This is a genomic window from Okeania sp. KiyG1, from assembly GCF_014132355.1.
In the GTDB taxonomy this organism is placed as follows: Bacteria; Cyanobacteriota; Cyanobacteriia; order Cyanobacteriales; family Microcoleaceae; genus Okeania.
In genome coordinates this window covers 115344-156200 of record NZ_BLZO01000082.1, presented here as the reverse complement: position 1 = coordinate 156200, position 40857 = coordinate 115344, and the positions used below count along the sequence as shown (strand labels likewise).

At 38.4% G+C, this 40857-nt stretch carries 20 protein-coding genes and 2 pseudogenes (1 of these 22 cut by a window edge); 6 read left to right on the top strand and 16 right to left on the bottom strand.

Going from position 1 to position 40857, the window contains the following annotated elements:
* Window positions 1–139 precede the first annotated feature (139 nt).
* Complete coding sequence (locus SAGCYANO_RS17925) at window positions 140–541, bottom strand: hypothetical protein (protein ID WP_202218494.1); 402 nt, start codon at window positions 539–541, stop codon at window positions 140–142.
* Window positions 542–705: 164 nt separating this feature from the next.
* On the opposite strand from SAGCYANO_RS17925, the gene SAGCYANO_RS17920 reads away from it, so the two are divergent.
* The gene (locus SAGCYANO_RS17920; protein WP_202218495.1) at window positions 706–1725 is read left to right on the top strand and encodes a transposase; all 1020 of its coding nucleotides are present in this window, start codon (window positions 706–708) and stop codon (window positions 1723–1725) included.
* A gap of 762 nt (window positions 1726–2487) precedes the next feature.
* On the opposite strand, the gene SAGCYANO_RS17915 is transcribed toward SAGCYANO_RS17920, so the two are convergent.
* The 13 genes and pseudogenes from SAGCYANO_RS17915 to SAGCYANO_RS17860 form a co-directional block, all read right to left on the bottom strand.
* Window positions 2488–6705, bottom strand: coding sequence for a non-ribosomal peptide synthetase (locus SAGCYANO_RS17915; protein ID WP_202220502.1), 4218 nt, complete (start codon window positions 6703–6705; stop codon window positions 2488–2490).
* Window positions 6702–6959 (bottom strand): phosphopantetheine-binding protein, encoded by a 258-nt coding sequence (locus tag SAGCYANO_RS48825; RefSeq protein WP_305081050.1) that lies wholly within the window; start codon window positions 6957–6959, stop codon window positions 6702–6704. Before SAGCYANO_RS48825 ends, SAGCYANO_RS17915 begins: the two co-directional genes overlap by 4 nt.
* A gap of 105 nt (window positions 6960–7064) precedes the next feature.
* A pseudogene (locus SAGCYANO_RS17910) lies at window positions 7065–8411 on the bottom strand (amino acid adenylation domain-containing protein); the annotation flags it as partial.
* A 608-nt stretch (window positions 8412–9019) separates the two neighbouring features.
* Window positions 9020–15097, bottom strand: coding sequence for a non-ribosomal peptide synthetase (locus tag SAGCYANO_RS17905; protein WP_202220504.1), 6078 nt, complete (start codon window positions 15095–15097; stop codon window positions 9020–9022).
* Window positions 15098–15165: 68 nt separating this feature from the next.
* Window positions 15166–15978 (bottom strand): hypothetical protein, encoded by an 813-nt coding sequence (locus tag SAGCYANO_RS17900; protein WP_202221310.1) that lies wholly within the window; start codon window positions 15976–15978, stop codon window positions 15166–15168.
* A gap of 35 nt (window positions 15979–16013) precedes the next feature.
* Entirely contained in the window at window positions 16014–17057 is a 1044-nt protein-coding gene (locus tag SAGCYANO_RS17895; RefSeq protein WP_202220506.1) for a TauD/TfdA family dioxygenase, read from the bottom strand.
* A gap of 78 nt (window positions 17058–17135) precedes the next feature.
* Window positions 17136–17684: a DUF6817 domain-containing protein gene (locus tag SAGCYANO_RS17890; RefSeq protein ID WP_202220507.1), complete on the bottom strand. Its 549-nt coding sequence runs from the start codon at window positions 17682–17684 to the stop codon at window positions 17136–17138.
* 59 nt (window positions 17685–17743) lie between these two features.
* Window positions 17744–24907, bottom strand: a complete 7164-nt coding sequence (locus tag SAGCYANO_RS17885; RefSeq protein WP_237396285.1) for a type I polyketide synthase — start codon at window positions 24905–24907, stop codon at window positions 17744–17746.
* Between the two features lie 11 nt (window positions 24908–24918).
* The gene (locus tag SAGCYANO_RS17880) at window positions 24919–26352 is read right to left on the bottom strand and encodes an acyl-CoA-binding protein (protein ID WP_202220510.1); all 1434 of its coding nucleotides are present in this window, start codon (window positions 26350–26352) and stop codon (window positions 24919–24921) included.
* Window positions 26330–28084, bottom strand: coding sequence for a fatty acyl-AMP ligase (locus SAGCYANO_RS17875; RefSeq protein ID WP_237396284.1), 1755 nt, complete (start codon window positions 28082–28084; stop codon window positions 26330–26332). Before SAGCYANO_RS17875 ends, SAGCYANO_RS17880 begins: the two co-directional genes overlap by 23 nt.
* A gap of 22 nt (window positions 28085–28106) precedes the next feature.
* Entirely contained in the window at window positions 28107–28967 is an 861-nt protein-coding gene (locus SAGCYANO_RS17870; protein WP_202221307.1) for a 2OG-Fe(II) oxygenase, read from the bottom strand.
* A gap of 123 nt (window positions 28968–29090) precedes the next feature.
* Window positions 29091–29414: a hypothetical protein gene (locus SAGCYANO_RS17865; protein WP_202220511.1), complete on the bottom strand. Its 324-nt coding sequence runs from the start codon at window positions 29412–29414 to the stop codon at window positions 29091–29093.
* A gap of 910 nt (window positions 29415–30324) precedes the next feature.
* Window positions 30325–31554 carry an ISAzo13 family transposase gene (locus tag SAGCYANO_RS17860; protein ID WP_202218595.1) on the bottom strand — a complete coding sequence of 410 codons (1230 nt, stop codon included), beginning with the start codon at window positions 31552–31554 and terminating at the stop codon, window positions 30325–30327.
* Between the two features lie 170 nt (window positions 31555–31724).
* Here SAGCYANO_RS17860 and SAGCYANO_RS17855 point away from each other — a divergent pair, with 170 nt between their 5' ends.
* From SAGCYANO_RS17855 to SAGCYANO_RS17840, 4 genes are all read left to right on the top strand, one after another.
* On the top strand, window positions 31725–32000 hold the full coding sequence (locus SAGCYANO_RS17855; RefSeq protein ID WP_202220512.1) for a hypothetical protein: 276 nt from the start codon (window positions 31725–31727) through the stop codon (window positions 31998–32000).
* A 472-nt stretch (window positions 32001–32472) separates the two neighbouring features.
* On the top strand, window positions 32473–33261 hold the full coding sequence (locus tag SAGCYANO_RS17850) for a 2OG-Fe(II) oxygenase (protein WP_202220513.1): 789 nt from the start codon (window positions 32473–32475) through the stop codon (window positions 33259–33261).
* Between the two features lie 434 nt (window positions 33262–33695).
* Window positions 33696–34145 (top strand): DUF3598 family protein, encoded by a 450-nt coding sequence (locus SAGCYANO_RS17845; protein ID WP_202221306.1) that lies wholly within the window; start codon window positions 33696–33698, stop codon window positions 34143–34145.
* Between the two features lie 443 nt (window positions 34146–34588).
* Complete coding sequence (locus SAGCYANO_RS17840) at window positions 34589–37870, top strand: type 2 lanthipeptide synthetase LanM family protein (RefSeq protein WP_202221305.1); 3282 nt, start codon at window positions 34589–34591, stop codon at window positions 37868–37870.
* A gap of 861 nt (window positions 37871–38731) precedes the next feature.
* On the opposite strand, the pseudogene SAGCYANO_RS17835 reads toward SAGCYANO_RS17840, so the two are convergent.
* Both SAGCYANO_RS17835 and SAGCYANO_RS17830 read right to left on the bottom strand, forming a co-directional pair.
* A pseudogene (locus SAGCYANO_RS17835) lies at window positions 38732–39001 on the bottom strand (IS4 family transposase); the annotation flags it as partial.
* A gap of 140 nt (window positions 39002–39141) precedes the next feature.
* Window positions 39142–39729, bottom strand: coding sequence for a hypothetical protein (locus tag SAGCYANO_RS17830; protein WP_202220518.1), 588 nt, complete (start codon window positions 39727–39729; stop codon window positions 39142–39144).
* Window positions 39730–40433: 704 nt separating this feature from the next.
* Between SAGCYANO_RS17830 and SAGCYANO_RS17825 the strand changes: the two genes are divergently transcribed.
* Window positions 40434–40857, top strand: the 5' portion of a protein-coding gene (locus tag SAGCYANO_RS17825; RefSeq protein WP_202219549.1) for a Bro-N domain-containing protein. It continues 308 nt past the right edge of the window; the window shows 424 of its 732 coding nt (coding positions 1–424); the start codon lies at window positions 40434–40436; its stop codon lies off the right edge, out of view.

The following is a 40857-nucleotide window of genomic DNA, read 5'->3' as shown; positions in this document are numbered from 1 at the left end:
ACTCACATCTTGCACCAACAAAAGTTGATATGAAGAACAATAACTGAAATACTTATCTGATCGGAGGTGGGAGTTAGTTATCTCTTCTCAATAGAGAACTATAATGAAGAAGTAATAAAAACCAGAGGGTAAATTAATCTTACTCTACCCGATGACCTGCTTTTTCTTCATCGGGATATAAATCTAACCAACTTTCATAAAGTGCTTCGATAGCTGAAGTTAATTGCTCAATTTTACCTCTTCTAATCACAGCATTCACTCCATCTATATGTGCTTGACTTCCTGCTTTTCCTAAATGTTTAAAACGCGAAAATTCCCCTTTTTTATTACTTTTTGGGAAAACAGATCTAGACCCTTTGAGTTGATAATACCAATAATGATATTTTTGCCCTTTGGCTTGATACCGTGCTACATAACAATCAGCAGGAGCAACCCATCCTGAAGCTTCAATTTCTGATTTTTCACGTTTTAAAGCAGCTATAGCTTCTCTAATACGGTCTGCTCGCTCTGCTATTTCTAGATTACTGTTGATTTTAGCCATTTTTTGAGCTTTTTGATTATGGAATATGTTATTATAGTTCTCTATTTTAAACAGAGAACTATGTTGCCTCACCCCATTTTATCCCAAGTTGACGAATTACTCTGCTCTTTAAAAGAATTAATGCCCACAATTTATCAAAAGAAACTCTAGAATCTGTTTTAGGCTTGTTTCTACATAGTCAAGGAAATGCTGTTCCTCATCATTGTCAAACCAAATCAGAAAGTGCTATTAGTCGCTTCTTAAATCATTATAATTGGTCAACTCGTTCTCTGATACGCACTGTTCGTTCTTTCATTCTCAACTTAGTTTTATCTGAAAGAATAAAAGGACGAAAACTCATTTTACAAGTTATTCTAGATTTAACAACTCTTGAAAAAGTAGGGAAGTTTGTTCATCTAAAAGAATTAGTTAGAGTTTATAATCATAAAAAAGGTTTACACATCGTTGTTCTTTACTTAGTTATAGGTAATTGGCGATTTCCTTGGAGTTTTCGTGTATATAGAGGCAAAGGAACCTCATCACCTTCTCAACTGGCTTTAAAATTACTGAATACATTGCCTTCTATTTTGACAAAATCTTTCCCAATTTATGTTTTAGGAGATACAGCCTTTGGGACAATTAAATTCATTGAAAAACTCCGTGACAGTTCTTTTAATCATCATGGAATTCTTGGCATCCCTAATACCAGAAAATTAACTGATGGACGTAAAGTGTCTGAACTAAAAACTCGTGGACAACAAGTTTATCTAAACGGCTTAAATTTTCCTGTCTTCTTATCATGGGTTTGGCTAAAACGAGATGGAAAAAGAGTTAAGCGATTTGTTATTTCAACTAAACCTATGAAGGGAAAAACTATCGTCCGTTGGGGAAAACGTAGATGGCAGATTGAAGGTTTCTTTAAAACGGCCAAACATCAATTTAGTCTCCATCGTTTTGGACAAAAAACTTTATTAGGGGTTTATCGTTGGTTAATTCTTTCTCTCGTCTCTTATTTATTAGCTTATTGGATTTATTTACATAATGGTTATTTTGATGATTTAGATTGGTATGATTCAGCCGAAAAAGCCTTAGTTTTGCTCTTACCTCAGATTTTACTCCTTTCCCTTATCAAAAAATTAAAGTTACTAAATCCTTGGTTTTATAAACACGGTTTGGAACTTTGTCTTGTCAGGTGCAAGATGTGAGCAGAGAAATATTTCTCTAATATAGTTAGCGTAATATTTACGCTAACTGTTTTCTTTTTGTCTAAAGTCCAATAGCTTAAATTGTTCAAGTTATTTTTACACGGCTACTTAGAATTGAGCCAGACTTTTTTCATGGTGAATGGAATTATATGATTAAGCCGAGAACAATAGCTTAAATTGTTCAAGTTATTTTTACACGGCTACTACTACTCCTAATGATGTGAGGTTGCCTGTAGCATAGATTGACTTTTGTGGGAAGCGATCGCTTGCTTTTGGATAAAGGCGATCGCTTCCCACAAAATCCAGCATATTAACCTAGTATTGTAATGCCACGGTGCTTGAAAGCTTTCCTGACAGCCACTTGAGCAAATCTGATGTAGACCACTTCTTGAAATAAGTCCAACCCATACTGCTTGAAAGAACTACAGATGGACTTGAGAGATGAATTTCAAGCCACCAGATATCCCAAAAGACCGAAAAGACCTATAGCTAATGTCCAAAGTAACTCTAGCGGAACTGGTGTGGCAACAGCAAGAAGTAGGAGAGGGTAGGCGATGCCAGATCATCAAACTAATACTCTGTAGTACGACTTTGAGTTGGTAGAGCCCGTAGATAACGGGTCGGAGTAATTAAACATTTGTCCATATTACCATATATTGTCATCTCCCCCGATTTTTTTCACTCTCCAAACTCCAGTTACATCCTTTAAACCCTTATACAACAATAGCTGTGAGCTGCTTGTCACCCCGTGAGCTTTGCTTGTCACTCCCTGAGGCTAAGACAGGATTGCAGAATTTTTGCTAAAGTTAGGACATGAGGGGGGGTCAGCATGGTAATGTGATTGCCCGGAACGTCATAAATCTGGATCGGGTGTGTGGTTAATTCTCTCCAACCCAAGGCTGGTTTAGTAAAACTCTCAGCAAATACGCCTCTCCTATCTGTAGCTACAGTTTCAGATGCTTGCAGTAGGGTAATTTTTCCATCATAAATTTGGGGAATATAGTTCAATAAGGCTTGATGAGAGGCTTTTTGCAGAGCCAGAAGACAACATATCAGGGATTCTCCTGCATCTGGAGGGATGACATTAGCTTGTCGCAATTTTCCTAAAAAGTAATTAAATTGCTCCTGGGGAGCTAGTTTTTCGAGTTCCTCCAAAGAAACATAGAGAGATTTGCAAAAAAAACGCTCTAACACTTCCGCTCGCTTGAATAACCACATTGCGTCATCAATTTCCTCATCGATAATACCATTCAGAGGAGCTGGTGTATCCATAATGACTAATAATGCCACGGCTCGATCGCGCTGTTGACTTTGTTGAGCCATTTCAAAAGCCACCAATCCGCCAAAAGAATGACCGCCTAAACAGTAAGGAGTTTCCTTCGGAAAAACTTGCGCTAATACATCCAGATAGTAAGTCGCTAAATCGGGGATATTTTGGTAAGGAGATTGTCCGGTTTCAAGTCCTGGTGCTTGTAAGCCATAAAAGGACTGTTCCGGGGCTAAATGACGGGCTAAATCCGCATATCCTAAAACATTGCCACCAATAGGATGAACACAGAAAAAAGGCTGTTGGGATTTGCCATTTTTAATCCTGACTAAGGGCGACCAAGGACGAGATTGAGGTGCAGAACGAATAATTGTCGCTAAATTCTCAATGGTTCCCTCTTGAAATAGGGTGGAGAGTGGGAGAATACTTCCTAACCGTTCTTCAATCAGTGCCATTAAACGAACAGCTAACAGAGAATGACCGCCAATTTCAAAAAAATTATCGGTGATGCTAATCGGTCGATGGCGGAGAACGTTTTCCCAAATGTTTAATAGTTCTAGTTCGACGTTATCCCTTGGTTGTACGCTGTCTGCACTCGACTGAGTAATACTTGGACTCGGTAAAGCACGGCGATCGATTTTTCCATTGGCATTTAAGGGTAAGGAGTCCAGTTTAATAAACTGGGCAGGAATCATATAAGCGGGTAAATATTGCCTTAAATAAACTCTAATATCTGAGGTTTCTAGATCGGGAGATACTACATAAGCGACTAAACTTTTTTCCTCTCCCTCTACGATTAACTCCACAATACCGGTTAACACTTGGGGATGTTGGTTTAAAATAGCTTCTATTTCTCGGATTTCTAGGCGAAACCCCCTAATTTTAACCTGACGATCTCGACGACCTAAAAACTCTATTTGTCCGTCTGGGAGGTAACGAGCTAAATCCCCGGTTTTGTATAATTTTTTTGAGGATGACTCCGCAAACGGATTGGGAATAAAAGACTGTGTGGTTAAATCCTCTTTTTTGTGATAACATCGAGCAATTCCGACTCCCCCAAGATACATTTCTCCGGGAATACCCACAGGAACGGGTTGAAGATGGTGATCCAGAATATAGACTTGAGTATTGGCGATTGGACGACCGATGGAAACGCGATGGGGAGATTGACTCGGCTCCCATTTACCGATGGTAGCACAGACTGTGGCTTCTGTTGGTCCGTAAGCGTTAAAAAGCTCCCGATTGGATGACCAACGTTTGACAACATCTAGGGAAGGAGTTTCCCCCGCGAGAATTAGACTTTTTAAGTGAGGTAATTGAGCGGTGGGAAGAACAGCTAAGACAGATGGAGGTAAGGTGACAACGGTAATCTCTAATTCGTCTAAACAGCGAATTAAGGTTTCTCCAACTAATAAGGTTTCTGATTTCACTAAACAAAGGGTTCCCCCCGCGATCCAAGTCATAAAAATTTCGCTGACAGACGCATCAAAATTAAAGGATGCAAATTGAAGTACCCGACTTTCTTTGTTAACATGAAATGCTTGACTTTGGGCGATCGCCAGATTGAGCAATCCTCGATGTTCGACTTCAACTCCCTTGGGTTTGCCTGTAGAACCGGAAGTATAGAGAATATAAGCTAAATGAGTAGGTTGAATTTGACAATCTGGGTTGTCTTGATTTTCTCTTGCTAAACTTTCTAAGGACGCATCAAGACACAAGACTTGTGGATGAGAAAGAGGGAATTTTTCCTGTGCTAAGTTCACCACCATCTCTAAAGAAGCATCTAACCCATCCTGAGTTAACACTAAGGATACATCCCCATCTGCTAGCATAAAGCTTAATCTTTCTTGAGGATAAGCAGGAGCTAAGGGAATATAGGCTCCTCCTGCTTTGAAAACACCCAATAAGGCGATTAATATCAGAGGCGATCGCTTTAAATAAATCCCTACCTTCACCTCTGGTGCAACTCCTTGTTTTTGTAAATAATGAGCTAGTTGGTTCGCTTTTTGATTTAATTGGGCATAAGTTAGAGTTTGCCCTTCAAATTCTAAAGTGATCGCGTCGGGAGTTTCTCTTGCTTGACGTTCAAATTGTTGGTGAATACACCGTTGTTGGGGATAATCTCGAGCCGTCTGATTCCACTCCCACAGGAGTTGTTTTTGTTCCCTTGGAGTTAACAAAGGTAACTTATCAAGTGACTGTTGAGGATTAGCTGTAATTCCTTCTAGCAGATTTTCCCAGTGACCTAATAACCGAATAATTGTCGCTTCTGTAAATAAATCCCGGCTATACTCGATCCAACCTTGTAATTCCTTACCGTTGGGTCTTAAAGATAGAGTTAAATCTAGTTTAGAGGTACTGCTATCAAAGTTTAATGGAGTAACGGTCAATCCCTCTAAGCTTAATTCTTCCCTCGGTTCTGGATAAAACGCAAATCCCACCTGAAATAACGGAGAATGGCTGAGATTTCTGTGTGGTTGTAAGGCTTCTACTAATTGCTCAAAGGGAACATCCTGATAATTATAGCTCTCTAGGGCGACCTGTTTAACTCGTTCTAACAGAGTAACAAAGGAAGGATTGCCAGATAAATTGTTTCTGAGGACAAGGGTGTTCACAAAACAGCCAAACAGCGGCGCTAAATTAGGGTCTGTTCTGCCAGCGATCGCTGTTCCTACTAACAGATCGGTTTCCTCTGTATAACGATAGAGTAAGGTTAAATAAGCTGCCAACAAAAGCATAAACAGAGTTACCCCTTGTTTCTGGCTCAAGGTTTTCAGTTTTTCCGCTAAAGATACTGATAAACGAAAGGGATAACGGTGACCTTGAAAGCTAGGAACTAGAGGACGAGGATAATCACTCGGAAGTTGTAAGATGGGTAAGGGATCTCCTAATTGTTGTTTCCAATAGGCGAGCTGAGAGGCTAAACGTTCCTCTGACAAGGTTTGGCGTTGCCAAATAGCGAAATCCGCATACTGAAGCGGTAATTCTGGTAGGGATGAGAGTTTTTGTCTTTTAAAAGCGGAATAAAGTGTGGTTAATTCTTTGATTAGTACATCCATTGACCAAGCATCAAAGATAATATGATGAATGACCAAACTGAGAATATGCTCTGAGGGGGTGAGTTGGAGTAATAGGGGGCGCAATAAGGGAGCTTTGGTTAAATCGAAGGGTTGAGACGCTTCTTCTTGAATTAATTGCTGAATTTGAATGGAACGCTCAGAAATAGACAGGTTTGTGAGGTCAATTTTCCTTAGAGTAATGCTTAATTCAGGAATAATGACTTGAATGGGGTTTCCGTCTTCAACTGTAAAGACTGTGCGAAAAATTTCATGGCGCTTTACGATCTGATTGAGACTATTTTCCAAAGAGGGACAGTCTAACTTCCCTTCAAGTTGCAGCACCCCAGGCATATTATAGACACTGGTATTAGGGTTTAATTGTTCTAAAAACCACAACCGTTGTTGGGCAAAAGAGAGGGGAAGTTTCTCAGGGCGGGCAATTTTTTTGATAGGTTGTAAGTCTGGGGATGTTTCACCTTTTTGAGCAGCATTTTGACGTAAAAATTGAATTATTTCTGCTTTATTTTCAACTAAATTAGCTTTTAATTCTGGAGTTAAGGTATCTGAAGGTGCGCTATATCGCAGACGCTCGCCCTCAAGCCAGAGTTTGATATTAAGGCGACGTATTTGAGATAATAAGTCTATTAAATTCACAGTTCTCCCTCCTCCATGATGTCAGTCCCTGTAACATTAGTTGCAGAGCTTTTTTGTAGCCAGATTAAGGTGTCAATTGAATCTGCCATCTTAGTTAAGGTAGGAGACTCAAATAAAGTTTTTATAGGAATTTTAATTTGAAATCCTAAATCAATACTGGACATTAACTGAGTGATTAACAAAGAATGCCCTCCCAAAGCAAAGAAGTTGTCCTCAATACTGATGGGAGTCACATCTAAGACTTTTTGCCAAATTTTGACTAATTCTACTTCTATGGGGGTTCGCGGTGCAATTAAGGGACGGTTTTGTTGTTGGAGTTGGGGTTCAGGTAGCGATCGCCTATCTATCTTTCCACTAACAGTCTTGGGGAAACTTTCGAGTTGCTGAAATATAGTTGGAATCATAGCTTCTGGCAATCTATCTAATAAAAATTCCCTAATTTCGCTAGTATCTAAGGTTTTGGTTCCTATTAAATAAGCACAAAGATAGAGATTTTCTTGTCGATCTTTCCAAGCTAAAACTACACTTTCTCTAATTAGAGGATGCTGCTGTAGTGTATTTTCAATTTCGGCTAATTCAATGCGAATACCTCGAATTTTTACCTGTCGATCTTTACGGCCTAGATATTCAAAATTCCCATCAGCAAGAATTCTTCCTAAATCCCCTGTTTTATAAACAATATCATTGATTTTATCGCTAAAAGGATTTTGAATAAAAACTTCTTTTGTTAATTCAGGTTGCTGATAATAACCCAAGGTTCTATAGGGAGTTCGGATATAAATTTCTCCTACCATACCTGGAGGGCAAACTTTACCAGCTTTGTCAACAATAATGGCTGTGCTACCTGGCATTGGTTTACCAATAGGAATTGTTTTTTTCTCTCCATCTGAAGGTTTAACAAGGTAGAAAAATTTAGTCATAGTTGTTTCCGAGGCACCATAAAGATTAACCAATTGGATGCGTTTTCCATAACGCTGAATCCAGCGTTCAACATCAGCTTGTAACAATGGTTCCCCGGACAATAAAATATATTTTAGTGCTGAAAATTGGTTCGGTGGAGATTCTGGCAGTAGCAAAGAACGGAATAAAGAAGGAACACAATGAATCAGATTAATTTGTTGTTTATCGATCCAATTTACAAGTTTTCTTCCATCAATAATTGTTTCTAGATTTTCAGGAATACAAACTACTCCCCCTGAACACAAAGGAACAAAAATATCTCTCAAAAAGGCGTCAAAAGCAGGATTTATTAGTTGACTGACTCGAAAACCCTGTTCAATTTTTAGAGTATTAATTTCCCAGTCAATAAAATGAGAAATTGCTTTCAACCTACCAGTAATAGCCTTGGGTGTTCCCGTTGAACCTGATGTAAAATAGAGATAACACATTTCATCAAGTTCTCGCTCTATATTAACTGATTCAGGATTCCAAAAGTCTTGATATTCTTTTGTCTTATTGTTTTTAAGTGAGGTAATAAAATCGGGATTTTTATTAACAATAACTTGGAGATTTTGAGACAGATCGAGGGATTCAAGAATACCCACCACCGAATGATCGGCAATTAGCCAATTTGGAGGAATTTGTAACAGTATATTTTTGAGTTTTTCGCCAGGGATTTTATGACTCAAGGGAACAAAAACTCCCCCCGCTTTTAAAGTCGCTAAAATTGCTGTGATAATAGCGATCGTATCATCAGTAATTATGTAAACAAAGTGATCTTTTTAAGATCATTTAGAATGAGAAAATTAGCTAGATTATTACTTTTTTCCTCAAGTTGTTTGTAGGTTATTTGTTGCTCACCACAAAAGAGAGCAATTTGTTCACCAAACTGTTTAGCTGTCTCAGAAAACCAAGTGTGAATAGGAGGATATTTCATAGGTATTGTTTTAAGTTTTGAGCAATTAATATTAATGGAGCTAAAAACTTGTATAGCAGGGAACAGGGAACAGGGAACAGGGAATAGTTAGAAAAACATTTCCTAGTCAGGACTTACGCAAAGAAACCCGGTTAAGAAAGTAAATCATTGTTTTTGACAATAGACATCTCCAAAAATAAAAAATAAAATCAATTACCGGGCAGAAACCATCAATTCTTTTCTCCTACTCCCTACTCCCTACTCCCTACTCCCTCTTTTCTGGAGAAGTCTAATAAGCATCTACGAGAAACCGGGTTTCTGGGTTCGCATGGCTTTAGTCCTGGTAGTCTTAGATTCATTATCAGTAATTGTCAAGAGCCAACTCTTTCTTAGCTATAATTTGCATCATCATCAGACAAAACTATAAAATGGAAGCGGACAGTCTTTTTTTGAGCTGATTCAATCAAGTTCCGCATTAAAACTATCCAGTAACTTTCGGGTTTCTTGAGTTGAAGTTAAGGGAATTTGTGAGAGGCGATCGCTAGCATAATGGGATAAATTTTCCATGAGATTTTGTAACTGCTGGAGAAGTTGGCGAATCGCCATAACCTTAAATAGCTCTGGATCGTAAGTCATCACTACCAACAGACTCGAATCTAACTCAACGGTGACACTAAGGGGATAATTAGTACGAGAAAAAGAGCGTACTTCCAAAATTTTGAGCTTACCCTCCCCTAATGATATCGGTATAGGGTAATTTTCCACTGCGATAAAACTTTCAAATAACTGGTTTCCCTGTGCTACATCACTCCATTGTTGAATCTGCACCAAGGAATTATACTGATATTCCAGTCGCTCTATCTGTTGCTGTTGAAGCTGTTGTAACCAGTCGAGTAAAGACGCATCAGGATCGACAATAATTCTTACTGGTACGGTATTAATTAACAATCCTACCATAGACTCTACCCCAGACAGTTCTGGAGGTCTCCCGGAAACCGTAGTGCCAAAAATAACATCATCTTCTCCACTATAACGACTCAATAACAGGGCAAAACTTCCCTGTATTAAACTATTTATAGTTAAATGATGGGATTTTGCCCAAGTGTTTAAGTTTGTTGTAGTCTCTGCTGAAAGTTGCAACTCTTCCTGACAGTATTCTCGGCGATCGCCATTTAATGCCCTAACTGTTTGTTCAATTCCCCATTTTGTCGGCGCTTTTACACCTTTTAGAGCTTGTTTCCAGAAATTTTGAGCTGCAACTTCATTTTTCTGGTTTAACCAAGCAATATAATTCTTATAAGGTGGACTAGGGGGTAAATTTGGCTCTTTACCATCACACAAAGTTTGATAAACCTTGAAGACTTCTTGCATAATTATCCCATTACACCAACCATCTAACAGAAGATGATGATGACTCCAAACGAGGTAATATTGAGCCTTAGATACTTGAAATAAAGCCATTCTCATTAAAGGTGCATTAGAAAGAGAAAATCCTTGCTCTAAATCGTTTTTCAGATAATTAGCTAATTCTTCCTCTTGCTGAGGAGAGGATAAATGACACCAGTTTTCCTCGCGCCAAGGTAAAGCGATCGCCGATCGTACTACTTGCAGAGGAGTAGCTAATTTCTCCCAAATAAAGGCAGTTTTGAGACTATCGTGACGATTAATAACTATTTCCCAAGCTTGTCGAAAGGCTACTTGATTTAAGGAGGCAGCGAGGGTGAAGACTTTTTGTTGACAGTATAGATTAGATTCTGCACTGTAGAGACTGTGAAAAAGTAACCCTTGTTGCAGAGGAGAGAGGGGATAAATATCCGCAATGTTACTAAACTCTTGACTAATGCTATCTAGTTGAGACTGAGTTAAGTTAGCTAAGGGGAAGTCAGAGGGAGCATAACTTCTCTCACTTTCGAGACATTCATTAATCAGGGTTTTGAGGGACTTGATGAAATCATCCGCCAAAGTTTCAATAGTTTCCCGTTGATATAAATCGGGATTGTAGTTCCATTCCAACCGAGTACGACCTTCAATCACCATCGCATCAATGGTAATGCTGGGTGTGTGTTTTCCGATCCCACTCTTTTCTCTTCCTCGATTTTCCATCGACAAAGGAAAAATTGAGTTTTCTTGAGTAAATTGTCCTACATAATTAAAACAAACTTCTGCTTGAGGTAAACGGCTTAACTTTTCTCGAATTTCTGGGCGCTGACTCAGATAGCGTAAGACACCATAACCAATACCCCGATTGGGAATCTGTCGTAGGGTTTCTTTAACTACTTGTAACGCCTGAGATGGTGAAACTGATGCCTCACAGGATAATAACAGAGGAAAACGAGTGGTAAACCAGCCTAAACTGCGGGAGATATCCACATCCTCAAACATATCCTCTCTACCATGTCCTTCTAATTCTACCAATAAGTGGTTTTCTCCTGTCCATCGTTGGCAGGTTTGGAGTAACCCACAAAGTAGCAACTCGTTCATTTGCGTATGATGAAGTCGGGAGACTTTATGTAATGCGACTTGAGTTTCGGTAGTCTCCAAAAAGACTGTAACTGTTTCTGTAGATACAACGGAATTTAAATCAGTAGATGGGGTTTGAGGAAGGGAAGACGGGAAAGGTTGACGTTGAGCTAACCAATAGTCTAATTCTTGCACAAGGGTATCCGATTGAGCATAATCAGTTAATTTTTGCGCCCAATACTTAAAGGATGTAGTTTTCTTGGGTAACTCGAACCCCGCATTTCTCTGTTGTAGTTGCGTGTAAGCAGTCCGAAAATCCTCTAACCAAATGCGCCAAGAAACCCCATCCATAAGTAAATGGTGTATGATCGCTAATAAACGTCCAGTGCGTTCTTTTCCTAAGTCAAACCAGACGAACCTAAGTAAGGGTGGCGCGGCTAAATTTAAACTACTTTGATGTTTCGTGCCTTCTACTGCTAAAATCTCAGAAAGTTCGCGATCGCCAACTTCAGAGAGATCCACCTTAACACAAGATATTTTTTCCCCAACCTCCCCATAGCTTTGTATCCAGCCAACTTCCCCTAACTCAAAAGACAGTCTTAAGGTATCGTGGTGTTCAATTAAGTGTTGAATCGCCGTCTCCAAATGTTCCTGTTGTAACTGAGGGGGAGTTTCCAGAAGAATAGACATATTCCAGTGGTGGGGATTAGGGAGAGATTGCTCAAAAAACCAGTGTTGTATCGGTGTTAAAGGAACTTGCCCCCTAGTTTCTCCTGCTTGTGGCTTAAATTCTACTGTCTGGATAACTTTTAACAAGTCTGTAATGGTTGAATGCTGAAATAGTTGAATTGGTTTAAATCCTAATCCTGCTGCTTTAGCTCTAGCAACAATCTGAATACTCAGAATTGAATCCCCTCCCAACTCAAAGAAATTATCCTCTATTCCTACCTGTTCAACATTAAGAACATCAGCCCAGATTTTCGCTAAAATTTTCTCTTGGTGTGTTTTAGGAGCTATATAAGAAGTTTCTAATCTGGGATCAGTTGTTTCTGCATCAAGTAACTTTCGTCGATCTAATTTCCCATTGGGGTTTAAAGGAAAACGATTCAAGAACACAAACCTTGAGGGAATCATAAATTCCGGTAAGGTTTCCTGTAAATAATGGCGCAATTCTGAGACTTTGGGAGCAGGTCTTACTCTGGGAACAACATAAGCAACCAAACGCTTGTATTCAGTATTTTTTTCTGAGAGTAGCACTACTGTTTCCCTCACAGAAGGATGGTTGTTTAAGCGGGTTTCGATTTCGCCTAACTCAATGCGAAAACCATGCAATTTTACCTGATTGTCAATTCGCCCTAAAAATTCAATATTCCCGTCTGGAAGATAACGCGCTAAATCTCCTGTACGATATAGCCGTTCTGAAAAGCTAAATTTCCGTTTTTTCGGTTCTAAACTTTCGAGTTCTTTAGTTTTAATCTTAAATTTAGCCTCTCTATTAAACCATTGTCCTCTCGTAATTTTGAGTTTTAATTTGTGATTTTTGACTTTAACGCTTAATTTCTGATTAAAAGGATTAGTTTGAAAACGATCTTGCTTTAAAGAAGATTGATTTAGATAACCCCGCGCTAAATTATCCCCTCCGATATATAACTCACCAGGAAACCCAACCGGAACCGGGCGTAATTGCTTATCGAGCAAGAAAATTTGTGTATTAGGCAAGGGACGACCCAATGGAACAGTAGCTGCTCCTATATTCTGAGATGCTTGTGTTACTTTATAAATGAGAACCCCTACTGTTGCTTCTGTTGGTCCATAATGATTAATAATCTGGCAATTTGGAGTAAATTTTTGCACCTGTTCCACCAATTCCCAGGGTGTAGTTTCTCCTCCCAAGACTAAGCATTTTTTGGGGAGAATTTGAACTGGATTAGTAATTTCAGTCATTAAAGCTCGCAAATGACTAGGAACAATCTTTAAACAGTCAATTCCTCCCTGTTTGGCGAAATAATCACCTAAAGCAGTTGGATCTGTCGTATGTTCTTGAGAAATAATATGTAAAGAACCGCCCCCACATAAAGCGGGAAAAATGACTGTATTACCTAAATCTGCTGCAAAAGTGGAAATTAGTGCATAATTTGCTCCCGATGGCAAATTGAGACGTGGTGTAATTCCCTGAATATAGTTCAACAGTTGCCGATGTTCGATCGCCACTCCTTTTGGAGTTCCTGTGGAACCAGAAGTATAGATCGCGTAGGCTAAATTTTGGGGTCTTACATCAGTATTTATATTGGTTTCACTCTGTTGTACGATCGCCTCTCTATCTCTTTCTAAAACGACTATTTTTCCTAAATAAGCAGGAATTATGGAGGTAAGATAGTCTTTGGTGATGAGAATCTCAGCTTGAGAATCTTCTAACATAAATTTGAGTCGTTCTTGGGGTAAAACTGGGTCTAGAGGTACATAAGCACCTCCCGCTTTCAAAATTCCTAATAATCCCACTATCATCAACGGCGATCGCCCGACACAAATTCCCACTCGATCATCCGGTTGTACACCTAATTTTTGCAAATGACGAGCTAACTGATTAGCACGAGCATTAAGCTGATGATAGGTTAATGTTTGACCTTCACCCACCACTGCAATTTGTTGTGGGTTTTGTTGTGCTTGGGTTTCAATTAGATGATGAACACAGTTCCGGTGAAAGGTATTTGCCAGGGAATCGCTGCTTAAACTGGAATTAAACTGGAATAAAATCTGTTCTTTTTCTTCATCGCCGAGAATATCTAAGTCTTCTATCCTTTGAGTAGGGTTTTCTGCTGCGTTAATTAATAATATGTGATAATGTTTCAGCCAACCTTCGATTACTTCTACTTCAAAACAATTAACATTATAGTGAAATTCAATTTCAAGTTGGTTAGAATATTGAACGCAACAGACATTTAATTTGTGAGCTTGAAGACAGGAAAACTCTTTAAACAATGACCAACTTATGCCAGCTACAGTAATTGTTTTATTAATTTGTAAATCAGTTTCAAAACTAATTCCATTGCCAACGAATTCTGCGATTTGTGGAGTAAAATAGTCTTGCCATTTTGCTAATTCTTGGGATTTTTGAGAAATTTCTTGACAGAAAGTGGCAAAATTCAAGGAAGAATCTAAAGTAGTTGATAGGGGTAAATATTTGGTCATCAATCCAATACTTTGCCCTAATTCTTCATATTGACGATTATCAGACCCTAATTCCAGACTTACCTCTGATTGATTGGTCATTCTTCCCAGTAATATTAAAAAGCAACTGAGAAAAAAGTCTTGAAGTGAAATATTATATTGATGAGCAACTTTTTTGATCTTTTGGTTTACTTCATCATCCAAATTCAAAAACAATAAATTTGTGTCAAAATTAGTTGTTAATTTTTTATTATTTGAACTTGATAGTGGTAGCTTCAAGGAAGTATTAAAAAGTAATTTTTCTTGCTGCCAATAGTCTCTTCCTTCTTCCGTTTCTTCCCCATTTAATAACTCATTTTGCCATTCAGAAAAATCTACATATTGAAAAGGTTCATTATCCTCTTCATCCCTTTCCATTTTTGCATAAGTATTACTTATTTCCGTCATTAAATGATGTAAAGAAAAGCGATCGCTACATAATCCCGGTAAACTAATAATTAAAATTAATTCATCAGGGGATAACTGCACCCAAGACAATTGCAAAATAGGTGATTTTTGCAGATTAAATGGTTGCTGCAACATTGACTGAAAAATCGTTTCTAGTTTCTCTAATTGCTTTAATGAAGAAATTTGTTGCAAGTCATACTGTTCAAGAGAAATCAAATCATTATCCCCAATTACTTGTAGGGGAACATCCATTTCAGGTAATTGATAAAAAGTTGTCCGCAGAATTTCTTGAAGTTTAACTGTATTTTGTAAAGCCTTAGTTAACCGTTCTTTTTCTAATGCCCCTTTTATTAAAAATGCACCTTGAGTTCGGTAATAGGAACTAGGATTTTTCTGTTGTAATAACCACAGATTTTTTTGTTGTGGTGAGAGACAAAATCCTTCTATTTGTTCAGTTTTCATATTTCTAGTTTAGCAATAAATCATAATAGCCGAGAATTACATTTATCAAATTCAAAACCTACCTACTTTTAACTCCAATAATAAATTTTTTGGTCATCTTGAGAGAGGGCTAAAAATCCGCCAATGGTAATGCGGGTTTTGTTGCCGGAAATCTCAGCAACTTTGTGCATAATGTTACCCCCTTTAAAAATAATCATATCACCTGTTTCTGGAACAATTTTTCTTTGGGGACACGAATCGAGGTGTTGCTTAGCTAGTCTGATCTTTTCGGGATCGGTTTCCTGCTTACTCATATGCTCTGGAGGGAGATAAAAAAGCACTAATTCTCCCCCTTCTTCTGGCTTACTAATCACAATAAAATAACTCAGTCCATTAACTACTTTACCGATACTTTTTAGGTAATCGTAAGCTGAATCATGTAGAAATTCATTGCCAGTATGGGCAGGAAGTCCCCCTTTTTTCGGTTGTGCAAAGCGAATCGTAGCTGGACTATATGCTTGTCCATTTTCTTTTGGTAATTCAATGTTCCGACCTCCTGACATCTGACTAAAAATGTTCTCAAGTTTAGTTTCAAAGTCAATTTTAAAGATGGTTGTCAGCCCTTCTCTAAAGCGTTGAGCGTTTTGTAAATACTCTGAGCGATCTTTGCCAATTTCGATGATAACTTGACCTAACGTTTGTCCATAGCGAACCTCATGAGTTGCTAACTTTTGCATCTCCAATTGCTGTTGAACATTGAGCATTTCTTCTAAGGAGAAGACTTGTTTAATAACAATCCCTTCTAATTCTTCTTGATAAATCTGATTAATTCCATCAGGATATTGATTTATTGAATCAGCAGCTACGGTAATCCATTTGTTTTTAGTTACTTGTGTAGTCATAATCGTTGATACGTCCTCAAAGATTTAATAAGAGTTTAGTTAGAGTAAAGTTGTCCCATTCCCACAACGACTTGTCGTTGCCCAACATAAGGCATTCGTCCATGACAAGTTAACATATTATCTAACATGAGAATATCCCCTGATTGCCAAGGAAAAATAGTCATTTCTTGTTGATAACAGTGACGAATTTCAGCGACGGTCGAGGAGTCAATAGCAGTTCCATCACCGTAATAAGCATTACGGGGTAATTCTTCGGACTGATACTCACTCAAGAACAAGTCTCGGACTTTTGGTTCTAAGCTGGATATATGGAATAAATGCGCCTGATTAAACCAAATTTTGTCCCTAGTTTGGGGATGAATAGCGATCGCTTGACAGACTTGACGAGTTTTTAAGCGATCACCTTCTTTCCATTCCCAATCAATTCCCTGCTGACGACAGTAATTTTCCACAACTGATTTCTGGTTTGTCTGGAAGACATTTTGCCAGCTTAAATCTAAACCATCCCCATAGTTTCGCACATACATAATCTTTTTTTCCTCAAATCGTGAAACAATTTGAGGATCGAGTCGTTTTAAAACCAGGCGACTGTCTGCTATTGGCGTAGCACCACCTTTTGAGGCTGCTTTTCGGCAAAAAAAAGCGATTTTTAGTGGCCAGTTGCGACTGTAGGCCATTTCATTATGCAGGGGAATAGTTTGATGGGCCGGATATTCTGTTGAGGTGTGAATTTTCCCCCTAACTTGCGATCGTGGAGTGGAACGATAGGTATAATCTAATAAGTCTCCCCAGATTCCCTGAATTAATTGCTCAAATTTTGCTATGTCTTGGAGTCCAAAATTACGCCATAAAATGGCTCCATATTGATCTAAATTCTTCTCAATAAATTCTCTATTTTTTTCTACCCAACTGACTAAATTTAAGCCTTCTACCCTTGGTTTCACCACTAGAGGAAGAGATTGCTTTGAGGGCAGAAAATGAGAGGTTTCAATTAGGCTATCCTGGTTAATTTTAACAGGTTTACGTTTGACAAGTGGTTTTTTTTTCGGTTCTAATTTTGTAATTGTTTTTTGGTTCATTTTTGTTTTTGTCAATCGCTGGATTGTTAGGTAAATTCATCGTTAATAATAACTACTGCTTATAACACTATTTAGTTATTACTTAGATATAATTTTTTTTTGAACTTCTGTTTTTACTTGCTCTGGTATATGCTTGAGAACTTTACGATAACCAAATTGGTAAACATATAGATAAAGTCCTATTTTCCTCCAAAGCCAATGCAACCTATCAAATTCTTCGAGTAAATTAGCCATATCCAAGATAATTAGATTTAGCCATTGAGGATAATTAATCATTATTTTTTCATTGGTAAAACGATTAATAATAGGAATTTTATCATCGGGAACAACACGCTTTTGAAAATACTTTCTTCGTTGTGAAATGCAGTATAAATAAACAATTTCTTCTGCTTCTTCGCCAATTGCTTTCTGTAACTCATCCCTTTGCGAAAAGTTCAAAACATGCTTTTTTCCAGTTCCATCCGTACCATAAAAAGAATGAAAATATCCAGCCAAACAAAGATTTTTGTGGCATTTCCAAGTTTCTAATAAATTTCCTGTTCCCACTAAATGATCGTACAAAGTTACCTGAGTATGAGGGATGGTATTGGTTTGATAAGATTTCAGCAAATTCAAAATATTTTTCATAATTGATAATTTCTATAAAACTAACTACTATAGCTACTACATAACCTGCTTTCTTAATATTAATTTACCTCATCCTGCTTCAATGTTTTTCGTTGGACTCGTTTTAACTTTTGTTGCGCAATTGCTTGGAATTTTTCTGCTTTTTTCTGTTGTGTTTGCTGCTCCAGTTCCTTAAAATGTTGGGATATATCATCTAAAGAAATGTCTGGTTGTTGTACCACAATTGGCAGAATAGTAGTAAATTTAGCTATCCAATTATCAATCGTTTTTGATTTAAATAAATCAGCATTATAAGTGGCAGTCAACCTCAACTCACCCTTAGTTTCAGCTAAATTCCAAGTTAAATCTCGTCGGGCTGCTCCAGAGAAATTTAGGACTGGGTTAACTTCAATATTGGCAAAATTTAATCCTTCTCCAAATTTATCTAAATTAAATTGAACATGAATTAACGGTGGCCGACTAGGATCTCGTTTTAGGTTCAATTTTTGGAGTAATTGGGAACAGGGATAACTTTGATGTTCGTAAGAATTTAATAACTCTTGCTTAACAGTTTTTAGATATTCAGAAAATGTCTCTTTTTGGCTACGAAAACGCACAGGCAAGACATTAACACAATAGCCTACCAGATTTTTCCACCCCCAAGCCAGTTGTCCAGCAGCAGAAATCCCGATCGTAATATCATTTTCTTGAGATAAATGACGTAAAAGTAGGGTAAAAACTGCCAACAAAGTCATAAATAAAGTACAACCTTGCTGATTACTTAATTTTTCCAGTTTATCCTTGATTTTAGCCTCAATTAGACAATCTTGCTGTTGACCTCGATAGGTTTGGATCTTAGGGCGAGGAAAATCAGTAGGTAAATCTAACTCGGGAATTGTATCGCTAAATTGCTTTAACCAATAAACCTCATCTTGTTCGAGCTTAGGGTTAATTTCGCCCATAATCTTTACATAATGGCTAAATTGTCTTGGTTTCCCCAATTTAAGCTCAATTCCTTGGGTTTGAGCATTATAAAACCTTGCCAACTCATTGACAATCACATCAACTGACCATCCATCAGAAATAATATGATGGATGGTTAAAACTAACCAATGAACTTCTGAGGCGATTTTGACAATTTGTACCCGTAATAGGGGAGAATTGCTGATTTGAAAAGGTTCACAGACGGTTTTATCCAACCAAGCAGCGATCTCCTCTTGCTCTGTGTCAGTAAAATCCAAATAAGGGATATCCATTTCCCATCTTGGCAAAATTTCCTGCTTTTCTCCGCGATCGTCAATTAAAATGCGTAAAGCTTCATGGCGATTAATAACTATCTGAATAGCTTGATTTAGAGCAGAAATATCTAACTTTCCTTTAAATTCCAACCGTAGAGATTCATTGTAAGCAATTGATCCCTCCTCTTGAAGTTGAGCTAGTGTCCAAAGTTGTTTTTGAGCTTGAGTTAAGGGAATTTTATGGGGATAACGGGCGATAATAACAGCTTGTTGATTAATTATTGGGTTATTTTCTCCTGGCAAGGCAACTATATCGGTAAAACCCGTTTCTTGTAGAATGTTTTGCCATTTTTCCACTGATAAGAGAGGATAAGCAGGACGCAATTCCAGATCGGAAAATTTCCACCATCCTTCCGTTAAACCAAAAATTAAATCTAACCAGCGTTGGGGAGATGTACCTTCCATTAAAATTACCATTTCCCCTGGAATTAATAGCTGCTGAATGTTTTGTAAGGTCTGATGGAGATTAGCGGTACTATGGACAACATTAGCTGCAATAATAATGTGATATTGTGCTTTTCCCAGTTTCTGGACAGCGGGAGCTTGTTCAATGTTTAAACTGTCATATTCTACAAAAGGATAGTCTTGAAACTTCTGTTTTGCCCGATTCAGAAACAGGGGAGAGAGATCGGTAAAATAATATTTAACTAATTCTGGGGGTAGCTCGGGTAAAACATAAGCGCTTGTCCCCCCTGTACCTGCACCAATCTCTAAAATTTTCACGATTTCACCCTCAGAAACCGATTCTAAGGCAAGGGAAACGGTTTTCTGTACTAGAGTATTTAAGAAACGCGCCACCGTTGAGGTTTGATATAATTCTGTTGCTAAGGTAAAGTCTCCTTGGGGAAAAATTAACTGAAGGGGATTAATTTTTCCTTGTAATACCTCTGCTAAGGCTGAAGCGCAACGATTCAGTAGAGTCAATTCTGCTTTTAAAGAGGGATATTGCGCCAAAATTGTCTCTGCTAACCTTTGAGGGTTCATTGATTCTGGTGAGTTAATAACTTCCCAATGATGGGGAGTAAGCCTTAAGATATCTTCCTCTACCATAATTTGTAGCAAACGCTTTAATAGGGAATAATGTTGAGGAATTATCCCTAAGTTTTGAGCGATCGCCTCATGGGTAAATTGCTCTCCTGGGCGAAATTTAACCCCTAATTTAGCAAAAGCAGCGATAACATAGGCAAAACTCAACTTCTCCAGTTCAAAAAATCCTAGACAGTAATTTTCTAACTCATACTGTTTACAGAGATTTTCCATCTCAGGGAGCAAGCGAGTATTAATAACTTTAGGGGTTAATAAATTAACGCTGGATTCAGAAATAATCGGTTGAGCAGTCTTTACAGAGGGAAAAAAACCTCCTTGTCGCAATTCCATCACACTTTCTTGAATTGCTCCAATCAAGAAATCAATATCTTCATCGCTGTGGGCTGTAGAGAGGAAACAATTACGCCCTTCCCAAATATAAACCCCTTTCTCTAATAAATGATAATATAGTAAATCTATATTCGCACTGGAAGCAAAACGAAACAATGAGCCAAAATAGACAATCTCTAAGGGAATTTGTTCAGTTTCAAAATAATGATTTAAGGTATCGGCTAATCTAGCAGTACGCTCATTTAACTCTTGTTGGAGGGTTTGCCCCTCTTTTTTGAGATATTGTAAAACACCACGAGCCGCAGCCATTCCTAGATGATTTTTGTTGAAAGTTCCCGCAAAAAAAGTTTTTTCGGCCCTAGGATAAGAATTATCCCCATAATTCCACTCCCCACCATCAAGGGCATCCAGATAACGCCCTTTTCCAGCCACAACCCCAATTGGTAATCCTCCTCCCACAATTTTCCCATAGGTAACTATGTCTGCTTCAATTTCAAACCATTTTTGAGCGCCCCCTGGATGGATGCGAAACCCTAGCAACACCTCATCAAAAATCAGTGGTATCTGGGCTGCTTCAGTAAAAGCACGTAATTTTTGCAAAAAGGCTGTCGGTTTTACACTAGGGTTGCGACTTGGTATCGGCTCAACTAAAACCCCCGCTAATTCCTCTGCGTTACGGGATAAAATCTCTAGGCTATCGGGATTATTATAATCTAACACCAGCAAGTCTTTGACGGCATTCTCAGCAATTCCAGCAGCCATAGGTACAGCTTCAGTTGTCCCTGAGACTCCCAGGGCTAAAACCCCATCAAAATGTCCATGATAGGCACCCGCAAATAAAGCAATTTTACTCTTTCCAGTGACAGTACGGGCTAATCTTAGAGCTGTCATCACAGCTTCTGTACCAGAATTACAAAATGTTACCCTTTGTACTCCGGTTAAATCTTGAATTAAATGGGCAACTTCAGCTACTAAATTAGATTGAGGACCAATTTGTAAACCTTTCTCTAGCTGTGCAGTGACGGCTTGAGTAATAATAGGAGCATTGTGACCAAATAACAATACCCCAAACCCCATCGTAATGTCGAGATATTTGTTGCCATCGATATCCCAAAAGTGAGATCCTTGCGCCCTTTCTCCCACAATAGGATAAAGCATTTCTTTGATTGAGGGTCTAAATCCAGCTACTGCTCGACTATCTGCAAGAATAGGACGTGATGAAGCAGCTCTTGCTTTTGATTTCAGTGTTTTTACACTATAACGGCTAATTAAATCATCAAGATGCTGTTGTTGTTTAGCAGTCAAATTTTGGGGCTGAGTTAGCTTACGAGGAGATGTTTTTTTTTCCGTTTCTTCTCTTTTCCCATAGGAAAAACTGTTCATATCTCGCGCCGGAGGTATTGGGGAAGGCTGAGATGCTGTTAGCGGTTTACCTTGGAGTAACGCTAATTGCTCAGACATAACTTGTAATTGTTGGCTGATAATTCTCTCTAGAGCCGTTTCTGCTAAAGTATTATGATTGACAGGAGAAAGAGAAGTATCGGGAATTAGAGGTTTCTTCTCGCTAATTTCTGGGGTAGGAGTATCTGTTGGGGGTGAAGTTGGTAATTGTTGAGCTATATGGCTTCCTAATCCTTCTATCGTCGGCCAAACTTCAAATAATTGATTAACCTGAATTTTCAGTCCGTACTTATTTTCGATCACTTGTATTAAATCCAATAAAACGAGGGAATCAGCACCCATTTCTAGGAAAGGCGCGGTACAGTCCACCTCAGCTATGGGAATTTTCAGGAAATCACTTACCAAAGTCGATAATTCTTTGATTATCTGTTGCTGATAGCCATTGTTGAGAGCAGTCTGATCTATAGTCGGGTTTGAGCTGTGGTTTTCTAACATAACATTTTCGGAATCTTCAAGCCAGTAAGGTTGACGTTGGAAGGGATAGGTCGGTAACGATAAGCGATGACGAGAATAATCGCTGTCCCAACCTTTCCAGTTGACAGCGACTCCCTCAATGTATAACTTTCCTAAACTGGAGGCTAAAATTTGCCAATCTTCTTGTCCCTCTACCAGAGAGGGTAGCCAAGTTCCTTCTCCCCTGCGTTGACCTAGTTTGGAGAGAATCGGTTTTGAGCCAATTTCTACAAATAATCGGTATTTTTGCTGGAATAAGGTATCTATTCCCTCTTTGAAGCGTACTGGATTTCGGGTTTGTTGTCGCCAATAATTGCCTTCGGGAATTTTGTCATCGGGGAAAAATTCTCCGGTTAAGTTAGAAATCAGAGAGATTTGGGGCTTCTTAAAGGAAATTCCCTCGATGCTTTCTTGCCATTGTTCCAACATCGGTTCAATTAAGGGGGAATGAAAGCCATGGGAAACATTTAAGGGGCGGTTTCTAAAGCCTTTTTGTTCTAAAATCTCAACTACTTTTTCAACTGCCTGTTTTTCCCCAGAAATAACTGTATTTTCGTCACTGTTTAAGGTGGCGATCGCTACTCTTGAAGAAGCTACCTGAGCTAATACTGCTTTTACTTGGTCTTCTTTGGCAAAAATAGCTACCATTTTGCCCTTCTGGGGTAAATTATCCATTAACTTCGCCCTAGTGGCTATCAATTTTAATCCGTCTTCCAGACTAAACACCCCAGCCACACAAGCAGCCACATATTCCCCTAAACTATGACCGATAACTGCATCTGGTTTAATCCCCCAAGAAATCCACAGTTGAGCTAGGGCGTATTCCAGAGCAAACAAAGCTGGCTGAGTGTAAGCTGTTTGATGAATGATATTTGCCTCTGAATCAGCCGAATCAAGTATTTTGATTAAAGATTTACCCAAATAAGGGAACAAAATTTCATCACATTGCTCCAGAAGCTGGCGAAATCTGGGTTGAGTTTCGTACAGTTCTTTACCCATTCCACTGTACTGAGAACCTTGTCCAGTAAAGAGAAAAACAATCTTTGGCGGTTTACGGCGAGAAAACTTCCCTTGAATCAAACCCGGGCTTTCTTGTTTGTTACTGAATTTTTGCAGTAATTCCTGAATTTGGTTACTATTTTCGCCCCAAAGAGCCAATCGATGGGGAAAATGTGAGCGTCCGGTATTGGCAGTAAAACAAATATCCCCTAGACTCAGATGGGGCTTTTCTTGCAACCAAGAATAATAACGTTGGGCTAAGACTTGTAATGCGGGTTCGCTTTTTGCCGATAGGCTCAATAAGTGTTGGTTACGGTCAGGAAAACTTGATAAAGTTGCCTTTTCTGGTGCTTCTTCAAGAATAATATGACAATTTGTTCCTCCAAAGCTGAAACTACTCACCCCTGCTACCCGTTTTCCAAGTATGGGGTTCCAAGGTAGATTTTTTGTAGGGATAAAAAAGGGCGTATCAGCAATTTCTATGTAAGGATTTAACTTATTTAAGTGTAAGTTGGGAAAAATCTGCCGTTTTTGTAGAGATAGAATCACTTTAATAATTCCCGCAATTCCCGCAGCATTTTCTAAATGCCCGATATTGGTCTTAACTGAGCCGACAGCGCATTTATTTTCCGGTGTTCGTCCTTCTGTCAAGACAGCTTGAATGGCTCTTATTTCCACAGGATCTCCTAATGGAGTACCTGTCCCGTGTGCCTCTATATAACTGACTGTTTGAGGAGAAATTCCCGCTCCCTTTAAGGCTTCGCTGATCACTGATTGCTGGGCAAAACCGTTCGGTGCTGTTAGTCCATTACTAAATCCGTCATGATTCACTGCTGAACCTCTGATGACGGCTAAAATTCGATCGCCAGATTCCACCGCTTCAGATAATCGTTTGAGGACAATCATCCCACAGCCTTCTCCTCGCACATAACCGTCAGCTTTCTCATCAAAGGTTTTACACCGTCCTGACCCTGACATCATTCTGGTCTGAGAGAAAGTAATCGTCATATCTGGTAAAATCATCAAACTGACTCCCCCAGCCAAAGCGAGATTGCTCTCTCTGTTTTGCAAACTTTGACAGGCTAAATGAACAGCTACTAGGGAAGAAGAACAAGCAGTTTCCACTGCTAAGGATGGCCCATGAAAATCCAGAAAATAGGAAACACGGTTAGCTGCAAGGCTTAAGGTTAACCCCGTCCCGTTATAAGCATTAATTTTCTCCCAATCTCGACATAATAATCGCCCATAATCAAAATTACCAATGCCGACAAAAACCCCTGTTTTACTACCTTTGAGGGAATTTGGGTTCACCCCTGCATCTTCCAAAGACTCCCAAGACACCTCCATTACTAAGCGTTGTTGAGGATCGATGCGAGGTGCTTCCTTGGGGGAAATATTGAAAAATGCTGGATCGAATTCTGCCACTTGCTCTAAAAACCCCCCCCACCGCGTATTCATTTTACCAGGGGTTTGTGGATCTTGATGGTAGAATTGAGCCACTGACCACCTCTTGGCTGGGACTTCGGTAATGGCATCAACTCCATTGACCAAAAGTTGCTCAAAGGTGGCAGGATCGGGAGACTTGGGAAAGCGACACCCCATCCCGATGATAGCAATAGGTTCTCTAGAGAGTTTCTGACTCATGGCTTCGATCATTGAACAGTAGCTTATTGAGCTAATTTAGAGGAAAATGTGGCAATGTTAGGATATTCATAAATTAAGGCGGGATTGAGGGTAGTTCCTAACCAATCTCCCAGGTCGCCAATCATCCCAACTCCTTCTGCTGAGGATAATCCATAGCTTTGAAAAGAACTCTCAAGGTCTATTTCCTCTGCCTCTAGATCTAAGAGTTCCGCTAAATAGGAAATCAACCAAGCTTCAATGTCAGAAGTCGTAATTTTTTTCTGATCCCCAGAAATTTGACTATTTGATTCTACAGAGGTATTTTTGCGTTTAAATGTCTCTACAAGTTGACTGTATCGTGTCATTGCTTCTTCTGCACTCAGGCCACGATATTGATTCCAAGCTTCCCACTGTATATACTTGCGAGGATGAAGGATTGGGTTAGGCTTGCTTTGATCACAATCTCCTGTGATAGACTGTTTTTCTAACCCGTAAATTTCTAGTTGTCGCTCGTCTTCTGGAATATTAACCTGACCAAACCGGACTTGATTTAAACTGTTTTGAAATTGAACTTCCGTGTCGCTTAAATCATGGGAGTCTCTCACCAAATTATGTCCATAATCATCTTTTCCTGACACCAATATACAATAATGTCGTTTAATATTATGTCCGTTTTCATCAATGAATTCTCCTTGCCAACGGTAGGGGTAAACTTGAGTGCTAGGACGCACATAACGCCCAATAATTCCTAAACGACGACGTTGTGAACGGTTAGGAAAAGAACTGTGCATCACTTTCTCGGTAAAAATAATTGCTTTTCCTGCTTCCACCGGAACTGTTTCCAAATCCCAATCATTCTCATCAAAATCGTAGTCAAGGGAATATTTTTGTTCCCTCTGCCAAACTGTTTTATGAGCACTAATTCCGGCAAAAACTCCCTCTTCCGCTGGGCGACTACCTGCTAACATTTTAAATAGTTTCTGATGGGAACCATTAGCAAACCGCATACAGCCATTTTCTATATCTGCATCGTCCAAGGCTACCCAAACTGTTAAATTTATCGGTTCTTCATCATCTTGATAAACTAGGGTTTTTTTCTGATAATCAATGTCACTAGAAGTGTAATATTCTTTTGCTTGATGCCATTTTATTTCTCCTTGACCAGGCAATTTACAAAAGATATTGGTGTACCACAATAACAAATCCTCTCCAGCAATTTGTTGAATATGTTTAATCAGTTCTGTGTCTTCAAATAATTCCCTAATTGGTTGATGAAATAGATGGTGATCTCTAGGGGTTTCCAGATTAAATACATTATTATAAAAACCGAGAATTTCCTGCCCGTTTGCTTCAACAATTAAACGGCTGTTGGCTTCTAAACACGCTTTAACAGCAGCAATTTTTTCCGGTGAAAATATCTCTAAAGGACCTACCCATCCCTTTCGAGCAAAATGGTTAAGCTGTTCTGATGTTAGCATCTTGTAATTTCGTCTCTGGTGATTTTATAGAGGAAGTAAACAAATTTAACTGATTATTGAGAAATTGCTGGCGACAGTTTTGACGCTGAATTTTACCACTAGAGGTTTTGCTTATAGTTCCGTGTCTGATTAAAGCCATCTGATATACTCGTAAATCATGTTCAACAGCCACTGCTTCCTTAATTTTCTGCTCTACTGTTGCTAGATCCAAATTTTGCCCATAACTACGTTCTACTTCTTGGACAATCACTAGACGTTCCTCTCCCTTTACCTCCACTGAAAATGCTGCACCACATCCCGAACGCAATGCCGGATGGCTGTTTTCCACAGTCAGTTCAATATCTTGGGGATAATGATTGCGGCCTTCTATAATAATCAAGTCTTTCAGTCGTCCAGTCACAAATAATTGTCCCTTGTAGAGAAAGCCTAAATCTCCTGTTCTCAAAAATGGTCCTTCTCCTGTATCCCTAAGATAAGCTTGAAAGGTTTCACCAGTGGCCACCGGATTATTCCAGTAACCTTGGGCTACTGTCATTCCACTAACCCAAATTTCTCCAATTTCTGTGGGGTTACAGGGGGTTAAACTCTCAGGATTGATAATTTTGACTTGGGTATCAATTTCACTGTATCCACATCCCACTTGGATTTGTGACTTTAAACACCTATTTTCGGCTATTACTAGGCGATTTTCGGACAATGCTGCTGATTCAATCTCTATGGATATGGGTGCATCCTGTTGCCTTACCGCAGCTACTTTTAATGTGGCTTCAGCTAATCCATAACCAGGACAAAAGACTTGTTTTTTGAAGCCGTAGGGAGCAAATGTTTTGGAAAATTTCTCTATTGTCTCGGCTCTTACTGGTTGCGCTCCGTTTAGTGCCATTTTCCAGTTTTTTAGGTCTAATCCCTTCCCTTGTTCTGGTTTAAACTTGCGCACACATAAGTCATAGGCAAAATTAGGCGCAGCACTATGGGTTGCCTGGTAACGAGAAATTATTTTCAACCAGTTTAAGGGTTTCAACAAGAAAGATAGGGGAGACATCAAATAACAACTACACCCTACTAATAAAGGAGTCAAAATCCCATACACTAATCCCAGATCGTGAAAAGTAGGCAACCAAGAGACAATTTTACTATCCCGAGCGTGATTCCAACCTACAGCTAGATCCCTACAATTAACAAGTAGATTTTCATGGCTAACCATCACCCCTTTGGGATTACCTGTTGATCCCGATGTGTACTGTAGTAAGGCTAAGGTATCTTGATTGATTTTAGGCGGTTGCCAATCCTTTCGAGGGACACTGGAAATGCTGCTGGTGTCCAACCACTTTAATTGAGCAAAATCAGGATTTTGATCCTGCCAACGAGCTTTTTGTTGCCATAAAGCTGTGGTTGTCAGGGCAAAAGTCGCCTCAGCATCCTTGATAATAGACTCTAATCGATTTAGGGATTGATTAGGACGGGGAGGATACCCAGGAACAGCTATCATTCCTGCTGCCAGACAGCCGAAAAAGCCAATTATAAAGTCTAAACCAGGAGGATATAACAACAATACTCGCTCCCCAGGAGAACCTAACTGTTGTAATTGTGTCGCGATCGCCTGAGACTGCTGGAGTAAATCTTGGTAACTGAGACTTCCAGATACAGTTACATCATCCTGAAGAAAGGTATAAGCCTTCCGATCAGGATTTTCTGTCGCTCTTTGGTGTAAAATATCTAATAAAGTGGACAAAGCTGCTTTCCTCAAACTTTGCTTAACTCCAGTAATAAACTTGTTCCCGATTTTGAGAAAACGCCACAAACCCCCCAATGGTGATGCGACGACGAGAACCTTTGACAGTGGAAACCCGATGTAAAATGCGACCGTCATCAAAGATGATTAAACTACCTGCCTTGGGCTTAACCCGCATTTGTGCATAATCTTCCATGACATCAGCAATTAATTTGCCGTTCACTGTTCCATTTCTCTTGCGTCCACCGTTTTCTGTGTCTGTCCACTCAGTTTCATCCCACTCTAAATCATAAAGGATTAACTCCCCGCCGATTTCTGCTTCACTTAGAGTTAGATTATAACCGAGATGTGCCTCTTTGTTGATTTGATTTCCTAAGTGTTTGTAACCAGGGGTGCAGTATACAAACTGATTGCCAAAATGCCAGCCCATAAATTGTCCTTCTTCTAAGACTCGAATGGTGCTAGGGGTGTAATCAGAGCCATTTGCTGCTTTGGGTATTGTAACTTCTCTTCCCCCAGACATCATCCCTAACACTTCTTCCAAGCGTGTCTCGAAGTCTGTTCCCCCCTGAAAAATATGGCGACAGTATTCCCGATATTCAATCGCTTCTTGGCAATATTTTTCGATGTTGGTTTCGGAAACATACAATGCTGGTCCGTAAATCAGAATCTCTCCGAAGGGAGACCCTTCAAATGGTCCTTTTTGATTGAGTTGACTCACCACTTGGTCAACATCTTCTTGAGAAAGAAAGTTTTCGATGATTAAACCATCAATTTTGCGTTCACAGATATCTTTAATGCCATCGGGATAGTGACGAGCCAGATCCTGAGCATCTATTTCTACTAAATTGTAGAGGGTTTTTGAAGCTGCAATTGTCATCATTTTGTTGAAAAATTAAGTAGTATAGAAATACCTGCTCCCCACTCTATTTTTTAGGGGAGCTAAGTATTTGAGGCCATCAAAAACCTCTTAATGATCCTTCTTATTAATGGTTCTTCTTAAGACCTACTTCTTACCAACAACAGACCCTAAGTGACAAGTAGTGTTACAATAGGCATCCATCATGGAAGTATACATTGGATCGCTTTCATATTTAGCTTTCATTTCTCGTACATATTGCTTAACATCATCAAATGTTACATCAAATCCTTGACTTCTTGCTGCTTCAACCAGTTTATCCATCACAGCCATTCCTTTAGCTTCTCCTGATAAGGAACGGTCATAACCTGCAACAATTCCCGCCACAGCAGGATTAGACTTTTTAGCAGATTTGCCTTTTGGTGCTGTGGTAATGCTTTGGATAAAATCGTTAAATGCTTGAACAGACATAAGCTTGTTCCCTCGGTTATTTATAAGTTTACAGGTATCCCTGTCTAGTAAGAGAGTATTGCACGTAGTAGAGAGTGATTTATATAGTTTTGTAGAATGGATATCTTCAACCTATTATATTTTTATTCACTATAGCACTATAGTAGTAGGCAAAGATTACTACACTACCTATATTTATTTACTTATTCTACATTTTAGCAATACTCTTCATAGTATAAATGTTTACTAACGGATTGTCAATCGTCATCTACCAGATTTGGGGCTGATGCACTACCGATGAGTTTTACCCTTCTGACCAGGCGATAGGAATTGGTGGTCTGACTGGCTAGAACTTGCAGTAGGTTTTTCTGTCTTGGCGACAGGATTATGGATTGAGCTTTGGGGATAGGCATTCATTCATGGGGTTGACTAGGCTGATTGATTGGGCTTCCACAAATTCTAGTTTACTTCATAGAATCACTTTTTTTTAGTGGTCACTTTTTGGGGCTGGCCTCTCCGATGCGATCGCACCTCTGAGTATTCTATCTCAGGAAGAGGGCATTGCTCTTACTGGTCACTTATTTCTGCCATCCTGCACTAGGAAAACCTTTTATCTTAATAATTTTTCCTGATTCTAATTCCAACTCATTCCATTTTTATTCTTCCAATTTTTGGTATTTTTTTATACCCACACTATCGTCTACTAAACGATATAAAAATATATGCTATTTTCAATTATAATAATACCAGACAACCTCACGGGGTGACAATAGCCTCAAAAGTATTGCTAACAATGGTTTAAAGGATTAAAGTGACTCTTGAAAATTACGCTCAATAGTGAAAATAATAATTATTATTAGTAAGGGGCTCGGCGATCGCTGCACATCAGCATCCCCAATCTTAGTAGCCGTGTAAAAATAACTTGAACAATTTAAGCTATTGTTCTCGGCTTAATCATATAATTCCATTCACCATGAAAAAAGTCTGGCTCAATTCTAATGGCATTAAATTCTTCGCGACTTACTTTAATTCCTGTTTCGTAAAAATTTTCGTCTAGGTGAGCAACTACATTCAATCCTTGTGTGGTAGTAGTATTGTTAATAAGATTAATCACGACTTGCAAGCTACTTAGGGGTCTGCCACGCCAGTTTTGGGTGATCTGGCAAAACAAGCGATGTTCAATTTTGTTCCATTTACTGGTACCGGGAGGGAAATGACACACATGAATAGTTCGATTAATCTCGTCAGCAAATTCTTGTAGTTCTAACTTCCATAGTCGGGAGCGATAACTATTACTACCACCACAGTCAGCTGTAATCATTATCTTTTGACTATCTGGATAAAGTTCTTCACCCATTGAGTACCACCAATGGCGAATCGACTCCACTGCAAAGCAGGCTGTGTCGTGGTCAATGCCAACATTCACCCATCCAGTATTCAAAGTTAAGTCATAAATTCCATAGGGAATTGCTTTACCCAATTTCGGGTCAGCAAAGTCGTGCATTCGTACTTCTATTGGTTGTCCATGAACACACCATTCATGACCAGAGTTCTTAAAATCCCCAATTAATTCTTTTTTCTTGGTATCAACAGAAATGACTGGTTGATTTTCAGATTGGAAATATCTAACTTGTTGAGCAATATGTAAAAACTGAGCATCTCGATCTGGGTGAGATGAGCGATCGCGAGTCTTACGATTTGATTGTAGGCTGTAACCAAGAGACTCCAGTAAATTATAAACACTTTTAGGGCTGATTCTGTGTCCCCCTTGATTCAATCCTGCTGCTAATTTAGCTACACTTTTTGAGGTCCATTTCAGAGGAGATTCTGGGTCTCCTAAAGTCGCGGGTTCAATCAGTAATTCCAAATCTGTTAACAGAGTTGGGTCTTTTTCCTCTAGTAGTTTACGGCCACCACCAAATTCACGAATTCGATCGCTGTAGTCCGATCTTGTTGTTCCATCTGATTTACAGAGATTATCTATACCAGCATGAATTGTTGTCCGCGAAAGTCCAGTTGCTTTGGCCACCAAGGTGAGACCTCCCCAACCCAGGCTTTGAGCTTCAATAGCTGCCCATATACGTCGTGTTTTTTCGTTTAAGTAAGGCCACAACAATTCATACTTGTCTTGAATAGTTTTGACTACAGAGTTATCAGACATATTACCCAACAATAAACGTGATACTTTTATTATTTAGCTTTGGAGGTAATTTGTTCAAGTTATTTTTACACGGCTCCTAAGTTGACTTTTATGTCAATTGTTAATGGTAGCCATAAGTCACATTTTATGGTAAAAAAAGTCGTTCCTCTTACAGAAATAGACCGACCAAAATGCAATTTTTATCATTGTATGAGTCATATTTTAAACAATCTTTGACCAATACTCAACTTCAAACTTTTAAAATTTTAGTTTTGTTAATTACTGTCCAAAAAACTGTTAAAATAGAAAGGTTAGCTGCTTGTTTTCCTCTGCCCATTAAATATGAAAGTCGTCAGTATGATGAATCTATCACCTCAGAAAAAGCTCTATTATCAAAGAGGATTAAAAGCGATGTCTATGTTATTAGATTAAGTATTTGTACTTTCAAGAATTCACAGTTTATCTAATAACTAAAAATAATTTTTAGTGGGCTGATATAAATTTTGTTAGTGGTATTGAGTTGAAAAAAAAATCAACCTAATGTGGGGTTGTAATTGAGCGATCGCTTAACTACAACCTCCACTAATAATAATAATTATTTTCACTATTGAGCGTAATTTTCAAGAATCACTTTAATCCTTTAAACCATTGTTAGCAATACTTTTGAGGCCATTGTCACCCCGTGAGCCAGACAACCTAAAATATACTCAATCTAATTTTTCATTTCAGTTAATGATAATTTTGTGGCTCTGGCAATCGCTAAGAGGAACTTAGTTTAGATAGCAAATGTATAGAGAACCTTAAGGGTTAACACTATATGTAGTGCCCTTGCGTAAGTCCTGCCTATAATAATATACTAGGGTCAACTTGTTTTATCTAGGGACAAGTGAGCTAGTAAACAAATCCTCGATCAGTTAGGACAATTTAAGGAAATTGGACATGGAACAGAAATGGATTACAACTGATATTAATTCTCTAGGGAATTATTCTGACGGGATTAATCAAATTTACCAAGGTAACATTGATGGGATACATATTAAGCAGGTTTTTTCTCTAACAGAGATGGAGGTAGTTAAAGAAAATTTAACTCAAAAACAAGCATCTTTTAAGCATTTACTCTCCACTCAAAAGTATGGAAAATTACTTGGAGCTATTCTCCCCGCCAGTGGCAACGATCGGAGCGAATATTTTCAAGACGCAGTTTTGCTCAGGAAGGTGTTAAAGGAGGTTTTTGAGCCGCCGGGTTACGAAGCAACAATTAAAAGCGTTTTTACGAAGCTCTCAAATAATCGAAAAGTTGCTCCTGCTCACCAAAACGGGAATATTTATTCACCTGCTCTAGTGCGATTTACTTATCCCAATCAAGGAGGAATATCCTTACATAAAGGTAATGAATTTATCGACATGGAGGGATTTGAAGGGTTGCACAAAATTGTGAAACTTAAAGATTGTCTAAGTTATTTTCTGGTAATTGACCCGCCAGAAGCAGGAGGAGAGTTGATTTTATATGATGGTTTACCAGCAGAATTGACTACTCCTAAAAAAGAATTAGACTTGGAAAACTGTCAGCAAAGACGTTATCATCCCCAGGCGGGAGATTTAACTATTTTTCATGGAGCCTGTATCTGGCACGCGATTTCGGAAGTTAAAGGAAATAAGATTCGTTACAGTATTGGAGGATTTGTGGGTTTGTCTCACGAGGATGATACTATCTATTATTGGGCATAAAACTGTCAAATTAATCAAAGAGAAGATGAGCTGAACATAGTCTGAAAAATTAGTTTATAGTAGTCGAATATTGGGCGCGGACATTTCTAAATCCTGAAACTCTTTAACATTTTACTATTCCCTCCATACCTATTCCCTAGCGCTATATACAGTGCTTTCCGTTGTTATGAACAGGACTTACGCAGAGAGAGCTACCATATCTAGTAGGAGTTAACCGCAGTTAACCCCTACAGGTGGTGTATAATTTAGTATCTTGCCTAAGTCCTGTGTAAATATAGTAGCAATCCGTGCATAGGTTGTAAGATTTGAACGTAGGGGTTTTGTCTCCAAATCTCTTAGCGCTTTGGTTGAGAGACAAAACCCCTCAGCTTTTGATCGCGAATGATTTCATATTGCTGCTATAGATGATTAGCTGTTAACTTTTTGAGAGAATTATGAATCAGATAAGTAAATTTAAAGTGTTGCCAAAGTTGGTAGGAACTTGGGAGGGAAACTGGATAGCTTTAGATCCGACAGGAAAAGAGCGTTATCAGTTTACCAGTATATTAAAACAAAAAATTGCAAACAATCAATGGGTACAAACTAACGAAAATACTTATTCTGATGGGAGACAAGAAACGCTTCATTTTTTTGGTAAAGCAGTTGGAGAAAATACCTTGCTATTGGAAAGCCCAGATATCCATTATTATGACTTTCTTATGTTGGTATCAGAATTAGGTGAAAATCTGATTATTATTAATGTCACCCATAAAATAACGGGGATACAATTAACAGCAGAAACTATTAACTTAGTAAGTCCAAATGAACGCATCCGTACCTTACAACAATTTAATACTTCTGATGGTAAATTACGAGGTTTTACCCTTGTTATAGAGAAAAAATAAGTAATTAAGTAGTAAGGATTCAGGTATCTCAAACCCAGTTATAGAGAGAACTCTGAAAATGGCTAACTCAGCAATTTAATAGTCTCATTCTCAATAATGACGAAAATAAAGGTTTGTAGCCATTTCTAATTGATAATATAATTTGGGATATAATTGCCTGAAATGCTTATCAATCAAGATTTATAGGCTTTTCCATAGAATATGAATCCTTACATTAAGTAGGAAGATAAAATTAATTATAAAATGGTGATGACAAGGGAATAGGGAATAGGTAACAGTAAGAACTCATAACTCCTATTTTAATTTTATTTATACCCAGCTAATTAAATTCATTTATGAGTTACTTATGAAACTGTTTGTTAGAGATATATTAAGATAATATTGAGTATTAATTGCTGGGGAAACTGAAAATAAAAACTGTCACATTTTTACTATAAAAAATTATGATAATTGAAACCAATATATTATCAGAAATTAGTTTAAAAGCAAGCTCATTATCAGAAAGATTGAATCAGTTAAGCTCTTGTTTTATATTGTCAAGTAATGAAACAGAAATCATTAATCAACGCTTAGAACATTGGTGTCAAATAATCGGGGATGGAGATTGGAGAAAATTGAAAAAACGCCTTGAGTGGGATAATTTAACCCTGGAAGAAATCAAACCATTCCTAGAAAATGGAAAAATTAGTACAGAATTTTCTCTTCCGCCTTGGACAGAAATTTTAACCCTTTGGGTAGAAACAACAGCAAAGTTTAATTTGAAGCGAGTTACAGAGCAGTTTCCTTCCTTCCCCATCGATCCGAATAATCCCCTTCCCTTTGAAGAAATTTGGTTCTCTGCAGTTATTGTCGCCCGGAAAAAACTCTGTGAACGTCTAGCCATACCTACTATATCTTTTGAGCAAATTCCCTTCACCTTACTCTCTGCCAGGGCCTACCAAAACCTAGAGAGAATGTTGCTTCAACGGCTAGTTAACATGGGAGGAAAAACTCTTTACCATGAATTTTGCCAATTTCGCCCGCCAATCTACAATGGACTGAATTTCTTTCTAGAACAATTCGATTTATTGACGCAATTAGACCTTACGCCTCCCGAAACAACTTATTATCAAGCTTTTGTTAAAAACTTCTTACAAGATGGCTTACTGACTTTATGGAAAAACTATCCTGTTTTAGCCCGATTAATGGTAACAACCCTAAATTTTTGGGTAGAAGCTACAGCAGAATTTATCCTTCGTTTGAAGGACGATCGTAGTACAGTACCTCAACTGCAAGGTAAAATTAAAGAAATTCAAGGTTCCCTCTCCGATTTTCATAATCGGGGACGTTCCGTATTCATTTTAACCTTGGAATCGGGGCAAAAAATAATCTATAAACCCAAAAACATCGGTTTAGAAGTGGCTTACAATCAACTGCTAACCTGGTGTAATCAACAGCAGTTTCCTCTCCCCTTTAAAACTATCGATCACTGCGATAGCGATACTTATGGCTGGGTGTTAGACTATATAGAACAAGAACCCTGTGCTGATGCTGCAGCAGCACAGCGCTTTTATCAGCGAGGGGGAATGCTACTTTGCTTGCTGTATGTCTTGGGAGGTAATGACTGTCATTATGAGAATTTAATCGCTCATGGCGAACATTTAGTCCTAATCGATCTCGAAACCTTGATGCACCCCCAGGCAAAAACAATCCCCGGTTCTATCCAAGAGAGCATTGATGGCGATCGCCAGTTATGGGATTCAGTATTGCGAACAGGTTTGTTACCTCGTTGGGATTTTAGCCCAGATAACGCGATTGCTTACGATATTAGTGGGTTAGGGAGTATCACTGCTCAAAAAGCCCCTTATTCTTTACCCAGATGGAAATTTATCAACACAGATGAAGTTTATCTCCTTGAAGAACGGGGAACTTTAGCTGAACAAGCTAACATTCCTCAATTAAATGGAGTAGCATTAGCTCCCGAAGACTATGAAGCGGATTTAATCACGGGATTTACCCAAATGTATCAGTTTTTAGGGGAAAATAAGCAAGCACTCTTAGATCAAAAAGGATTACAAACCACTCTTCAGTTTCAGAAAGTAAGATTTATTTTCCGTGCTACCTACGTTTATGAAGCACTACTGCAAAAAACCCTCGCACCTGAGTTCCTGAAAAATGGGGTAGATCGTAGCATTGAAATTGATATTTTGAGCCGTACCTTTCTTAATGGGGAGGAAAAACCGACAGCTTGGCCAATCTTATCTGCAGAATTAGCTGCTATGGAACAACTTGATATTCCCTATTTTGGTAGCACAGCTAGCAGTCACGCCTTAACGGTGGGAGTCAGACAACCTATTAAAGACTACCTCAGCCCCAGCTATGAGCGATTTATAGAGCGCTTACAAGCCTTAAGCGATTTGGATTTAAGACAGCAAGTTGCTATGATTCGGGGAAGTTTTGCAGCAAGATTTGCCAAAAATAAACCATTATCCTCCATACCCTCTTTACCTTCTCCCTCTTTACCTTGTTTAACTTCTGACCAGTTTCTGAATGCAGCAAGGCAAATCGCTACTGAGATATGCGAGCGCTCCATAGTAGATCGATTTGGGAATGCTCGCTGGTTAGGGTTAAGCTATGTTGACCATAGTAATCGCTTTCAATTTCAACCATTAGGGTACAGTCTTTATGATGGCAATTGTGGGATCGCCTTATTCTTGAGTGCGTTATTCCAAATAACTAGAGAAGATTCTTTTCGTACTCTAGCACTTCAAGCGTTAACTCCTTTAAAAGGACTGTTAAATCACTCTAATTCTGCCTTGACTTCAAAATTTGCCCAACAAATCGGAATCGGTGGCGGAACGGGAATTGGTTCTATTATTTATGCCTTGGTTAAGATTAGCAAATTTTTAGGAGATGAAACTGTTTTAGAAGATGGGGTTAAAATGGCTCATTTTCTCACCTCGGAGAGGATAGAATGCGATCGCCAATTAGACATTATCGGTGGAGTTGCGGGAGCTATGTTGGGTTTATTAAACCTTTATCGCGAGACAGGAGCTACTAAGGTTTTACAACAAGCGATTGACTGTGGGCAGATTCTTATTAAGAAGCGAATCAGCTTTGAGGGTAAGCCTCTAGCTTGGAAAACTATCACGGAGCAGCCCCTCACAGGCTTTTCCCATGGTGCGGCAGGGATTGCTTATGCCTTAGTGCGACTGTATGAAGTGACGGAGGAGCCAGAGTATTTAGATATTGCTAGGGAAGGTATAGCCTACGAAAGGTCAGTTTTTTCCTCTACAGTGCTTAACTGGCCTGATTTTTTAACCATGCCACCTACTTTTAAAGTTATGTGGTGTCATGGGGCTGCTGGTATTGGATTAGCGCGATTAGGCGGGTTAAGAATAGAATCGAGTGCAGCTATCCGTCAAGAGCTAGAAATTGCCTTAGAAAATACTCAAAAATACATGGGACAGAGTGTAGATCATCTTTGTTGCGGTCATTTTGGTCGTATAGAACTGTTATTAACTGCAGGACTTGTTCTCAAACATCCCCAGTTGATAGACATAGCATGCCAAAAAGCTACTCATTTAGTGCAACAAGCGCAGCAAAAAGGGAGTTATCAACTTTTGGGTAACCTATCGACTGTCGCCTTTAATCCTGGTTTCTTTCAGGGAATGGCCGGAATCGGCTATCAATTACTTCGCCTCGCCTATCCGGCAAGATTTCCAGTTGTCTTGTTGTGGGATTAGGTTGTGGGATTAGGGAGAAAGAGAAGAGGTAGAATCGATGGTAGTGCATCACCCGGATTTCTCATAAATAGAGCGATCGCTAAAATTGTAAGCCTTGCCAGGGTTGAGTTTTAGGTGTAGTTGCTTGCAAACAAGAACGCTCATGCTCGCAAACAGAACAATTTACTGCTCACATTAAGGAGAGTGAAAAAAATCGGGGGAGATAACAGTATAGAACCCATTTGGTATCTATGTGGGAAATAAAATATTATCAGGACTTACGCAAAGACACTACATACTCAAACCCATACTCACATCTTGCACCTGACAAGACAAAGTTCCAAACCATGTTCATAAAACCAGGGATTTAGTAACTTTAATTTTTTGATAAGGGAAAGGAGTAAAATCTGAGGTAAGAGCAAAACCAAGGCTTTTTCGGCTGAATCATACCAATCTAAATCATCAAAATAACCATTATGTAAATAAATCCCTCACGGGGTGACAAGGTAGCTGAAAGCTATATATAGAGATGGACTTATCGAATAAGCTGAAGAATACTTCAACTAAAAGAGAACTATTATTGAGAATAGATGGGGGTGTGGTGCGTTCGCGGAGCGTTGCGTCAGCAGTATCGCACCACACCCCCACGGTAGGTTGAACAATAGTTCAACTCAACTTCTAAATTAAGATTATCAAAAAACTCACTTTTATTAATTTTAGTTACTCATAAATAATTAAATATTAAGTAGTTTATTCATGGCTTTAATTCCATTCATATAACATGGTAATTTATGACGATTAAACCTCATTAAATTTTCTACTAATTTCCTGATAATTTCATCATTTACAATCCAATTAACACCGGATAATCCGAGAAAAAAATTACTGTGCCTTCTGTATGTTCTTCTTTTTCATTGATTCTTGATATATATTTTTGAAGACCTTTATTCTTGATTTTTGTCCTTGAAATGAATTTATTGTGTATGAAATAGCTATTAATAAAATTAGATTGTTTAGTCTAGTTTGATTGGCCTTGGCTGCTTCTAGGTGATAACCACCACTTTTATAATCCTTAAACATTGCTTCAATTCCCATTCTCTGGCTATATATTTTTTTAACTTTCTCAATCGATGATAAATTGGTCAAAATATACCATTTTTCTGAAACATAGTTGTCGAGATATTTATGTTTTTATATACAAGTAAATTATATGTTCCCACTTTCTTTATTTTAGTATTTTTTTGATTTAATAATAGTTTAGCTGTACCGATTTTTACTTTTAATTCTGAGAGTTAACAATATTTTTTACCTCGTTTAATGGAGGTAGATTTTCGCTGCCTTAAGACAAAGTAAACCTGATTTTTCTGAGATTTTTTCAACCAATGGGATAGAAAGATACTGTGGAATTCTCTATCTGCTGTGATGATAATTTTATACCTTTTTAATAATCTTAACACAGGACGAATTACTGCTTGCTGCTCTATTAAATTACTAGCCCCTTTATGATCTAAAATCTTCCAATATATGGGTAATGCTCTCTTTTTCCAGGCCACACTAATCATTAATATATTAGTATTTTGCCATTGAATTCTATCTATAATTAATATTAATTCAGAAGTCAAACTGAATACTTTCTCTACCATAATTCTTACCAAAGGAAACCAAAATATAGGTAAACTTAATTCCTTAAGGGTTAAAAATTTTTGTATATGTTTGCGCTTACTTTCTGATTGGATTGGCAGAGGAAATAAGCTTGTTAATTTTGATATTTGTACAGTTTTATATACTGATATTAAATATAATAATATTTGTAATGTTGCTACTTGAGATGGACTCAATTTTTGTTCTATATGGTCTTGATAAAAGCCTAATCTATTCACTTTTTATTCTTTTTTATTTATAATTATCAAACCTTTTTTATCATATTTTTAACTGTTTTTAACTTTGTTTGAATAAATAATCAACCTACTATGGAGGGTGTGGTGCGATACTGCTGACGCAACGCTCCGCGAACGCACCACACCCCCATCTATTCTCAATAATAGTTCTCTTTCAGTTGAAGTATTCTTCAGCTTATTCGATAAGTCCACCTCTATATATAGCTTTCATCGACCTTGTCACCCCGTGAGGTTTGCAGGATATGGGAATTCCCATATCTTATTTTTAAGGAGTAAAAATGGCTGAAATAATCAAGGTGTTTGAAGACCAAGAAATTACTATAGCTGAGGATGGTATGTGGAATGCTTCAGCAATTAATAATTACTCATTCTTAAAAGAATGGGATTGACTAAAAGGAAAAATTTTGATTTTATCCCCTTAAAATGGGAGGCTTTTAAACCTGATTTTTTAATTATTAATAGTTAATTATTGCTTAGTAATCATTTAGTAATGGTTTTACCATCATTTTTCAAGGTACATTGTACCCTTTTTTTCTTTATTTCGTGGTGTTCGCAAATGAATAAATATGTTATTATAAAAAAATCTAGCGAATTGTTTCCAATACTTTCGCTAGAGATGACAAAGGCCAAATCTACTAACTCGCCAAAGTTATCGGTAGATTTGGCCACCTAAATCCTATTATACTATGAAAAACAACAATACTCAACTCTCAGTTTTCAACTTCCAAGAGTCAGAAGTTCGTATTGTTATCATTGACAATGAGCCTTGTTTTGTGGCCAAAGATTTGTGCAACGTCTTGGGAATCAATAATCATATAGATGCTGTTAGCCGATTAGACGATGATGAAAGGGGGTCGGTATTAGTGGATACCCCTGGTGGAAATCAAGTAATGTCAATAGTTTCAGAATCCGGAATGTATTCTTTAGTTCTCAAATCTCGCAAGAAACAAGCTAAGGTTTTCAAAAAATGGATTACCTCTGAAGTCCTGCCATCTATCCGCAAAACTGGTCAATACTCTATTGAACAGAAAATCCCTACAACTGGGGATGTTTTGCAGGCGATGGTTAGCGCATTTAAGCAACACGAGCAACGCTTATCAGTTATTGAAC

Coding starts and splice junctions, on each gene's coding strand:
- SAGCYANO_RS17925 (WP_202218494.1), bottom strand. CDS start 541: ATGGCTAAAATCAACAGTAATCTAGAAATAGCAGAGCGAGCAGACCGT.
- SAGCYANO_RS17905 (WP_202220504.1), bottom strand. CDS start 15,097: ATGAAAACTGAACAAATAGAAGGATTTTGTCTCTCACCACAACAAAAA.
- SAGCYANO_RS17900 (WP_202221310.1), bottom strand. CDS start 15,978: ATGACTACACAAGTAACTAAAAACAAATGGATTACCGTAGCTGCTGAT.
- SAGCYANO_RS17895 (WP_202220506.1), bottom strand. CDS start 17,057: ATGAACCAAAAAACAATTACAAAATTAGAACCGAAAAAAAAACCACTT.
- SAGCYANO_RS17890 (WP_202220507.1), bottom strand. CDS start 17,684: ATGAAAAATATTTTGAATTTGCTGAAATCTTATCAAACCAATACCATC.
- SAGCYANO_RS17885 (WP_237396285.1), bottom strand. CDS start 24,907: ATGATCGAAGCCATGAGTCAGAAACTCTCTAGAGAACCTATTGCTATC.
- SAGCYANO_RS17880 (WP_202220510.1), bottom strand. CDS start 26,352: ATGCTAACATCAGAACAGCTTAACCATTTTGCTCGAAAGGGATGGGTA.
- SAGCYANO_RS17870 (WP_202221307.1), bottom strand. CDS start 28,967: ATGATGACAATTGCAGCTTCAAAAACCCTCTACAATTTAGTAGAAATA.
- SAGCYANO_RS17865 (WP_202220511.1), bottom strand. CDS start 29,414: ATGTCTGTTCAAGCATTTAACGATTTTATCCAAAGCATTACCACAGCA.
- SAGCYANO_RS17860 (WP_202218595.1), bottom strand. CDS start 31,554: ATGTCTGATAACTCTGTAGTCAAAACTATTCAAGACAAGTATGAATTG.
- SAGCYANO_RS17855 (WP_202220512.1), top strand. CDS start 31,725: ATGCAATTTTTATCATTGTATGAGTCATATTTTAAACAATCTTTGACC.
- SAGCYANO_RS17850 (WP_202220513.1), top strand. CDS start 32,473: ATGGAACAGAAATGGATTACAACTGATATTAATTCTCTAGGGAATTAT.
- SAGCYANO_RS17845 (WP_202221306.1), top strand. CDS start 33,696: ATGAATCAGATAAGTAAATTTAAAGTGTTGCCAAAGTTGGTAGGAACT.
- SAGCYANO_RS17840 (WP_202221305.1), top strand. CDS start 34,589: ATGATAATTGAAACCAATATATTATCAGAAATTAGTTTAAAAGCAAGC.